This is a genomic window from Brevundimonas vesicularis NBRC 12165, from assembly GCF_001592205.1.
GTDB classification, from domain to species: domain Bacteria; phylum Pseudomonadota; class Alphaproteobacteria; order Caulobacterales; family Caulobacteraceae; genus Brevundimonas; species Brevundimonas vesicularis.
Window position 1 is genome coordinate 112,034 of sequence record NZ_BCWM01000007.1, and the last position, 55,649, is coordinate 167,682.

At 67.6% G+C, this 55,649-nt stretch carries 56 protein-coding genes and 1 tRNA gene (2 of these 57 running past the window's edge); 23 read left to right on the top strand and 34 right to left on the bottom strand.

What is annotated here, in order from left to right:
- The 4 genes in view from BVE01S_RS07250 to guaB are tightly spaced (at most 9 nt apart) and all read right to left on the bottom strand, a layout consistent with a single transcriptional unit that may run on beyond the window.
- Positions 1–488, bottom strand: the 5' portion of a protein-coding gene (locus BVE01S_RS07250) for a 5'-methylthioadenosine/S-adenosylhomocysteine nucleosidase (protein WP_066626050.1). 226 nt of this gene lie to the left of the window's left edge; only the first 488 of its 714 coding nucleotides appear in the window; the start codon lies at positions 486–488; its stop codon lies beyond the left edge, outside the window.
- Complete coding sequence (locus tag BVE01S_RS07255) at positions 485–1,786, bottom strand: RsmB/NOP family class I SAM-dependent RNA methyltransferase (protein ID WP_066626052.1); 1,302 nt, start codon at positions 1,784–1,786, stop codon at positions 485–487. Before BVE01S_RS07255 ends, BVE01S_RS07250 begins: the two co-directional genes overlap by 4 nt.
- Before the next feature lie 9 nt (positions 1,787–1,795).
- Complete coding sequence (locus BVE01S_RS07260) at positions 1,796–2,191, bottom strand: MAPEG family protein (RefSeq protein ID WP_066626054.1); 396 nt, start codon at positions 2,189–2,191, stop codon at positions 1,796–1,798.
- A 6-nt stretch (positions 2,192–2,197) separates the two neighbouring features.
- Positions 2,198–3,655 (bottom strand): IMP dehydrogenase, encoded by a 1,458-nt coding sequence (gene guaB, locus BVE01S_RS07265; protein ID WP_066626063.1) that lies wholly within the window; start codon positions 3,653–3,655, stop codon positions 2,198–2,200.
- A 127-nt stretch (positions 3,656–3,782) separates the two neighbouring features.
- Between guaB and BVE01S_RS07270 the strand changes: the two genes are divergently transcribed.
- Positions 3,783–4,328, top strand: coding sequence for a DUF2061 domain-containing protein (locus tag BVE01S_RS07270; RefSeq protein WP_055753233.1), 546 nt, complete (start codon positions 3,783–3,785; stop codon positions 4,326–4,328).
- 4 nt (positions 4,329–4,332) lie between these two features.
- On the opposite strand, the gene BVE01S_RS07275 is transcribed toward BVE01S_RS07270, so the two are convergent.
- Positions 4,333–5,043: an RlmE family RNA methyltransferase gene (locus BVE01S_RS07275; RefSeq protein WP_066626066.1), complete on the bottom strand. Its 711-nt coding sequence runs from the start codon at positions 5,041–5,043 to the stop codon at positions 4,333–4,335.
- 72 nt (positions 5,044–5,115) lie between these two features.
- Here BVE01S_RS07275 and BVE01S_RS07280 point away from each other — a divergent pair, with 72 nt between their 5' ends.
- From BVE01S_RS07280 to BVE01S_RS07290, 3 genes are all read left to right on the top strand, one after another.
- Positions 5,116–5,577: a peptidylprolyl isomerase gene (locus BVE01S_RS07280; RefSeq protein ID WP_066626069.1), complete on the top strand. Its 462-nt coding sequence runs from the start codon at positions 5,116–5,118 to the stop codon at positions 5,575–5,577.
- 69 nt (positions 5,578–5,646) lie between these two features.
- A complete protein-coding gene (locus tag BVE01S_RS07285) occupies positions 5,647–6,744 on the top strand; it encodes a glycosyltransferase family 4 protein (RefSeq protein ID WP_066626071.1) in 1,098 nt (365 codons plus the stop codon).
- Complete coding sequence (locus BVE01S_RS07290; protein ID WP_066626072.1) at positions 6,737–7,789, top strand: glycosyltransferase family 4 protein; 1,053 nt, start codon at positions 6,737–6,739, stop codon at positions 7,787–7,789. The genes BVE01S_RS07285 and BVE01S_RS07290 overlap by 8 nt, the downstream gene beginning before the upstream one ends.
- Here the strand turns inward: BVE01S_RS07290 and BVE01S_RS07295 are convergent.
- The 7 genes from BVE01S_RS07295 to BVE01S_RS07325 form a co-directional block, all read right to left on the bottom strand.
- A complete protein-coding gene (locus BVE01S_RS07295) occupies positions 7,735–8,967 on the bottom strand; it encodes a glycosyltransferase (RefSeq protein ID WP_066626075.1) in 1,233 nt (410 codons plus the stop codon). The genes BVE01S_RS07290 and BVE01S_RS07295 overlap by 55 nt on opposite strands.
- The gene (locus BVE01S_RS07300; protein WP_066626077.1) at positions 8,943–10,181 is read right to left on the bottom strand and encodes an O-antigen ligase family protein; all 1,239 of its coding nucleotides are present in this window, start codon (positions 10,179–10,181) and stop codon (positions 8,943–8,945) included. The genes BVE01S_RS07295 and BVE01S_RS07300 overlap by 25 nt, the downstream gene beginning before the upstream one ends.
- Positions 10,166–11,080 carry a glycosyltransferase gene (locus BVE01S_RS07305; RefSeq protein ID WP_066626080.1) on the bottom strand — a complete coding sequence of 305 codons (915 nt, stop codon included), beginning with the start codon at positions 11,078–11,080 and terminating at the stop codon, positions 10,166–10,168. Before BVE01S_RS07305 ends, BVE01S_RS07300 begins: the two co-directional genes overlap by 16 nt.
- Positions 11,077–12,225, bottom strand: coding sequence for a UDP-galactopyranose mutase (gene glf / locus BVE01S_RS07310; RefSeq protein ID WP_066626083.1), 1,149 nt, complete (start codon positions 12,223–12,225; stop codon positions 11,077–11,079). Before glf ends, BVE01S_RS07305 begins: the two co-directional genes overlap by 4 nt.
- Positions 12,209–13,459 carry an oligosaccharide flippase family protein gene (locus BVE01S_RS07315; protein ID WP_066626088.1) on the bottom strand — a complete coding sequence of 417 codons (1,251 nt, stop codon included), beginning with the start codon at positions 13,457–13,459 and terminating at the stop codon, positions 12,209–12,211. Before BVE01S_RS07315 ends, glf begins: the two co-directional genes overlap by 17 nt.
- A gap of 104 nt (positions 13,460–13,563) precedes the next feature.
- On the bottom strand, positions 13,564–13,977 hold the full coding sequence (locus BVE01S_RS07320) for a DUF2177 family protein (RefSeq protein WP_066626091.1): 414 nt from the start codon (positions 13,975–13,977) through the stop codon (positions 13,564–13,566).
- Positions 13,978–13,988: 11 nt separating this feature from the next.
- A complete protein-coding gene (locus BVE01S_RS07325; RefSeq protein WP_066626093.1) occupies positions 13,989–15,014 on the bottom strand; it encodes an SAM-dependent methyltransferase in 1,026 nt (341 codons plus the stop codon).
- 334 nt (positions 15,015–15,348) lie between these two features.
- Between BVE01S_RS07325 and BVE01S_RS07330 the strand changes: the two genes are divergently transcribed.
- Together BVE01S_RS07330 and BVE01S_RS07335 are read left to right on the top strand one after the other, a co-directional pair.
- Positions 15,349–16,074: a CoA transferase subunit A gene (locus tag BVE01S_RS07330; RefSeq protein WP_066626095.1), complete on the top strand. Its 726-nt coding sequence runs from the start codon at positions 15,349–15,351 to the stop codon at positions 16,072–16,074.
- A 2-nt stretch (positions 16,075–16,076) separates the two neighbouring features.
- Positions 16,077–16,733 carry a 3-oxoacid CoA-transferase subunit B gene (locus BVE01S_RS07335; protein WP_066626097.1) on the top strand — a complete coding sequence of 219 codons (657 nt, stop codon included), beginning with the start codon at positions 16,077–16,079 and terminating at the stop codon, positions 16,731–16,733.
- Positions 16,734–16,753: 20 nt separating this feature from the next.
- Here the strand turns inward: BVE01S_RS07335 and BVE01S_RS07340 are convergent, their stop codons facing one another.
- Entirely contained in the window at positions 16,754–17,533 is a 780-nt protein-coding gene (locus BVE01S_RS07340) for a hypothetical protein (RefSeq protein WP_066626099.1), read from the bottom strand.
- 76 nt (positions 17,534–17,609) lie between these two features.
- Between BVE01S_RS07340 and trmFO the strand changes: the two genes are divergently transcribed.
- Positions 17,610–19,004 carry a methylenetetrahydrofolate--tRNA-(uracil(54)-C(5))-methyltransferase (FADH(2)-oxidizing) TrmFO gene (gene trmFO / locus BVE01S_RS07345; protein ID WP_066626102.1) on the top strand — a complete coding sequence of 465 codons (1,395 nt, stop codon included), beginning with the start codon at positions 17,610–17,612 and terminating at the stop codon, positions 19,002–19,004.
- 19 nt (positions 19,005–19,023) lie between these two features.
- On the opposite strand, the gene BVE01S_RS07350 is transcribed toward trmFO, so the two are convergent.
- Complete coding sequence (locus BVE01S_RS07350) at positions 19,024–20,229, bottom strand: MFS transporter (protein ID WP_174523849.1); 1,206 nt, start codon at positions 20,227–20,229, stop codon at positions 19,024–19,026.
- Between the two features lie 66 nt (positions 20,230–20,295).
- Between BVE01S_RS07350 and BVE01S_RS07355 the strand changes: the two genes are divergently transcribed.
- On the top strand, positions 20,296–20,787 hold the full coding sequence (locus tag BVE01S_RS07355; protein WP_055808121.1) for a MarR family winged helix-turn-helix transcriptional regulator: 492 nt from the start codon (positions 20,296–20,298) through the stop codon (positions 20,785–20,787).
- Between the two features lies 1 nt (position 20,788).
- Here BVE01S_RS07355 and BVE01S_RS07360 read toward each other — a convergent pair whose 3' ends face one another.
- Together BVE01S_RS07360 and BVE01S_RS07365 are read right to left on the bottom strand one after the other, a co-directional pair.
- The gene (locus BVE01S_RS07360; protein WP_066626105.1) at positions 20,789–21,424 is read right to left on the bottom strand and encodes a squalene/phytoene synthase family protein; all 636 of its coding nucleotides are present in this window, start codon (positions 21,422–21,424) and stop codon (positions 20,789–20,791) included.
- Positions 21,421–22,362, bottom strand: a complete 942-nt coding sequence (locus BVE01S_RS07365; RefSeq protein WP_066626200.1) for a polyprenyl synthetase family protein — start codon at positions 22,360–22,362, stop codon at positions 21,421–21,423. The genes BVE01S_RS07360 and BVE01S_RS07365 overlap by 4 nt, the downstream gene beginning before the upstream one ends.
- A gap of 198 nt (positions 22,363–22,560) precedes the next feature.
- Between BVE01S_RS07365 and BVE01S_RS07370 the strand changes: the two genes are divergently transcribed.
- From BVE01S_RS07370 to tgt, 3 genes are all read left to right on the top strand, one after another.
- Positions 22,561–23,319: a tRNA1(Val) (adenine(37)-N6)-methyltransferase gene (locus tag BVE01S_RS07370; protein ID WP_084375336.1), complete on the top strand. Its 759-nt coding sequence runs from the start codon at positions 22,561–22,563 to the stop codon at positions 23,317–23,319.
- A 63-nt stretch (positions 23,320–23,382) separates the two neighbouring features.
- A complete protein-coding gene (locus BVE01S_RS07375) occupies positions 23,383–23,856 on the top strand; it encodes a hypothetical protein (RefSeq protein ID WP_055808117.1) in 474 nt (157 codons plus the stop codon).
- Positions 23,857–24,969, top strand: coding sequence for a tRNA guanosine(34) transglycosylase Tgt (tgt, locus tag BVE01S_RS07380; protein WP_066626107.1), 1,113 nt, complete (start codon positions 23,857–23,859; stop codon positions 24,967–24,969).
- 3 nt (positions 24,970–24,972) lie between these two features.
- Here the strand turns inward: tgt and BVE01S_RS07385 are convergent, their stop codons facing one another.
- Entirely contained in the window at positions 24,973–25,512 is a 540-nt protein-coding gene (locus BVE01S_RS07385) for a hypothetical protein (RefSeq protein WP_066626112.1), read from the bottom strand.
- Between the two features lie 112 nt (positions 25,513–25,624).
- On the opposite strand from BVE01S_RS07385, the gene BVE01S_RS07390 reads away from it, so the two are divergent.
- Both BVE01S_RS07390 and BVE01S_RS17460 read left to right on the top strand, forming a co-directional pair.
- Positions 25,625–27,355 (top strand): PAS domain-containing protein, encoded by a 1,731-nt coding sequence (locus BVE01S_RS07390; protein ID WP_157076444.1) that lies wholly within the window; start codon positions 25,625–25,627, stop codon positions 27,353–27,355.
- Positions 27,356–27,384: 29 nt separating this feature from the next.
- Complete coding sequence (locus BVE01S_RS17460) at positions 27,385–28,140, top strand: ATP-binding response regulator (protein ID WP_370667556.1); 756 nt, start codon at positions 27,385–27,387, stop codon at positions 28,138–28,140.
- Here BVE01S_RS17460 and BVE01S_RS07400 read toward each other — a convergent pair.
- Positions 28,099–28,175: transfer RNA gene (locus BVE01S_RS07400), tRNA-Lys, on the bottom strand. The genes BVE01S_RS17460 and BVE01S_RS07400 overlap by 42 nt on opposite strands.
- 88 nt (positions 28,176–28,263) lie before the next feature.
- Between BVE01S_RS07400 and BVE01S_RS07405 the strand changes: the two genes are divergently transcribed.
- The 4 genes from BVE01S_RS07405 (at position 28,264) to BVE01S_RS07420 (ending at position 35,759) form a co-directional block, all read left to right on the top strand.
- Positions 28,264–29,352 (top strand): CaiB/BaiF CoA transferase family protein, encoded by a 1,089-nt coding sequence (locus BVE01S_RS07405; protein ID WP_218015920.1) that lies wholly within the window; start codon positions 28,264–28,266, stop codon positions 29,350–29,352.
- Positions 29,353–29,425: 73 nt separating this feature from the next.
- Entirely contained in the window at positions 29,426–29,689 is a 264-nt protein-coding gene (locus tag BVE01S_RS07410) for a hypothetical protein (protein WP_066626126.1), read from the top strand.
- Positions 29,690–29,733: 44 nt separating this feature from the next.
- On the top strand, positions 29,734–31,524 hold the full coding sequence (locus BVE01S_RS07415; RefSeq protein ID WP_066626127.1) for an autotransporter assembly complex protein TamA: 1,791 nt from the start codon (positions 29,734–29,736) through the stop codon (positions 31,522–31,524).
- Positions 31,521–35,759, top strand: a complete 4,239-nt coding sequence (locus BVE01S_RS07420) for a translocation/assembly module TamB domain-containing protein (protein WP_066626130.1) — start codon at positions 31,521–31,523, stop codon at positions 35,757–35,759. Before BVE01S_RS07415 ends, BVE01S_RS07420 begins: the two co-directional genes overlap by 4 nt.
- Before the next feature lie 21 nt (positions 35,760–35,780).
- Here BVE01S_RS07420 and BVE01S_RS07425 read toward each other — a convergent pair whose 3' ends face one another.
- Both BVE01S_RS07425 and BVE01S_RS07430 read right to left on the bottom strand, forming a co-directional pair.
- Complete coding sequence (locus tag BVE01S_RS07425; RefSeq protein WP_066626132.1) at positions 35,781–36,122, bottom strand: arsenate reductase family protein; 342 nt, start codon at positions 36,120–36,122, stop codon at positions 35,781–35,783.
- Entirely contained in the window at positions 36,122–36,664 is a 543-nt protein-coding gene (locus tag BVE01S_RS07430) for a hypothetical protein (protein ID WP_066626136.1), read from the bottom strand. The genes BVE01S_RS07425 and BVE01S_RS07430 overlap by 1 nt, the downstream gene beginning before the upstream one ends.
- A gap of 96 nt (positions 36,665–36,760) precedes the next feature.
- Between BVE01S_RS07430 and BVE01S_RS07435 the strand changes: the two genes are divergently transcribed.
- The 4 genes from BVE01S_RS07435 to astB are packed head-to-tail and all read left to right on the top strand — an operon-like array spanning position 36,761 to position 41,763.
- Positions 36,761–38,011: a hydrolase gene (locus BVE01S_RS07435; RefSeq protein WP_066626139.1), complete on the top strand. Its 1,251-nt coding sequence runs from the start codon at positions 36,761–36,763 to the stop codon at positions 38,009–38,011.
- A gap of 1 nt (position 38,012) precedes the next feature.
- Complete coding sequence (locus BVE01S_RS07440) at positions 38,013–39,020, top strand: arginine N-succinyltransferase (protein WP_066626142.1); 1,008 nt, start codon at positions 38,013–38,015, stop codon at positions 39,018–39,020.
- The gene (gene astD, locus BVE01S_RS07445) at positions 39,017–40,432 is read left to right on the top strand and encodes a succinylglutamate-semialdehyde dehydrogenase (protein ID WP_066626144.1); all 1,416 of its coding nucleotides are present in this window, start codon (positions 39,017–39,019) and stop codon (positions 40,430–40,432) included. Before BVE01S_RS07440 ends, astD begins: the two co-directional genes overlap by 4 nt.
- Positions 40,429–41,763, top strand: coding sequence for an N-succinylarginine dihydrolase (astB, locus tag BVE01S_RS07450; protein ID WP_066626146.1), 1,335 nt, complete (start codon positions 40,429–40,431; stop codon positions 41,761–41,763). Before astD ends, astB begins: the two co-directional genes overlap by 4 nt.
- Positions 41,764–41,767: 4 nt before the next feature.
- Here astB and phhA read toward each other — a convergent pair whose 3' ends face one another.
- Both phhA and hspQ read right to left on the bottom strand, forming a co-directional pair.
- The gene (gene phhA, locus BVE01S_RS07455) at positions 41,768–42,643 is read right to left on the bottom strand and encodes a phenylalanine 4-monooxygenase (RefSeq protein WP_066626204.1); all 876 of its coding nucleotides are present in this window, start codon (positions 42,641–42,643) and stop codon (positions 41,768–41,770) included.
- Positions 42,644–42,698: 55 nt separating this feature from the next.
- Entirely contained in the window at positions 42,699–43,007 is a 309-nt protein-coding gene (gene hspQ / locus BVE01S_RS07460) for a heat shock protein HspQ (RefSeq protein ID WP_017504111.1), read from the bottom strand.
- A gap of 145 nt (positions 43,008–43,152) precedes the next feature.
- On the opposite strand from hspQ, the gene BVE01S_RS07465 reads away from it, so the two are divergent.
- A complete protein-coding gene (locus BVE01S_RS07465; RefSeq protein WP_066626148.1) occupies positions 43,153–44,253 on the top strand; it encodes a Ppx/GppA phosphatase family protein in 1,101 nt (366 codons plus the stop codon).
- Here BVE01S_RS07465 and BVE01S_RS07470 read toward each other — a convergent pair whose 3' ends face one another.
- The 5 genes from BVE01S_RS07470 to gyrA are packed head-to-tail and all read right to left on the bottom strand — an operon-like array spanning position 44,254 to position 50,223.
- Positions 44,254–45,129, bottom strand: coding sequence for a peptidylprolyl isomerase (locus BVE01S_RS07470; RefSeq protein ID WP_066626206.1), 876 nt, complete (start codon positions 45,127–45,129; stop codon positions 44,254–44,256). It abuts the gene before it with no gap.
- A gap of 26 nt (positions 45,130–45,155) precedes the next feature.
- A complete protein-coding gene (locus BVE01S_RS07475; protein ID WP_066626150.1) occupies positions 45,156–46,019 on the bottom strand; it encodes a peptidylprolyl isomerase in 864 nt (287 codons plus the stop codon).
- 13 nt (positions 46,020–46,032) lie between these two features.
- On the bottom strand, positions 46,033–46,518 hold the full coding sequence (coaD, locus tag BVE01S_RS07480) for a pantetheine-phosphate adenylyltransferase (protein ID WP_017504115.1): 486 nt from the start codon (positions 46,516–46,518) through the stop codon (positions 46,033–46,035).
- Between the two features lie 53 nt (positions 46,519–46,571).
- A complete protein-coding gene (locus BVE01S_RS07485) occupies positions 46,572–47,411 on the bottom strand; it encodes an aminotransferase class IV (RefSeq protein WP_066626151.1) in 840 nt (279 codons plus the stop codon).
- A 34-nt stretch (positions 47,412–47,445) separates the two neighbouring features.
- Positions 47,446–50,223, bottom strand: coding sequence for a DNA gyrase subunit A (gyrA, locus tag BVE01S_RS07490; RefSeq protein WP_084375338.1), 2,778 nt, complete (start codon positions 50,221–50,223; stop codon positions 47,446–47,448).
- Positions 50,224–50,345: 122 nt separating this feature from the next.
- Between gyrA and BVE01S_RS07495 the strand changes: the two genes are divergently transcribed.
- A complete protein-coding gene (locus BVE01S_RS07495; protein WP_066626152.1) occupies positions 50,346–50,921 on the top strand; it encodes a superoxide dismutase family protein in 576 nt (191 codons plus the stop codon).
- 39 nt (positions 50,922–50,960) lie between these two features.
- On the opposite strand, the gene BVE01S_RS07500 is transcribed toward BVE01S_RS07495, so the two are convergent.
- The 7 genes from BVE01S_RS07500 to BVE01S_RS07530 form a co-directional block, all read right to left on the bottom strand.
- The gene (locus BVE01S_RS07500) at positions 50,961–51,494 is read right to left on the bottom strand and encodes a DUF1003 domain-containing protein (protein ID WP_066550836.1); all 534 of its coding nucleotides are present in this window, start codon (positions 51,492–51,494) and stop codon (positions 50,961–50,963) included.
- A gap of 29 nt (positions 51,495–51,523) precedes the next feature.
- On the bottom strand, positions 51,524–52,462 hold the full coding sequence (locus tag BVE01S_RS07505) for a DMT family transporter (protein WP_066626153.1): 939 nt from the start codon (positions 52,460–52,462) through the stop codon (positions 51,524–51,526).
- 63 nt (positions 52,463–52,525) lie between these two features.
- Positions 52,526–52,996: a DUF2269 family protein gene (locus tag BVE01S_RS07510; RefSeq protein ID WP_066626154.1), complete on the bottom strand. Its 471-nt coding sequence runs from the start codon at positions 52,994–52,996 to the stop codon at positions 52,526–52,528.
- Positions 52,993–54,294, bottom strand: coding sequence for an SDR family oxidoreductase (locus tag BVE01S_RS07515; protein ID WP_066626155.1), 1,302 nt, complete (start codon positions 54,292–54,294; stop codon positions 52,993–52,995). Before BVE01S_RS07515 ends, BVE01S_RS07510 begins: the two co-directional genes overlap by 4 nt.
- The gene (locus BVE01S_RS07520; protein ID WP_066626158.1) at positions 54,291–54,746 is read right to left on the bottom strand and encodes a thiol-disulfide oxidoreductase DCC family protein; all 456 of its coding nucleotides are present in this window, start codon (positions 54,744–54,746) and stop codon (positions 54,291–54,293) included. The genes BVE01S_RS07515 and BVE01S_RS07520 overlap by 4 nt, the downstream gene beginning before the upstream one ends.
- 10 nt (positions 54,747–54,756) lie before the next feature.
- Positions 54,757–55,254, bottom strand: coding sequence for a single-stranded DNA-binding protein (ssb, locus tag BVE01S_RS07525; RefSeq protein WP_066626160.1), 498 nt, complete (start codon positions 55,252–55,254; stop codon positions 54,757–54,759).
- A 168-nt stretch (positions 55,255–55,422) separates the two neighbouring features.
- Positions 55,423–55,649, bottom strand: partial view of a hypothetical protein gene (locus BVE01S_RS07530; protein ID WP_066626166.1) — the 3' portion only. 199 nt of this gene lie beyond the right edge of the window; only the last 227 of its 426 coding nucleotides appear in the window; the start codon falls outside the window, past its right edge; its stop codon occupies positions 55,423–55,425.

Genomic DNA, 55,649 nt, shown 5'->3' on the forward strand with positions numbered 1-55,649 from the left:
ATCATAGGCACACCGAAGGTCTGGGCGGCGCGGACCAGGGCCCAGGTCTCCATATCCACCATCTCGGCGTCGATGGCGTCATAGGCGGCGCCGGACACGACGTTCGCACCCGTCGATAGGGAGGCCGTCGGCACGCCGGGGATCGGGCACGGCAAAGGCAGGACGGCGGGCTGGTCCAGCAATGGCGTCACGCCCTTCGGAAAACCCAGCGCGCTGGCGTCCATGTCGCGATAGGCGACGGACGAGGCCTGATAGACCGCCGCATGATCCAGCACCCGCGATCCGCACGAGCCCAGCGATACGATCAGATCCGGCAGATCGCCCGCCGCCTCCAGCCGCGCCAGGGCGGCGCCCAGGCTCACGGCGGCCTCAACAGGACCGACGCCGGTCATCAGCGGCGCGATCCGGGCCTGAAGGTGCGGGCCGTATTCAGCAGGCGCGGCCATGACGTAGAGCAGCGAGACCCCGCCATGCCGCGCCAGCTTCATGCCGCGCGCTCGTAGACGGCGGCGAAGAATCCGTCGGTGTCGGCCGAGGCCGGCGACAGCCGAAGGCGCGCCCCGGACGCCAGCTCGGCGAACTTCGCCTGCGCCGCCTGGCTCAGTTGCGGCGCCGACAGGACATCGGTGACGGCGACCGGGCGGAAGTCGGGATTGGCGGCCTCGAAGTCGTCCACGCTGGCCTCGTTCTCGCGCGCCAGCATCGAACAGGTGACATAGACCAGACGGCCGCCCGGCTTCACCAGCTTGGTCGCCTGGCTCAAAATACGCACCTGAAGGCCGTGCAGCTTTTCGACCTCTTCGGCGGTCAGACGCCAAGCGTCCTCGGGACGACGACGCCAAGTGCCGGACCCCGAACAGGGCGCATCGACGAAGACCAGATCGGCCTGGCCGTTCAGGTCTTCCAAGCCGCCGCCATTCTGACCGATCAGGACCAGCTCCGCCTCGACGCCCGCGCGCTGCAGGCGAGGACGGATGTTCTCCAGCCGCTTGTTGACGACGTCCGAGGCGACCAGCTTGCCTTGCGCCTTCATCGCCTGGGCCAGACCCAGCGTCTTGCCGCCGCCGCCGGCGCAGTAATCCACCACCGTCATGCCGGGTGCGGCGCCCGCCAGCCAGCAAACCACCTGGCTGCCTTCGTCTTGGATTTCGAACCGACCGGCCTTGAAGCCTTCCAGCGCCTGGATGTTGGGCGGCGGTTCCGACGGCACGCGCAGGCCGACGGCCGACCAGGGCGTGCGCGACACGTCCAGCCCTGCGGCCTTCAGTTCGGCCTCGACCTCATCGACCGTGGCGGCCGCATCATTGACGCGCAGGTCGATGGGCGCGCGAGGCGCCATCAGGGCGTGGGCTTCCTCGGCCCAGCGGTCGCCGAAGGTGGCCTTGAAATCCTCGACCACGAACTCGGGCAGGCCGGCGGCGACCCAGCCCGGCAGTTCGCCCTGACCGGCCGTGATGCGGCTGCGCTCCTGTTTGGACAGCGGGCGCGGACCATAGCCGTCACCGGAATGCAGGGCCTCGATCTCTTCCAAGGACAGGCCGTCGATGGCGTGCAGCGAACCGATGACCAGAGCCCGACCGTCTTCACGCCCGCCCATGATCCACGACAGGCGGCCGCGCGCGCGCAGCACCTTATAGACCCTATCGGCGATGGCGCGCCGGTCCTTGGACCCGGCGTAGCGGTTGGCCGTGCCCCACGCCTTCATGACGGCCTCGGCCGGTTGGCGGCCTTGGGCGATGGAGTCCAGGACGGAGGCGGCGGCGGCTAGGCGAGCGGCTGGGGTCAATTCAGGCTTTCAAACGAAGAACAGGGACGCCAGGACCATGACCAGTCCCGCAAGCGAGACCACCCAGACCAGCGACCGGATATAGGGAACGCCGAAGGCGTAGAGCGGCACATAAACCACCCGCGCCCAGAAATAGAGCGCCGCGCCCCATACCGTCAGGGCGCTGGACGCGCCGATGACATGGGCGATCAGCACCGCGCCGATGAACAGCGGCAGGGTCTCGTACAGATTGGCCTGGGCGCGTTCGAGACGGCCGGTCAGCGGCTTCTTGGCCTCCGGCGTCTCGTCGCGCGGACCCGCATTCCATTTCGAGCCGAACTCGGCCGTCCGCGCCCCGGCGGGCAGGAAGATCTGAACCAGGGCCAGGATCAGCGTCAGGGCCAGATAGGTGAGTTCAGTCGTCATGGTCGCCTACCCCTGCCGATAGTTGGGCGCTTCACGCGTGATCATCACGTCGTGCACGTGGCTTTCACGCAGACCCGCGCCGGTGATGCGCACGAAGCGGGCGCGCTCCTGGAACTCAGGAATGGTGCCGGCGCCGACATAGCCCATGGAGGCGCGAAGGCCGCCGACCATCTGGTGCAGGACCGGGCTGATCGGCCCCTTGTAGGGCGTCTGACCCTCGATGCCCTCGGGCACCAGCTTCTCCGACGAGACTTCCTTCTGGAAATACCGGTCCGCCGAGCCGCGCGCCATGGCCCCGACCGAGCCCATGCCACGATACGACTTGTAGCTGCGGCCCTGATACAGGAAGACCTCGCCGGGGCTTTCGTCGGTGCCGGCGAACATCGAACCCATCATGGCCACGTTCGCGCCGGCCGCGATGGCCTTGGCCAGGTCGCCCGAATATTTGATGCCCCCGTCGGCGATGACCGAGGCGCCCGTGCCCTTGGCCGCCCGCGCGGAGTCCATCACCGCCGTCAATTGCGGCACACCAACGCCCGCGACGATGCGGGTGGTGCAGATGGAGCCGGGACCGATGCCCACCTTCACCGCATCCGCGCCCGCGTCGATCAGGGCCCGCGTCGCATCATAGGTCGCGACATTGCCGGCGATGATCTGCAGCCGGTTGTTTTCGCGCTTGATCCGCTCGACCACCTGGGCGACCGAGGCCGAGTGACCGTGGGCGGTGTCGATCACGACCACGTCGCAACCCGCCTCGGCCAGCGCCATCGCCCGCTCATAACCGGCGTCGCCGACGGTGGAGGCCGCCCCGACCAGCAGACGGCCCTGGTCGTCCTTGGCCGCATGGGGGAAGGCCTGGGCCTTTTCGATGTCCTTCATGGTGATCAGGCCGACGGCCCGATAGTCCTCGTCCACCACGATGACGCGTTCGATCTTGCGGGTCTTCAGCAACTCGCGCGCTTCGTCGCGGCTGGCGCCTTCGCGCACCGTGATCAGGTCGCCGGTGGTCATCAGCGAGGCGGCGGTGACGTTCAGGTCGCTCTCGAAGCGCATGTCGCGGTGGGTCAGCATCCCGACCAGCTTGCCGGTCGCCGGATCCACGACGGGGAAGCCGGTGATCTTCTTGCGCGCCACGATCTCGCGCACTTCGCCCAGCGTCGTCTGCGGGCCGACCGTCACCGGATTGACCACCATCCCGCTCTCATAGCGTTTGACGGCGCGGACCTCGTCGGCCTGCTCCTCGATGGTCATGTTGCGGTGCAGAACGCCCAGACCGCCGGACTGGGCCATGGCGATGGCCAGACGGCTTTCCGTCACCGTGTCCATGGCGGACGACAGCAGCGGGATGTTCAGTTTGATGTCGCGCGTCAGCTGGGTCGAGACATCGACCATGGCCGGCATGAACTCGGACGCGCCGGGTTCCAGCAAAACATCGTCGAAGGTCAGTCCTTCGCGTATCTCCATAGGGAGTCTCCGTTTTGCGGGCCGCGTATAACGGGATGCGGGGGTCGGGGGCAAGGGCGATTGCGGTTATAGGCCCGATAGATTTTATTGCTTTGCAACCCCCAGGGCCGCTCACCATTCTCTCCGCATGGTCGGCGTCATCCTCAGCACCGCGCGCAAACTGGCTCTGAAGATCGCCAGCTATGGCGTCATGCACCTGATCGTCGCCATCCTGGTCGCCTTCGCCATCACACGCGACTGGCGCATCGCCTTGGCCGTCGGCATGGTCGAGCCGATCTTTCAGACCATCGCCTACACCGTCCACGACCGCGTCTGGCACAAGGTCGAGCGGCGTCGCATGGCCTCCAATATCGAGGAGGCGACCGAGGCCTTCACCGCGCGCCTCGACATCATGTCGCCCGAGGAACAGCGCCGCTCCCACGACGCCCATCACGGCCACAGCCATGCCCTGCCCCGGTCGTTCAAACAGATTGCGCTGAAGACCGTCACCTATGGCGTCATGCACTTCGCCGTGGCGGTCGCCGTGGCCTACGCCCTGACCAACGACATCCGTACGGCCCTGACCATCGGCATGGTCGAGCCCTTGGTCCAGACGCTCTTCTTCGCCCTGCACGACCGCATCTGGTCCCGCCTCGAAGGTCGCAGAGCCCGCGCGAGCGCAGCCGCCGCCTGATGCGTCAGCGCTTGTTCAGCGCGACCAGAAACACCTCGGCGCTGTCCTTACGGCTCGACGCCGGCTTGACGTATTTCACCGTCTCGAACTCCTCGCGCAGCCGCGCCAGAACCCCGCCGGCGTCTCCGCCCTGGAAGTTCTTGGAGACAAAGTTGCCGCCGGGCCGCAACGTGCGGATGGCGAAGTCGGCGGCGATTTCGATCAGGGCGATGATCTTCAGATGGTCCGTCTGGCGATGCCCGACCGTATTGTGCGCCATGTCCGACAGCACCAGGTCCGGCGCCCCGCCGATGGCGTCGATCAACTGCTGGTCCACGCCCGGATGGGTGAAATCGGCCTGAAGCAGGGTCGCGCCCGGGATCGGCGCGATCATCAGCAAATCCACGCCCGCCACCGCGCCAGCACCCCGGTTCAACGCCACCTGAACCCAGCCGCCCGGCGCCGCGCCCAGATCGACGACCTTTGACCCGCGCTTGATCAGCCGGAACTTGTCGTCGATCTCGATCAGCTTGAACGCCGCGCGCGAGCGCCAGCCTTCGGCCCGCGCCTTTTCGGACCATTTGTCCGACAGCTGGCGTTTGATCCATTGCTGGCTCGACATCGACTTGGTGTCGGCCGTCTTCATCTTGGTGCCCATGCCGCGTCCGGCGGCGGTTCCGCCGGTGGGCGGTTTCACCATCCGGCGGCGTTCCTGGGGCTTTTCGTCTTCGCTCATCGTTCCCACATAGCCCCGACCGGCGTTGCGGGCTATGTCCCGCCTCAAATCAACCCAAAGAGGACGACCGACATGGCCGACACCCTGACCTTCACCCTGGACACCGGCGACGGCGAAGCCCGCGACGTGGTCGTCAAGCTGCGCCCTGACCTGGCCCCCGGCCACGTCGAACGCATCACTGAACTGGCCAAGGAAGGCTTCTACGACGGCGTGGTCTTCCACCGCGTGATCCCGGGCTTCATGGCCCAGGGCGGCGATCCGACCGGCACCGGCACCTCGGGCTCCAAGAAGCCGAACCTGAAGGCCGAGTTCTCGGCCGAGCCGCACGTGCGCGGCGTCTGCTCGATGGCCCGCACCTCGGACCCCAACAGCGCCAACTCACAGTTCTTCATCGTCTTCGACGACGCCACCTTCCTGGACCGCCAGTACACCGTCTGGGGTCAGGTCGAATCGGGCATGGAACATGTCGACGCGCTGCCCAAGGGCGAGCCGCCGCGCAGCCCCGGCAAGATCGTCAAGGCGACGGTCAACTAAGCATGCAATCTTGACGTTTCTCGATGATGGCTTTCAGTTGCAACTCTGAGCCATCGTCGGGGGACGACATTGCGCATTCTTCTGGTCATCGAGCCGTCCGGCGGCGGCTCGGGGCGTCATGTGGTCGATCTGGCCCGCGCCCTGATCGGAAGCGGCCATCAGTTGTCCTTGATCTGGTCGCCGCACCGCGCCGAGCCTTGGTTCGAGGCCGCGGTCGCCGCCCTTCCCTTTCACGCCAATGAACGCCTGCCGATGCGACGCAGCGTCGGACCGTGGGACGTCGCCGCCCTTCATGCCCTGAATCGACTGATCGCCCGCCTCGGCCCGTTCGAGATCGTCCACGGCCACAGCGCCAAGGCCGGCGCCTTGGTCCGCCTGGCCCACGCGCCCGGCGCCGCCAAGATCTACACCCCTCACGCCCTGCCGATGATGAGCCCGGCCAACCTGACGACGATCATCGCCGGCGCGGCCGAGGCATTATTGGCCCGCTCCAGCGACGCCATCATCGCCGTCTCTGAGAAAGAGGCCGCCGTCGCCCGTCGCTGGGGGCTCGGCGGGAACAGCTTGCACGTCGTTCCCAACGGCCTGGCCTCCCCGCCCGCCAACGATCGTCTCGCCGCCCGCCAGGTCCTCGGCGTTCCCAACGACGCTCTGGTCATCGGCTTCGTCGGCCGGTTCTGCACCCAGAAAGACCCCGTCCGGTTCGCCAACGCCGTCCGCCGGGCGAACGCCATCGATCCGCGCATCACCGGCGTCATGATCGGCGATGGCGACCTGGCCCCGTCGGTCAGGACCGCCGCCGGCGACGCCCTACGTCTGCTGGGCGCACGCGACGCTGCGCCGCTGATGGCGGGCTTCGATCTTTTCGCCATGACCAGCCGTTATGAGGCCGATTCCTACGCCATGATCGAGGCGGCCGCCTTGGGCCTGCCGATCGTCTGCACCGACGTCGGCGGTATCGGGCGTCTGATCCAGGCCGGCGCGCACATCGACCGCCTGCCTGTCGACGCCTCGCCCGATCATCTGGCCGAGGCGATGCGCGCCGCGCTGGCCAGCCGCGTCGTTCCCCTGCCGATTGCGCCGGGCCTGCTGTCCGCCTCATGCATGGCCGAACAGACGGTCCGGATTTACCGCGACGCCTTCGCCCGCAGACGCCTAGGTGGCTGAGTCCGTCTTCATCAACGGCCGCTTCCTGACCCAGCCGATGAGCGGGGTTCAGCGCTATGCGCGTCAGATCGTCCGCGCCCTGGACCAGCGCCCCGGTGCCGCCGACCGCTACGTCATGTTGACGCACCCCGGCGCCGATAGCCTGAACCTGCGCAACATCCCGACCCGCAAGATAGGGCGCGCGGGCGGCCATCTTTGGGAACAGACCGCCCTGGCCTGGACCGCGCGCCATGGCCGGCTGCTTTCGTTAGGGGGTTCGGGTCCGGTGCTGCACCGGCAGCAGATCGTCGTCATCCACGACGCCGCCGTCTTTCGTCATCCCGAGCATTTCCGAACAGGCTACGCCGCCTTCCACCGCGCCCTGAACAGAATCCTGGCGCGCCGGGCGCGGTTGGCGACCGTCTCCGAGTTCTCCCGGCGCGAGTTGGCCTCGGTCCTGAACCTGTCGCCCGACAGCATCGCTGTCGCCCCGAACAGCGCCGACCATCTTCGCATCGTCACGCAAGACCCCGCCGTCGTTGCACGCCTCGATCTGACGACCCGCCCCTACTTCGTGGCCCTGGGTAATCTCACGCCGAACAAGAACCTCGCCGTCGCCATCCGCGCCCTTTCCCGCCTTGCCGAGCCTGCCGTTCGGCTGGTCCTCATCGGCGACCGACCCGCTGTCTTCGACCGTTTCGCCTTCCCGGCCGACCCGCGCCTGATCTTCGCCGGCCGTCGCTCGGATGCCGAGATCACCGCCCTGCTCGGCGGCGCGCGCGCCCTGGTCTTTCCCAGTCTCTACGAAGGCTTCGGCATCCCGCCGCTTGAGGCGATGACCCTCGGCTGTCGGGTCATCGCCTCCGACATCCCCGCCACGCGCGAGGTCTGCGCCGACGCCGCCCTCTATTTTGACCCTGCCGACGACGCAGCCCTGGCCGCCCATATGGCTGAGATGCTCAGCCGACCGGATGTCGCTCGCCGCGACGCCGGCCTTCGCCGCGCCGATCATTATGCTTGGTCACGCTCGGCCGAAGTCATCGAAGCCCTTCTGCTCAGCACCTGACGATAGACGGCCCTGTGCGCCTCGACGATCGACGCCTCGGTCCAAGCCGGCGCTCCAACCGCCGCGAAACGCCAGCGTCCAGGCTGGTCCACAGCCGCCTGCATCGCCGCCGTCAGCGCGCCTGCATCCCCCGGTTCGATCAAAGCTGACATGCCCGCCCCCTGCGCCGCCTCCGGCAAGCCGCCGATGCGCGATGCGATCACGCCCCGTCCCTGCTGAACCGCCTCCACGACGCTGCGTCCGAACGGCTCGGCCCACACCGCCGGCGCAACCAGCACATCCACCTTGGGCCAGAACGCCTCCGCCTCCACCTGCCCCAGCCAGACGATGCGCGGGTCATCGTAAGCCCGCCTCAACGCCTGCACGTAATCCGCCTCGCCCCGACCGCCGATCATCAGCCTCCAGTCGCCAGCCAACCCTCTCGTCGCCGCCAGCAGAACCTCGATCCCCTTTTCCGGCTCGACCCGCCCCAGAAACCCGAATCGCATCGTCGGCGCCTCGGCCAACGATGGTCTTGGCGCGATCGCCGCCGCGCCCGCTGCATTGCCGATCACCGACCCTGGCGTCCGCCGAAAATAGCCCGCCGCCCGATGCGTCTCCAGCACAGGCCCGCTCAGCCCGATGACATGGTCCACCCCTTGCGACCGCGCCCGCTTGCCCGCCGTCACCAACACGCACGACCTACACCGCCGCTCGCAACGCCGTCCGCGTCGAAACAGCGACGCCCGCGCGCACAGCATCGACCAGTCCCTCAGCGTCTGCACCAGCGGCAGATCCCGCCGCGCCGCCGCGCGATAGACCGACAGCGAAAACCCCGTCGTCAAATGCAGATGGATCAGATCCGGCCGCACCCGCGCGACCGCCCGATCCACCGCCTGATCCATCAGCGGATTGGCCGCCTCCAGCCCATGCCAGACCGCCCGCCGAATCGCCGATCGCCGCGCGCCCTCATAGGGCCAGTACAGGTTTCGCAACGGCAGACGCTGCACGGGCACGCCGTCGATCCGTTCGTTCACCGCCCCGCGCCCCGGCGTCAGCGTCAGCACGGACGCCTCCACGCCCGCCCGTCTCAGCCCCTGGGCCAACTGCGCCACGCTGCGTTCCGCCCCGCCGACCCGCGCCGGCGGATACAGGGTGTTGACGATCAGCACCCTCACGGCGCCAGCGGCCTTCGCCAAGCCAAGGCGCCGACCAGACAACACAGGAAGACCATCCCCGCCCCCTGCGTCAGGTCCTCTCCAAACATCGCCGCCAGCACATAGACCGACAGCGGCGTCAGCGCGTCCAGCCGCGCCGCCGACGCCAGATGCAGCCCCAGCAGCACCAGCGCGCTCACCACGCCCGCCGTCCGCGCCGTGAACAGATAGCCGTTGTGGCTGACCGACAGCGCCCGGAACGCCCCCATCTCGTCTGCCGACGACCACCCCGTCCCCATGGGGTGCTCCACGACCAGATCGACGGTCCGCCGCCAGGTCAGCATCCGTCCGGCCAGATTGTCCTGCAGCGCCGCTCTGTCGAACCGTCCCGCAAACCGGCCGCCGTCGAGGTCAAACCGCCCCGCCTGCAAAGCCACCGCAACCGCCGCCAGCACAAAGACCGTCAGCGCCACCCCCAGCGGCCGCACCCGTTCACGCCAACGCCAACCGACGACCATCCGCGCCAGCCCGCCCAACATCGCCGCCATCATGCCGCCCCGCGACAGGGTGCTGACGAACCCCAGCGCCGCCACGGCGACGCCGCCCCACGTCGTGCCGCGCCGCACCCAGCGCCGTTCCGCCAGCATCATGCCAGCCGGGACCGCCAGTCCGATCATCGCCATCGCCGCATTCGGATGCTCGGCCAGGGTCGTCACTCGCACCTGCGCGGCCGTCGTGGTCACCATCGCGCGCGGCGACGCCAGCCCCACGGCCAGCAATGGCTCCAGCCCGACCAGCATCGCCAACGCATAGGTCGCCAGGTGACACGCCGCGCCCGCCAGCAAGGCCCAGAGGAACAGCCGCCGCCGTCCTTCATCCCTCAGGATCAGGCTGGCCACAGCCGGCGCCGCCAACGCCGAGGCGATCCACCGAAACCAGAAGGCCGCGTCCCCGACGTTCAGCCGATCACCCCACTGCGCGACCTGCACCAGCAGCGTCATCGCCAGAAAGCCCGCCGCGACCACGCAAGCCGCCCTCAGAACCGGCGCTATGCCTCGCCACGTCACAGCCGCCAACGGCACAGCAACCGCCAGCGCCAGGTCCCCCAGCCGCGGCCCGCTGACCTGCCCCGGCGTCAGAAAGAGCGGCAATGTCACGCCCAGGCCCAGCAGACCCAAAGCCACCCGCTCATAGGCCGCGCGCACCTGCGACCAGCGCAGCGTTCCGCGCCGCGATGCGCTCAGGACGGCCTGCAATGCTCGACCTCGGGATCGAACCGCGCCCCGTCCACCACGCCGGCGACCAGCACCCCGGCCTTGCGCCAGCGTCCGCCCAGCGCCAGCCGACCCGCCAGCCTGAGCCGCGACGCGGCATAGCGCAGCGCAGAGCGCCGTCCCTCGTGCCGCCGCTTGGCCAGGATGACGTTGCGCGTCAGATAGCGATGCAGCCGTTCGCGTCTCGCATCCGGCTCGGTCTCGATGCTCAGCCGTCCCGGCGCCGCGCGCACATGCTCGACCCGGCTGGCCGCGACCAGATAGCCCGGTCCCTCGCGCGACAGCCGCAGCGTATATTCCGTATCGTCGCCCCAGATGAACATGGGCGCCAGCGGCAGGCCGTGCCGCATCACCGCCGCCCGGCTGACCAGGACCGACACAAACGTCGCCTGCCGCACCGGAATCATTCCCTGCTCCAACCGCTCGCCCCAATCGGGGTAGCCCAAGACATTCCACCGCCGGTCGATCTCGGGCGTATTGGTCAGATGCCCCTCAGGCGACCTGACGCTGGAACACAGAAAAGCCGGTGCAATACCGTCCTCGCCCAGCAAAGCTTCCGCCGCCAGCAAGGCCTCCAGCGCATCCGGCGCCGCCAGCACGTCGTCATCCATCAGCCAGACCCGGTCGGCCCCCGCCTCGATCGCCGCGCGGATGCCGGCGTTGAAGCCGCCCGCCCCGCCGGTGTTGATCGGCATCCGCACCACCATCGCCTGCCCCGCCCAGGCGTCAGCCAGCATCTCGGCGGTGCCGTCGTCGCTGGCGTTGTCGACCACCACCACCCCGTCGCAAAGCCGCGTCTGGGCGATCAGGTGCGCCAAGCATTGCTCCAGCAGCGCGCGCCGGTTCCACGTCACCACCACCGCCCAAACCGACGTGCTCATGCCGCCATCCGGGCGATGGCTGGCGCCAGCGATTTCTCGACCAGGCTCAGCGCCCGCCCGACCGCCTGGTCCATGTTGTAGTACTGAAAATCGGCCAGCCGCCCGGCGAACCAGACCTTGCCCGCCAAGGTCGCCGCCATCTCGCGGTATTGCCCCGCCAACGTTCGCGACGCCTCCGTCAGGATTGGATAATAGGGTTCGTTCACGCCCGCCTCATAAGCCATCGGATATTCGGTCACCGTCGCCGTCGTCGACCCGCGCTCGCCGGTCAGGTGGCGGAAATCGGTGGTGCGCGTGAAGTCGAAGTCGTTGGGATAGTTGACCGTCCCGACCGGCAGGCCGTTATCGACGTCCACGACCCGATGGTCGAACCGCACGCTGCGATAGGGCAAGGCCCCGACCGACCGGCCGAAATAGTCGTCCAGCGCGCCGCAATAGACCATCCGGTCCCACGACCCCGCCCCCACCTGATCCATCGGCGTGTTCAGCGACACTGTGATGTTCGGATGGTCCAGCATCCGCTCAAACAGCGCCCCATAGCCGTCGCGCGGCATGGCCTGATGGTGGTCGACGAAATAGCGGTCGTCCCGGCTGACCGCGATCGGCACGCGCGCCGTGACCGAGGCGTCCAGCGCCTCGACCGGCAAACCCCAGTGTTTGGCGGTGTATCCAGCGAACACCTTGTCGAAGACATAGTCGCCCAGTCGCCTCAGATCCGGATCGTCGCCCGCCTTTCGCAGGTCATGAATGCTGGGCCGCGCCCCGAAATCAAACCGCTTGACCAGGGCCTGCGTCATCCGCTCGGCCATCGCGGCGGGAAACAGCGTCTCGATCGAATCCAGATTGAACGGCAGCGGAACCCGTCGCCCGTCCACCTGCCCCTGGACCCGATGGGCATAGGGCCGCCAGGCCGTGAACTGGCTCAGATAGTCGAAGATGCGCGCGCTGTTGGTATGGAACACATGCGGGCCATAGGGATGGATCAGCCGCCCGCCCGCATCGCGCCGGTCGTGCGCATTGCCGCCGACATTGTCGCGCTGATCGATCACCAGCACGCTCTGGTCCAGCCCGCGCGCCAGCCGTTCGGCGACCACCGCCCCGGTGAAACCGGCGCCGACGATCAGCCAGTCATATCGCCGGGACATCGCGCCTCCCGCCGGTCTGGAACAGCGCGCCCCAATGCGCCCTCAGGCTGATCAGACAGGCCGCGACCACCGCCGCCTCGCCGATGATCCGCGCGCCCGCCATGCCGACCGCGCCAAGGCCGGGCGCCAGCACCACCGCCGGCCCCAGCGTCGCGACACAGCCCAGCGCCACGATCAGCGCGAACCGTCCATCCATCCGCAGCGGGTTCATCAGATGCAGCCCCAGCACTTGGCTGACGGCCACCAGCGGCAGCACCCAGGCCAAAAGTCGCAGCACCTCGACGGCGCCCGCAAACCCCGGCCCGAACAACAGACGGATCAGCAGCGTCGCCGCCAGCGTCAGTCCCGCCGCCAGCAGCACGAACGCCCCCGTCGATGCCGCCAGCGTCCACCGCGCCGTGCGAAACGCCGCCGCCTGATCCTGTCCCAGCAGTCCGGCGATCCGGGGCGCAATCAGGCCTGCCAGCGGCCGCATCAGCGATCCGGACGCCGAGACCAGCCGGTCCGCCGCCCCGTAAAGGGCCGCTTGCGCCGGCCCGGCCAGCGCCGCGACAACCAGAACGCCCGCCCCCGTGTAGGCGACGATGACCGCTCGACTGGCGAACAGCGGCCCGCCCTGGATCAGGACGCGTCGCACAAAGCCCCTCTCCGGCGCCTGAACCGTCTGCCGTCGCAACAACAGGATGCCGGTCGCGACCCATCCGACCCAGACGCCGCCCGCCTGAACGGCCATCACGCCGCCGACGCTCAGACCGGGCATCGCCAGAACGACCCCCGTCGCGGCTAAAGCGGAGCCAACCTCCAGCATCGCTGCCAAACCGGGATCGCGAATGCCCTGAAAGAACCACAGCAGGCTGGCCCCCTGCCCGATCCCCAGCACGACCGCCATCGCCACGACGCCGCTCGCCCCTGCCAGAACCGGATTGAAGGCCGCCAGGCCGACGCCGACCACAGCGGCGGGCAGGATCAGCACGCCGCGCATCGCCAGGGCTTGACCGACCAGGACGCCGGGCCCTTTGACGGCTCCGGCGATGTCGCGCGGCCCCGACGCCGATTGCCCGTAATCGACCACCACCGACACCACCAAGGCCAGAGCGATGGCCGAAGCGAACACCCCGAACCCTTCTAGCCCCAGTCGTCGCGTCAGAACCGGATAGAGCAACAGCGGCGAGACATAGCGGGCGACATGCGCGCCATAGACCCAGCCCGCATCGGCCGCGCCGCGCGCCGACATCAATCGGTGCCTGCCATCCCCCAACTGTCGCCCCCGCGATCAACCCTGGCGCGAGCTTTAGACACGCGCGGTCGCAATCGCAAGCGCGGGCTCAGCCGGGCTGCTTAGCCGAAACGGCCCTCGGCCCACCGCGCGGCGAAATAACCGCCGGTCGCCGACAGCATCGTCAGGGTCGTGCCCCAGATCAGGTCGATGATCGTCAGCTTGGTCTGCCACACCGCCAGCGTCGCCTGATTGGTCAGGTCGTAGGTGGCGTAGGCGACGAAGCCCAGGGCCGCCCCATTGATCGCCGCCCGCGTCCAGTTCCCCTCCTTCAGAGCCGGCGCGATCGCCAGAAACACGGTTCCGGCGATGGAGATCAGATAGAAGGCCACCGCCGCCTTCATATCCGGCTTGTCGGCCATGATCGGCCCGATGACGGGCTTGTACAGCCGGTTCGTCATGGTGGTCAGCCAGACGAAATCGATGGCTGCAAAGGTCAGGCCGGCCCCGAGATAGGCCGCGACATACTTGATCATCCTCGTCTCCCTTAAGCCGGCTTCAGTCGATAGTGGCTGACCGCCCAGGTGCGGCCCTCGTCGTTTCCGAACAGACCGGCCGTCGCCAGATAGAAGCGTCGCCAGCGACGGGTCCAAAGTTTGGCGTCGTCGCCATAGGTCTCACGCATCAACACCGCGATACGCGCGGCGTTCCGGTCCATGTTCGCCAGCCAGTCGTTGGCGGTCTTCGCATAGTGACCGCCGTTCCAGGTCCATTCCTGCTCGACCGCAAACAGGTCGGGAAACTGCCGGATCAGTCCGTGGCTGGGCATGACGCCGCCGGTGAAGAAGTGTTGCGCGATGAAGTCGCCGCTGTCGGTATGGTCGAACCGATAGGGCGCGTCGCGGTGCGTGAAGACGTGGATGAACATCCGTCCGTCCGGCTTCAGCCAGCGTCTCGCCTTGGTCAGCAGGGCGCGCCAGTTGGCCATATGCTCGAACATCTCCACCGAGACGATGCGGTCGAAGCGCTGCTCGGTGTCGAAGGCGTTCATGTCCCGGGTGATGACCGTCAGATTGGTCAGCCCCCGCGCCGCCGCCTGCGCTTCGATATGGCCGCGTTGGCCGTGACTGTTCGACACCGCCGTAATCTTCGACTTCGGATAGGTCTCGGCCATCCACAGCGACAGCGAGCCCCAGCCGCAGCCCATCTCCAGAATCGTCTGACCGTCCTTCAGATCGGCATGGGCGCAGGTCTCGACCAGCGCCGCTTCTTCCGCCTGATCCAGCGTCTCGCGGCCCGTGGGATAGAGGCAGCAGGAGTATTTCAGCCGCTTGCCCAGGCACAGCTGGAAAAACTCGGGCGGCAGTTCGTAATGCTGCTGGTTCGCCGCATCCGTATGTTCGGCGATGGCGCGCTGGGCCATTTCGCGCGCAAAGGCCGCCTCGTCATGCGGGCCGTCGCGATCCAGACGCTTTCTGGCCTCCGTCACCAGGCTGTCGATCGCCGGACGCGTCACGAAGTCCGGGAACGGCGCGTCCTGAAGCTGGCGAATGGCGACATTGGTCAGGTTCATCGGCGTCCTCGATCGTCGGATCTTGCTGCAGGCTTGACTGCAATACGACGCCTCGGCCCCGATGGATGCCTTCGCCCTCTTGAACGCAACCCCAAGGATGCCGACATCCGCCTGCCGCGCCGGCCGATTCCGAAGAAAGTGCACCAATTGCACTCTCTTTTTCGAATCGGGCTCGGCGTCGTTTCAGACGAATTAGACGAATTAGACTCTTTTTTTCGCCTTCACCGTCTGAAATCGCCGCGTCGGATCGACGCCGCGTCTTGCCCCCCGCCCGCCCCCGCGTTAGGCGTGGTCAAAAGCCGATATTCATCAGGCAGTGAAAAAAGGGAGAGCGATGGGAAAGATCTACGCTGACGTCACGTCCGCGCTGGAGGGCCTGACCTTCGACGGCATGACGGTCATGTCCGGCGGCTTCGGCCTGTGCGGCATCCCCGAGAACCTGATCGCCGCCCTGCGCGACAGCGGGGTCAAGGGCCTGACGGTCATCTCCAACAACGCCGGCGTCGATGGCTTCGGCCTGGGCCAACTGCTGGGCACCCGCCAGATCGCCAAGATGATCAGTTCTTACGTCGGTGAGAACAAGGAGTTTGAGCGCCAGTATCTCGCCGGCGAGCTTGAGCTTGAGTTCAACCCGCAAGGCACCCTGGCCGAGCGCATCCGCGCCGGCGGCGCGGGCATCCCCGCCTTCTTCACCGCCACCGGCGTCGGCACCCTGGTCGCCGAGGGCAAGGAGGTGCGCAACTTCAATGGCCGCGACTACGTCATGGAGACCGGCCTGGTCGCCGACCTCTCCATCGTCAAGGCCTGGAAGGCCGACGAGCGCGGCAACCTGGTGTTCCGCAAGACCGCCCGCAACTTCAACCCGATGATGGCCACAGCCGGCAAGGTCACGGTTGTCGAGGTCGAAGAGATCGTCCCCGTCGGCTCGCTGGATCCCGACCACATCCACACGCCCGGCGTCTATGTCGACCGCCTGGTCCAGACCGTGTCCGAAAAGCGCATCGAACAGCGCACCGTCCGTCAACGTGTCGCCGGCGCCGCCGCCGGATCGGAGGTCTGATCATGCCCCGCACCCGCGAACAACTCGCCGAACGCGCCGCCCAGGAACTGCAGGACGGCTTCTATGTGAACCTGGGCATCGGCATCCCGACCTTGGTCGCCAACTACATCCCCACCGGCATGACCGTGACCCTGCAATCCGAGAACGGCATGCTGGGCATGGGGCCCTTCCCCTATGAGGGCGACGAGGATCCCGACCTGATCAACGCCGGCAAGCAGACGATCACCGAGATCCCGGAGTCGTCATACTTCTCCAGCGCCGACAGCTTTGCCATGATCCGCGGCGGCCATATCAACTTGTCGATCCTGGGTGCGATGGAAGTGGCCCAGAACGGCGACATCGCCAACTGGATGATCCCCGGCAAGCTGGTGAAGGGCATGGGCGGCGCCATGGACCTGGTCGCGGGCGTCAAGCGCGTGGTCGTCGTCATGGAGCACGCCAACAAGCACGGCCAGTCCAAGGTGCTGAAGGAATGTAGTCTGCCCCTGACCGGCACCGGCGTCGTCAGCCGCATCATCACCGACCTGGCCACCTTCGACGTCAAGCCCGACGGCGCGGGCCTCGAGCTGATCGAACTGGCCGACGGCGTCACCCTCGACGAAGTCGCCTCCAAGACCGAGGCGGCCTACACCTGCGCACCGGGCTTGCAGGCCGCCTGATGAACCTGCGCCGCTCTGGTCTACCGGGGCGGCGCAGCCTCTAGCTGGCGATAGGCGGCGCCCACAAAAGCCATCGTCAGCGGAGCCTGCAAGCCTGTCAGCACGACGGCGAAGACGATCCAGCCCGCCGTGCCCGACAGCAGCCCCGCGCCCCACAGCAACACCAGCGCGATCTTCGGCGCCGCCGTAACGACAAGCCCGACCAGCAGGGGCCAGAAGCCGCCGCGCGCGATGCTCATGCTCTGCAACGACACCATCTGCCCGCGCCCGATCGTCGCCGGCGCGAACAGACACAGGCGCACGGCGAAGGCGATGACGGCGAACAGGGCGAAGGCCGTGACGACCGCCAGCAGGATCAGCTTCCACGCCGGCCCCACCGCGCTCCACTGGCGCATCTCGATGGCCTGTGCGTTCAACTCGGCCATGCCGAACACCGCCAACAGGACCAGGGCCACGACCGACAGGATCATGGCGAGAAAGATTACGCACAGCAGGCCCGCGCCCAGCAGCCGCCCCTCCGGTCGTCCGAACTGCAACCCAACCGGCCCCAGGCCCAGGCGTCGCGCCTCGACCAGATCGTCCGTGATCGCAATCCGCGCTAGAGCGCCCGCCAGCACCAGGGTCGAGGCCAGGGCGCACGCCGCCCAGATCAGGCCCGCTGCGCCCGCCGCCAGTGGCTTGAGGCTCCAGACCACGGCCGCCAGCACGATCGCGCCGCAAGCCCCGCGCCACAGGCGAGGCAAGGCGCGAACCGCCGCCGACAGCGTCTCGCCCAGTCGCAAAATCCGATGCTCGCTCAATCTACGCCCCCGATGACCGGCGGCGGATATAGCAGGGGGCCATGACACCGCGCCACCCGCCCGCTAGAAGGCCGCGATGAGCGCTTTCCCCTCTCCTTCCCCCATCCACGTCATCGGCGGCGGCCTGGCCGGCTCCGAGGCCGCCTGGCAGATCGCCCAGGCCGGCGTGCCCGTCGTCCTGCACGAGATGCGCGGCGTGCCCGGCGTCAAGACCGACGCCCACCACACCGATGGCCTGGCCGAGCTGGTCTGCTCCAACTCCTTCCGCTCGGACGACTGGCAGTTCAATGCGGTCGGCCTGCTGCACGCCGAGATGCGGGCGCTGGATTCGATCATCATGGCCTGCGGCGACATCAATCAGGTGCCGGCCGGCGGGGCCCTGGCTGTGGACCGCGACGCCTTCTCCCAGGCGGTGACCGCCAAACTGACCGCCCACCCCTTGGTCACTATCGTGCGCGAAGAGATCGCGGGCCTGCCGCCGCAGGCGTGGGACAATGTCATCGTCGCCACCGGCCCCCTGACCTCCCCCGCCCTGGCCGACGCCATACTGAAGGCGACGGGCGAAGAGTCCTTGAGCTTCTTCGACGCCATCGCCCCCATCGTTCACGCCGACTCGATCGACTTCGACATCGCCTGGCGTCAGTCGCGCTATGACAAGGAGGGTCCGGGCGGCGACGCCGCCGCCTACGTCAACTGCCCGATGGACAAAGCCCAGTACGAGGCCTTCATCGACGCCCTGCTGAGCGGCCCGAAGGCTGAGTTCAAGGACTGGGAGCACGTCCCCTATTTCGACGGCTGCCTGCCCATCGAGGTCATGGCCGAGCGTGGTCGCGAGACCCTGCGGCACGGCCCGATGAAGCCGGTCGGCCTGACCAATCCGCGCGACCCGCTGGTCAAGGCCTACGCCATCGTCCAGCTGCGCCAGGACAACGCGTTGGGCACCCTGTTCAACATGGTCGGCTTCCAGACCAAGCTGAAGCACGGGGCGCAGGCCGAGGTCTTCCGCATGATCCCCGGCCTGCAGAACGCTCAGTTCGCGCGTCTGGGCGGTCTTCACCGCAACACCTATCTGAACAGTCCCCAACTCCTGGACAAGCAGCTGCGGCTGAAGGCCATGCCACGCCTGCGTTTCGCGGGTCAGGTGACGGGCGTCGAGGGTTATGTCGAGAGCGCGGCCATGGGCCTGCTGACCGGCCGTCTCGCCGCCGCGCAAGCGCTCGGTCGCGATCTGGCCCCGCCGCCGGCCGAGACCGCCATGGGCGCCTTGGTCGAGCACATCACCGGCGGGCATCTGGCAGGATCGAAGTTCCAGCCGATGAACATCAACTACGGCCTGCTGCCGCCGCTCGAGGCGCCCAAGCTCGATGAGGCGGGCGTCAAGATTCCGCTTAAGGAACGCGGCAGGGCCAAAAAGCGCCTGATGAGCATCCGGGCGATGGAAAGCCTGAAGGCCTGGCGCGACGCGGGCTGATTTCTGAATGCCGGGTCGCTCAACGCAGCTTGGGCAGGCCCGGCCGGAACCCCAGCGTCATCACGCCCAGCACGATCACGCCGACGCCCATCAGCACCCAGGCCTGGGTCAGGTCGGCCAGGTAATCGCTCAGCAGGCCGGCACCCAGCGGCGAGAGGCTGGCGATGATGTAACCGCCGCCCTGGACGAAGGCGAGCAGATCGCCGGAGCGCGCGGGATCGTCGATCTGGTCCATGGCCAGTATCAGGCTGAGCGGGAAGATTGCGCCGATGCCGAGGCCCAGGACGATCACGATCGGCACGGCCATGCCGAGGGGCGCGACCACGAGACCGGCCAGACCCGCCAAGGCCAGAATCAAGGCCGTCAGGATCGGTCCGCGCCGATCCGGGAAGCGCCCGATGGTCAGCGACACCAGTAGGCCGGCCGTCACCTCCGCAGCCGTCATGCCGCTGAGCAGATAGCCGGCCGTCGCCCTCGGCTCGCCCAAGTCGATGTAGAAGGGCGGCAGCCAGGCCAGCATCAATGTATAGGCCGAGGTCCCCAGGCCCATGATCAGGATCAGCCGGCACGCCCGCCCCTGACGCCAGAAGGGCAGCTCCGGGTCCGTCGCCTCGACAACCGCGGCGCGGTTCGGCTCTTCGGCTGCGGGGTCGCGTGACGCCGCCAGCCAGACCAATGCGGCGATAAAGGCCGGCGCGCTCCATAAGGCCAGCGTCCCGGCCCAGCCGATCGTCTCGGCCAGACCGGCCGCCGTGGCCGCCGCGACGGCGGCGCCGCCCATTATCCCGGTGGTGTAGAGCGCCATGACCGTGCCGAACTGCGCCGGAAAGGCCCGTTTGATGACGACCGGCGCCAAGGCCTGGATCAAGGCGACGCCCACTCCGACGACCACGGCGCTGGCGATCAGGCCGGTCGCGCCGGTCAGCACCACCCGCACCAGGCAGGCCCCGCCGATCAGCAGCGCGCCCAGCAAGATGCCGCGCCGCTCGCCCAGTCGCCGACGCAACGGGCGGATCGACAGGGCGCCCAGACCGATCATCAGCACGGGCAAGGTGGTCAGCAGGCTGGCGGCGGTCGAACCCATGCCCGTCGCGCCCTCGATCAGATCCAGCAGCGGCCCCACCGCCGCCATCGCCGGCCGCAGATTCAGCGCCAGGGCGACGATGGCCGCCAGCAATAGCAGCGAAGCGCCGCGCGCGGGCGTGGCGTCAGATCGTGCGGTCATGGTGGGGACTCCGACTGAAAATCGCGCTAGTCTCTCGACCTCAAGTATCTCGATGTCAAGATAACGATGCCCGATAGAGCTTCTCGCGCCGCGGCCCAATGGGCCGTGCAACGTCCCGATCTGGACATGCTGCCGATGGAGGTGCTGGGACGCCTGAACGAGGCGTCGCAACTGGTGATCCGCGAGCGCCAGACGCCGCTGTTTGCGCGCTATGGTTTGCAGCACGGCGAGTTCGATGTGCTGGCGACGCTGCGCCGATCGGGCGAACGCGAGGGCCTGACGCCGACGGCGCTATTCGAGGCGGCGATGATGTCGTCTGGCGGCATGACCGCGCGGATCGACCGGCTGGAAAAGGCGGGCTGGGTCGAGCGGCGCCCGCATCCGAGCGACCGACGGGCGACCCTGGTCCGTCTGACGGACAAGGGTTTCGACCTGATCGAGACGATCATGCCCAGCCATCAAGATACGGCCAAAGAGGCCTTGAGCGGCCTGTCGCGAGAAGATCAGAAAACGCTGAACGCCCTGCTGACCCGCTTGATCGCCGGCCTGAACGGCTAGGTCAGATCCGGCCGCGCAGCACGGACCAAAGCAGGCGCAGCCGCTTCAGCGGCTCCGGCGGGTCCGGATCGGTCAGGGCGGCGTGAGCCACGGCCGGAAATCCCTCGGGCGGAAGGCGTTTCAGCGCCTTATTAGCGACAGCTCTCAGGGACGCCGCCTCCTGGCGCCGGCCGGTCTGCGTCAGCCCCCAGACGCGGGCCGCATCGGTAACGGCGGCGTCATGCCCCTGCCCTGCCAGCACGCGCGTCGCAACCTGCATCGGGCCGACGTAGAAGGCGTCCAGATCGTGCGGCTGTTCGCGCACCCGGCCGATGTGGGCGTCGATCAAGGCGTCGAACCGCGCGCGGTCCAGGCCGTGACGCGCGACAAGTTCAGTCAGGGACTCCAGCACCGGATGGCCCTTGCGCGGCACGCCGGCGAAGACGCCGTCCATCTGTTCCGCCCACCAGGTGTAGCGCATCTCGGCCAGGAGCGGCTGGGTCACGCGCGTGGGAATGCTCATCAGCGCGGCTTCGAAAGCGTACAGCGTGATCAGGTCAGCGCGGGCGCGGTCATCCGCCACCAGGCGGCTGGACAGCCAGCGGTCGAGGTCGGCGGTGCGGACCTGTTGGTCGAGCGTATCCGCAGTCTCGGTCAAGCGGCGCGCGACACCGCGAAATCGGCCAAGTCTTCCAGCGCGGCGCGCCAGTCGCTGGACGGCAGGACCGACAGGGCCGCCTTGGCCTGATCGGCATAGTCGCCGGCTAGGTCCAGGGTCGCGCCGATGGCGCCCGAGCCGATGATCAGTTCGCGGGCGCGGGTGAAGTCTTCGGGCGTCCGCTCGCCCTTGGTCACGGTGCGCTCCCAAAAGGCTTCCTCGCGACCGCGCGTGCGGGCGACCGCCAGCAGCAGCGGCAGGGTCGCCTTGCCCTCGTTGAAATCGTCGCCGGCGTTCTTGCCCAAGGCCTCGGCTGTCGCGCCGTAGTCCAGCGCGTCGTCGGCCAGTTGGAAGGCGATGCCCAACGCCATGCCGTAGTCGCGCAAAGCCTTGATCGCGGCCGAATCGGCCCCAGCGCCGACCGCGCCCGCCTCGGCAGCGGCGGCGAAAAGTTCGGCAGTCTTGGCCGAGATGATCTGCAGATAGGTGGCCTGATCCAGATTCAGATCGTGGGCACGCGTCAGCTGCAGCACTTCGCCCTCAGAGATCACCCGCGAAGCCTCGGCCAGAATGCCCAGGGCGCGCATCGAATCCGTCTCGACCATCAGTTCGAAGGCGCGGGCGAATAGAAAGTCGCCGACGAGGACGCTGGTGGGCGCGCCCCAGATCAGGTGGGCCGCGACCTTGCCCCGACGCAGTTCGGACGCATCGACGATGTCGTCGTGCAGGAGAGTGGCGGTGTGGATGAACTCGACCGCAGCCGCCAGTTTGCGAGGCGCGACGATGTCGTCCGTCGCGCCCACGGCGCGCGCAGCGGCGACGGTCATCAGGGGACGCAGACGCTTTCCACCCGCCGAAACCAGATGTTCGGCCAGTTTCGGGATGATCGGCACGTCCGACTGCATCCGATCCAGGATCAGGGCGTCCACGGCCGCCATATCGACCTCAGCCAGCCGGACAAGGGCGTTGACGTCCCCCTTCGGGCGGTGAGCGGCGGCGATGGCGACGTCCAAACGAATACTCTTTCACTGGCGCGGCGGGCCGCGGGAATGGCTTTTTGCGGCCGGGCCGGCTTGCCCCCGCGAGTTGCGGCGCACAATGATGTTCGACCCCTTGAGGGTCAAGGAGATTGAGGCTTGGAGCCGGTCGAAACCCTGCCGACAACGATCGTCGAGAACGGCCTGTTGAACGGCCGGGTGCGCTTGCGTCAACCCGCACGCGGCTATCGCGCCGGGATGGATGCGGCTTTGCTGGCGGCGGCGGTCCCGGCCGAGGCGGGCCAGAGCGTGATCGAGGCGGGCTGTGGAGCGGGTGCGGTCCTGATGCAGATCGCGGCGCGACGGCCCGGCGTGACCCTGACGGGCGTGGAGCGCGATCCGGTGATGGCGGCGCTGGCGACCGAGAATGCGACGCTGAACGGCGCAGCTGGATCCGCTATGATTCGTCAGGGCGACGTGGCGGCCGGGTTTCGGCCCCTCGGCGTGAAGCCAGCCGACTGGGCCATATCCAATCCCCCCTTCTTCGATGACGCCAAGGCGTTGCGCGCCCCGGCCGAAGGCAAGCGGGGCGCCTGGATGGCCGACGACGGGCTGAAGGCGTGGACCGATTTCCTATTGAAGGCGGTGAAGGAAGGCGGGCGCATCGTGGTCGTTCACCGCGCCGACCGACTGGCCGATCTGCTGGCTCTGCTGGGCGAAAAGGCGGGGTCGTTCGCCGTGCGGCCCATCCATCCCTTCGCGGACGAGCCGGCCAAGCGGGTGCTGGTGCACGCCATAAAGACCGGGCGCGCGCCGCTGCGTCTGCTGCCGCCGCTGATCCTGCACGACCGCGAGGGCGGCAAGCACACCTCCCAGGCCGAAGCCATCCTACGCGGCGAGGCGTCGCTGGGATGGTGATCGGGTGGTCAATCGCGACCGGAACGCCTAAATGCCGCCTCCTGACGAAATCGAGCCCGCCCCGTGTCACCCGACGACCTTCCGCATGATCTTCAAGACGGTCTGATCGCCGTCGGCGAGGCCGCGCGCGACCTGCGCGAGCCGTGGTGGATCTTCGGCGGGGCGGCGATGGCGCTCTATGGCCTGACCGACATCCATGTGCCCGATATCGACGTGCTGTGCGCGCCGCGCGATGCGCGCAACCTGCTGGGCGCGCTGGGCGGCGTGGTGATACCCGATCCGGGCGAAGGCCTGTTCCGCTCCGCCGTCTTCGGGCGCGCGCCGGATCAGCCGATCCTGGTCGAGGTCATGGCGGATCTGGAGACACGCGACGGCGGCGACTGGACCCCGGTCGCCTTCGGCTCGCGCCGCCGCGTCTTCGTCGAGGACACGCCCCTGTTCGTTCCGGATATCCGGGACCACATCGCCCTGTACCGCCTGTTCGGCCGCCCCAAGGATCTGGCGCGCGTCGAACAGCTTGAACGACTGATCGCCTGAATGCCTTTCCCCTTCCAGATTTCCGCCACCGAGGGCCGCGCCCGCACCGGGGTGCTGAAGACCGCGCGCGGCGACATCCGCACCCCCGCCTTCATGCCGGTCGGCACCGCCGCCACGGTCAAGGCGATGACGGTGGATCAGGTCAAGGCGACCGGCGCCGACATCCTGCTGGGCAACACCTATCACCTGATGCTGCGCCCTGGGCCCGAGCGGATGGAGCGTCTGGGCGGGCTTCACAAGTTCATGGGCTGGGACAAGCCGATTCTGACCGACAGCGGCGGGTTCCAGGTCATGTCCCTGGCCGGCATATCCAAGGTAAAGGAGGAGGCCGTGACCTTCTCCAGCCACATCGACGGCTCCAAACACGTTCTGACGCCCGAGCGGTCGATCGAAATCCAGGCCGACCGGATCGGCGCCGACATCTCGATGCAGTTGGACCAGTGCGTCGCCTATCCGGCCGAGAAGGATGCAGCCAGAAAGGCGATGGAGCTGTCGATCCGCTGGGGCGCGCGGTCCAAGACCCGGTTCGGCGAGCGTGAAAACCAGGCCCTGTTCGGCATCCAGCAGGGGTCGACCTTCGAGGACTTGCGCCGTCAGTCATCGGAGCAACTGCAAGACGTCGGTTTCGACGGCTACGCCATCGGCGGTCTGGCGGTCGGCGAAGGCCACCAGGCCATGTGCGAGGTGCTGGACTATGCGCCCGAAATGCTGCCGGCCGACCGTCCGCGCTATTTGATGGGCGTGGGCAAGCCGGTCGACCTGGTCGAGGCGGTGTATCGCGGCGTCGACATGTTTGACTGCGTCCTGCCGACCCGCGCCGGCCGTCACGGTCAGGCCTGGACCTGGGATGGCCCGCTGAACCTGAAGAACGCCCGCTTCGCCGAGGATCAGGACCCGCTGGACCCGACAATCGACGGCCCGTCATCGTCGTATTCGAAGGCCTATCTGCACCACCTGATTCGCGCCGATGAAATCCTGGGCAAGGTGCTGCTGAGCTGGCACAACATCGCCTTCTATCAGGCGCTGACGGCGGCCATGCGCGCAGCGATATCCGAGGGCCGGTTCGAACAATTCAGGCGCGATTTCCACGCCCGCCACACGTCGAACGGCTGACGCCTAAGGGTGCGGTCTGAACCAGCTGGGCGCCGCCGGCGGCGCGCAGTTCCGCTGCATGCCCATCCCCTTCAAGAAGGCGCGGCGCATCCGGCCGGACTGGATGGCCGATTGAACGTGCTTTGAGTGCTGTTCGGCGCCGCTCAGTCGACGGATCCAGTTTCGGCCGGGAATAAAGTCTGTCGTCGTGTCGCGAATGGCGTTCAGCGCCGCCTTGGCCGCCGCGTCGGCCGCCCGTTCGCTGAGATAGGAGCCGTCCTGACGCGGCGGTTCGTCCGTATCGGGTCCCAGCGCTTCGTCGAGCCTTGCGACCTCTGCGCCGATGGTCGTGCACTGATTCAGATTACGCAGGTCGTAGGGATTGGCTTCGGCCTGAAGCAGCACCGTCGGAATCATCTGACGACGTAGGTTGAAATCTTCCAGCGGAGCCGTCGCCGCCGCCGCGAAGCCTGCCCCGACCTGCTCGGCGCCGCCCATCGCCGACCGACCGGCATTGCAACCGGAGAGTGCAACAAGACTGGCCACGAGAAGAAGACGTTTCATAGGGTGGCTTAGACCACGCCTCGGCTGGCGATTAAAGCGTGGCGGCGGAAGCGGTCGGTAACGAAGAATTCTCTGGTTTTATGTCACTTTGGCCGGTCGTTGGAGTTCGGTCGTGCCTTACATCGCCAAGAGCCTGGAAGCCCTGGACGCCCCTGCCGGACCGTTCCAACGTCTTACGGAACTGGCCTGCACGGTTTTCGATGCGCCCGCCGCCGTCGTCACCCTGGTCAGCGGCGACAACGCCGTCCTGTGGTGCAGCGATCGTGAACTGGTTCGAAGCCTGCCGCGCGAACGCACCCTCGGCGACCGCCTGCTGCGCCAGGGCCAAGGGGCCGTCCTGGTGGTCGAAGACGGCTTGGCGGACCCCGCAGCGCGCAATCATTTCCTGGTGGCGCCCCCCTATAATTTGCGTTTCTACGCCGGCGTTACGATCTGCGGCCCGGACGGTCGGCCGCTGGGCGCGTTCGGCGTCATGGATCGCAAACCCCGCCCTCCCCCCTCCGACGCCGAGATCGCGACGCTGCGCACGCTGGGCGCCATGGCCGAAGACATCATCGCGTCGCTGGAAGTCGGTCGCGTCAGCGATGAGCGCCACGGCACGCTGGAGCTGATCGAAAACATGGCCGGGGTCGGTCATTGGCGGTTGGAACTGGCCAGCGGCAAGGTCCACTGGTCCGACGAGGTGTTCCGCATCCACGGTCTGGATCGCAAAACCTTCGATCCCCAGGTCGATTCGGCCATCGACCGTTATCACCCCGACGATAGGCCCGGATTGTTGGCGGCGATCGCACACTCGGCCGCAACCGGCGATGGCTACAAAATGCGTCTTCGGCTGATCCGCGCCGATGGCGAGGAGCGCGCGGTTCTGACCCAGGCGCGCGCCGAACGTGACGACGCCGGGGTCGTGAAGGTCCTTTACGGCGTGTTTCAGGACATCACAGACCAGCAGGCCCAGATCGCCCGCGCTCAGCGTGACGAGGCGCGCTATCGGCTGTTGGCTGAAAACGTGGGCGACGTGATCACCCGCGTTCGCCCGGACGGCACCAGCAAATACATCTCGCCCGCGATCGAAAGCCTGCTCGGCTGGACCACCGAAGAGATGAACGGCCGGCCCATGGACTATGTCCATCCCGACGATCGGGAAATGGTGACCCGGGCCGTGCTGGGCACCATCCACACCAAGGAGCCCTGCCGCCTGGAGCACCGGGCCCTTCATCGCGACGGTTCAATCGTCTGGGTCGAATGCACCTTCCGCGCCCTGGCCGCCGAGGCGGGCAAGCCGTCGGAGGTGGTGGTGGTCATCCGTGACATGACGGATCGCAAGCTCCTGGCGGACGAACTGGTCACCGCGCGCGACCGGGCCGAGGCGGCGGCGGCGGCCAAGAGCGAGTTCCTGGCGAACATGAGCCATGAACTGCGCACGCCTCTGACCAGCGTCATCGGCTTTTCGAACCTGCTGAAGGCCAGCGAGGCCTTGCCCGAGGCCGAGAAGGGCTATGTCGCGCGCATCGCCACGGCCAGCGAGGCCCTGCTGTCGGTCATCAACGACGTATTGGACTATTCCAAGCTCGAAGCCGGCATGATCGAGCTGGAGCCCCAGCGCTTCGACCCGGCCGCCCTGGCGCACGAGACGGTCCAGATGATGGAGGCCCAGTGTCTAGCCAAGGGTCTGGCGCTGCACGTCGATCTCGCGTCGGACATACCGGACTGCCTGATGGGCGACCAGGCCCGTCTTCGGCAGATCCTGCTGAACCTGCTTGGCAATGCGGTGAAGTTCACCAGCCAAGGCTCGGTCAGCCTGTCGGTCGGCGGCGTCTCGGACGAAACGGCGTATGGCGGCTGACGGCCGAGGTGACCGATACCGGCATCGGCATGAGCCCCCAGACACAGGCCCATCTGTTCGAGCGTTTCTCACAGGCGGATCGGTCGACGACCAGGCTCTATGGAGGCACCGGCTTGGGGCTGGCGATCTCGCGGCGGCTGGCGCGGGCGATGGACGGCGACATCGTCGTCACGAGCCAGCCCGGCCTGGGATCGACGTTCAAGGTGACCGTGCCCCTGCACATCGCCGAGGCCGGATTGGAAGCCGAAGGTCCGCGCCTCAGCGTCATGCCCGAGGGCCGCGTGTTGATCGCCGACGACGCACCGGCCAACCGCGAACTGATCAGCGTCATCCTTGTCGGCATGGGACTGGAGGTCGCTACCGCCAGCGATGGAGCCGAGGCGGTGCATGCGGTGCAGTCCGAAGTCTACGACCTCGTCCTGATGGATATGCAGATGCCGGTCATGGACGGCCTGACAGCCACGCGCGAGATTCGCCGGATTGAGCAGGGCGGCGGACGCCGACTGCCGATCATCGCCCTGTCCGCCAATGTTCAGCCGGACCAGATCCAGCTGTGCCGCGACGCCGGCATGGACGACCATCTGGCCAAGCCGCTGCAACTGCCTGCCCTAGTCGCCACCCTGTCAAAGTATCTCGACAAATCGAACGCTTCGATCGCGGCAGACGCGACTGCGCCTGGTCGTTTCGCGACCCACCGAAGGCAAGGCCCGGACAGCAAAAAGCCCGCCGAAGCGGGCTTTAAATGGTACGTCCTCTCGGGCTCGAACCGAGGACCCTCTGATTAAAAGTCAGATGCTCTAACCAACTGAGCTAAGGACGCACCGCGCGACGTCCGGGCTGGCCCGAACCGTCGAAGGGCGCCTTCTGTTGTAATCCGGCCTTCCGGTCAAGACCCGGTCTGCTACTCATTGGGCATGAAACCGTTAAATGGCGTCCGCATCATCGAATTCGACGGCTTGGGGCCGGTCACCTTCGCCGGAATGATGCTGGCGGACCTGGGGGCGGAGGTGGTGCGGCTGACGCGCGACGCCTCGGCCGGACCGGCGATCTTCGACGAGGTCGGAGGCGAGGTCCTGCACCGGGGAAGAGCGGCCGTTCCGGTCGATCTGAAATCACCGGCCGATCGCGAGCGCATCCTGCAACTGATCGATGGGGCCGACGCCGTGATCGAAGGCTTCCGGCCCGGCGTCATGGAGCGGCTGGGCTATGGCCCCGACGTGCTGCAGGCGCGAAAGCCCGCGCTGGTGTTCGGACGTGTGACCGGATGGGGCCAGACGGGGCCGCTGGCGAACGCGGTCGGGCATGATCTGAACTACATCGGCCTGTCTGGGGTGTTGCATGCCATGGGCGAGGCGGATCGTCCACCCTCCCCGCCGTTGAACCTAGTCGGCGATTATGGCGGCGGGGCCATGCTGTTGGTGGTAGGGGTGCTGGCCGCGCTGGTGGAGGCCAGGACAACGGGCAAGGGACGCGTGGTGGATGCAGCCATGACGGACGGGGCGGCTCTGCTGGGCGGTCTGTTCCAAGCCTTGCGGGGTCGGGGACTGTGGAGCGACCGGCGCGGATCCAACCTGCTGGACGGGGGGGCGCCCTTCTATCGTTGCTACGCCTGTCGTGACGGCGGGTTCGTGGCGGTGGCGGCGCTGGAGCCGCGTTTCTACGCCGCGCTGCTGGCCGGCTTGGAGATCGATCCGGCTGATGCGACTCAATACGACATCGCCGCCTGGCCGGCCCTGCAAGCGCGGTTTGCGGCCTTGTTCGCGAGCAGAGACCGCGACGACTGGAGCGCCCATTTCGCCGGGACGGAAGCCTGTGTCACGCCCGTGCTGAGCCTGGCCGAGGCGCCGGATCATCCGCACAATCAGGCGCGAGGAACATTCCACAGCGGCCTGCCGCAACCCGCGCCCCGTTTCGACGGCGTAGTTGCTGCGCCCTCCCCCAAGTCCGAACTGACCTTGGATCAAATGGTCACAAAATGGTCCGATCACGCAGGATGACCGACGCAGATTTCGGCGCTAAGGGAACAGCTTAGCGCGACAGGCGTTTGGTCGGCGGAGACCGGGGACTTTCATGACACGCTCGATTTTTGTCTTGGCCGCCGCCGCTAGCGTGCTCGCGCTGTCGGCCTGCGACGACCGTCCTTCGCGCTCTGACGACGACTATCGCGAGATGTCGGTCGAGCCGGCGCCTCCGCCGGTCAAGGAAGAAACTCCCCCGCCCGCGCCAGAGGTTCAGGATCCGACGCCCACGCCTCCGCCGTCGACGACGCTTCCGCCTGAGGAACGCACGTCTGAACAGTCGGTGCAGCCCGAAAGCGAGACGCTGTTCTACTGACGAACAGGTATGCCGGGGGGCGTCCTTTTGACGAAAGATCGAGTTTGACGTTCAGGCCTACCCTGCTGGTCGCCCTCGCGGCGTTTTCGGCCTGCGCCCATGCAGCGGCGGCGGAACCCCGCGCGCAGATCCGGGGCGACATGGACGGCGATCTGCGGCGGGCGCTGGAGCGGGCTGTGGGCGAGGTTGACGGCGCGCCGGCCAGCCGCTTCGAGGCCCGTCGTCGCGCCGAGAGCGCCGTGACCTCGGCGACCGCACTGCTGCGGTCCGAAGGCTACTATCAACCGGTCGTCGAAGACATCGTCGAGGGTGAGGAGACGCCGATCGCAGTGGTTTCGGTCGAACCGGGGCGCCGCTTCCTGCTGACAGATCCGATGATCCAGTGGGCCGACCCCGCGCCTGAGGCCGAGGCGGCGGACAAGGCCAAGACTGCGATCGCGCTGAAGGCGGGCGATCCAGGTAGAGCGGCAGACGTCATATCCGGCGAAGGTCGGGCCGTGGCGGCGCTGGTGCGTGACGGCTATGCCGACGCCAAGGCCAATCCGCGCCGTGTCGTGGTGGATCATGCGGCCTTCACCGTCGCGCCGGAGTATCGCATCGCCTCCGGCGCGCTGGTGCGTCTGGACGGCGTGCGCTTGACCAGCCAGGGCCGCACCAATCCAGCCTGGGTCGCAGGCCTGGCCCCGTGGAACGAGGGCGATCGCTACGATCCCGAGATGGTCGCGGAGCTGGAACGCCGGCTGCTGGACACCGGCGTCTATGACGGCGTCAGCGTCGCGCTGTCGCCGCTGGACCAGATTACCGCCGATGGTCATCGCCCCGTGGTGGTCAGCCTGCAAGACCGCCCCCGTCGCGTGCTGGAGGCCGGCGCCACCTGGTCGACGGCGGAGGGTGCGGGCGTGGACGTGATCCAGACCCGCTACAACCGCTTCGGCCGCGCCGACACCCTGAGGCTGGAAGCGCGGCTGGCAGACATCGACAGCCGGATCGGCGCCGATCTGTCTCTGCCCCACTGGCGTCGGCCCGGCCGGACGCTGAAGCTGGGCGCGGCAGTCGTCAACGAAGACACCGACGCCTATCTGCGCACCGCCGTGGTTCTGTACGCCGACCTGCAACAGCGGATCGGCAAGACCTCCTATTTCAACTACGGAATCGGGCTGGACGCCGGGCGCTACAGCGAGACCCGCTACGATTTCACCACCCTGCCCCCGCAGCGTGTGACCTTCGACCGTGATCTGGCCATCATCACCGCGCGGACCAGCGCCTACATCGACCGCTCCAATGATCCGCTGAACCCGACCAAGGGCTGGCGGGTCAATCTGGCGGTTCAGCCGACGGCGGTGACCGGCGAGAGCAACATCCTGTTCCTGCGCACCGAAACGCAAGGCACCGCCTATTTCCCCGTCGCGGGTGATCGCACCATCCTGGCCGGACGCATGAAGATCGGCTCCATCGTCGGCGGCAGCGAGCTGAACGTGCCGGCCGACCGTCTGTTCTACTCCGGCGGCGGCGGTTCGGTGCGGGGCTATTCGTACCAGAACGTCAATCCGCAACTGCCGGACGGAACGCCGCGGGGCGGTCTGTCGCTGTTCGAAACCTCGTTCGAGGTGCGCCAGTCGATCGGTCAGAGCTTCCAGGCCGTCGCTTTCGTCGACGCCGGCTCCGTGGGCTTTCAGGAGACGCCGAACCTGACCAACATGCGTTACGGCGCGGGTGTGGGCGTGCGCTACATGCTGCCGTTCGGACCGATCCGGGCGGATGTCGCCATGCCGCTCAACAAGCGTGACGGCGATTCCGCCTTCCAGATCTACATCAGCATCGGGCAGGCGTTTTGACCGATACACCGCCCGAAGCCACGCCTGAAGAAGCGACGACGCCGGCCAAGGCCGCGCGGCCCGCGAAGCCGCGTCGCGGGCTGATCAGACGCATCGCCCTGGGCGTGGGCGTCGTGCTGGCCGGACTGCTGGTGCTGATCGCCGCCGCCCTGGTCGGAGGGCGTTACTACATCGCCTCGGACGGCGGTCGCGACATGGTTCTGCAACGGCTTCAGGACCTGAAGATCAGCCGCTACGGCCGGCTGAAGGTCTATGGGCTGAAGGGCGATCTGCTCAGCGACTTCACCATCGACCGCATCACATTGGCCGACAGTCAGGGCATCTGGCTGGAGGCGAACAACCTCAGCATGGACTGGTCGTATCTGGCGCTGCTGGGCCGCAGTTTCCATGCGAACGACATCAAGGCCGAGACCATTCGCGTCCTGCGTCGGCCTGTGGTCGAGCCGCCCACCGGCGAACCGCCCAGCCCCCAGCCGATCTCGGTCCGCATCGACAAGTTCGCGGCCAATATCGAACTGATGGAAGGCTTCTCCAAAGAATACGGCCGCTGGAGCCTGTCCGGGAACGCCAGCCTGCCACGCGCCGGCGCCAAGAGCGCGACGGTCAACGCCGACAGCCTGAACCGACCGGGCGACTTCCTGCGTCTGGCGGCGACCTTCGGCGGCAAGCTGGAAGACACGCGCCTCAACCTGCGCGCCAATGAGGCTCAGGGCGGACCGCTGGCCGGGGCCTTGGGCTATTCGCCGGATCAGCCATTCTCGGCGGTTGCGGTTCTGAACGCCGATATCGTCAATGCGCGGGTCCAGACGGGACAGTTCGTCCCCCTAATCGTCCAGGGCCATTTCGGCGACAAGGGCTCTCGCGTCGCGGGCTTCGCCGACTTCAGCAACTCGGACCTTCTGTCGCCCTTCGTCACCAAGATCGGCCGCACCGCGCGGTTCGGCTTCGCCATGGTGCCGACGCCGGACAAGGCCAGTCAGGGCGTGGCGTGGAAGCTGATTTCCGACAATGTCCAGTCCGAAGCGCGCGGCCTGGTCCGCAACTCCGACCGCAGTTCGCCCGACGGAATCAGTCTGAATATTCAGACGGCCTCGCTGAGCCGACTGGTCGGGTCCGATGTGGCGGGACCAGCGGCCTATTCCGGTCTGTTCAAGGGCGACGCACAGACCTGGACGCTGGGCGGCCAGGTCACCCTGTTGAACGCCAATGTGGCCAGCTATCGCGCCACGCGCATCGCCGGACCGCTGAACGTCGCGGTCAAGAACGGCCGCATCGATCTTGACGGCGACATTCACGCCAACGGCGGATCAGGCGAAGGCATCATCGGCGGCCTCTTGGGTCCTGCCCCGCGGGTGCAGATGAAGGCGGCGCGGATGAAGGACGGCGCCATCCTGCTGACCAAAGTCGATCTGCAGGGCCAGGGCCTGACGCTGAATGGTTCGGGCTCGCGCAATCTGCTGGGCGGGATGAACTTCCGCGGCGAGGCGCAGTTGACCGACGCCAGGCGCGTGCTGCCCGACGCGCGCGGCGCCTTCGGCGGTCCGATCCGGGCCTCGTCGGCGCGGGCAGGCGCGCCATGGGTACTGAACTTCGACGGACGGGGCCGCAATCTGACTGTGGGTCTGGACGAACTGGATCGCCTGCTCGGCAAGACGCCGCGTCTGCAACTGGCCGGCAAGCTGAACGGCGGACGTATCGAGGTCGAGCGCGGCGAACTGACCGGCGCGGCCGGGCGCGCGGGGGTCAAGGGCATCATCGAAACCGCCGGCAAGCTGAGGCTGGCGCTGGACTGGAACGCGCGTGGCCCGTTCGCGGCCGGGCCGGTCGAGATCGGCGGCGACATGAACGGGCGCGGCGCCCTGACCGGCACACTGGCCCAGCCGCGCGTCGATCTGACCGCCGGCTTCCAGCAGGTCACGGCCGGCGCCCTGACGCTGAACAACGCCGATCTGACGCTGAGCTTCCGCAAGGGGGCAGATGCATCGGACGGCCGGATTTCGGTGGTCAGCGGCTCGAACTATGGTCCGGCGCGCGCCTCGGGCAACTTCTTCCTGGGCGGCAAGCGCATTCGGTTGAGCGATCTGGACGTGGACGCCGGCGGCGTGACGGCCAGGGGCGCCATCGCCCTGTCCGACAGCATTCCCTCCAGCGCGGACCTGACCTTCTCGGCGCGCGCCGGGGCCTTCCTGGCTTCGGGCGAAGCCAACGGACGGGTGCGGCTGACCGACGGCGGCGGATCGGACAGCGCCATTCTGGACGTCAGCGGCCGCAACGTCCGGCTGGCCGGTCAGAGCTGGATCATTCGCAATCTCGATTTGGACGGGCGCGGCACCCTCAACAACCTGCCCTTCACTCTGGCGCTGGACGTGGGCGGCCCAAACCCTGCCCAGTTCAACGGCACGGGCGTCTATTCGCGTCAGAACACGACGCACGGTCTGACGCTGCGCGGCGGCGGCCGGGTGCGCGAGGTGGCCTTCACAACCCGCAGTCCCGCCTCGATCACCCTGAACGGCGCCACGCGTACGGCGCATCTGGATCTGGGCGTGGGCGGCGGCGTGCTGCTGGCCGACCTGCGTCAGGATGCGCGCGGCGCCGCGATCCAGGCCGACCTGACGCGGGTCGATCTGGGCTCCATCTCGCCCGAACTGCGCGGCAGCGTGACCGGTCAGGTCGCCCTGCGCGGCGCCGGCAGCGATCTGTCGGGCACGGCCAATATTGCGCTCCAAAACGTCCGCAGCATCGATGCGCCGCGCGGCCTGGCCGTCGATGGGCGCGTGGACGCGACCCTGGCGGGCGACCGGCTGAGCATCAAGGCGACGGCGGTCGACGAGGGCGCGGTTCAGGCCTCGGCTGACGTCGTCCTGCCGGTCGAGGCCTCGGCCGCGCCGCTGCGCCTGGCCATCGCCCGGACGCGCGAAATGTCGGGCCGGGTGTCGATCAACGGGCAGATCCAGCCGATCTGGGACCTGTTCCTGGGCGGCGACCGCAGTCTGGCCGGTCAGGTGGCGGGTCAGGCGACGATCGGCGGGACGCTGAACGCACCGCGTCTGAACGGCCGGTTCGATCTGAGCCAAGGCTCCTATCGCGAGAACGCGGTCGGCCTGGCGCTCAGCGACCTGACGCTGCGGACCCGGTTCGACGACACAGCCGCCCAGATCGAGACCTTCACGGCCAATGACGGCAAGGGCGGCACGGTGTCCGGCCAGGGCCGCATCGGTCTGCGCCAAGGCTCCGGATCGAACGCGCAACTGATGCTGAACCGGTTCCGGGTCATCGACAACGATATCGCCGAGGCGCGCGCCTCGGGCCCGGTCACCATCGTGCGCGGCGCCGACGGCAATATCCAGCTGGGCGGCCGCATCGATATCGACGAGGCCAAGATCGAACCGGAACTGCCCGGCGCGACCGGCATCGTCTCGATGGATGTGGTTGAGATCAATCGTCCCGGCGGCGATCCGGAGGAGACCGAGCAGAAGGCGCGCGGTCCGCAGATCGGCATGGACATCGTCCTGCGTTCCAGCGGCGGCAAGGTGCGGGTCAACGGTCGCGGCCTGAACGTGATCCTGGACGTGAACGCCCGGGTGCGCGGCACCATCGCCCAGCCGCAATTGACCGGGACGGCCAATGTGGTGCGCGGCGATTATGAGTTCGCGGGCAAGCGGTTTGTGTTCGACGACACCGGTCGCGTCACCCTGTCGACCGATCCCAAGCAGATCCGTCTGAACCTGGCGGCGACGCGCGAGGACGCGGCCCTGACCGCCTCGATCAACGTCACCGGAACGGCCGCCGAACCCAAGATCGCCCTGACCTCCACCCCGTCCCTGCCCCAGGACGAAATCCTGTCGCAGGTGCTGTTCGGACGGTCGGCGTCGCAGTTGTCAGCCTTCGAGGCGGCGCAGTTGGCGGCCGGGGTCGCGGCCCTGGCGGGCGGCGGCGGGTTCGACGTGATCGGCAACCTGCGCGAACTGGCGGGTCTGGACCGGCTGTCGTTCGGCGGCGACGCGTCTGCGGTCACGGTTGCGGGCGGTCGCTACATCACCGACGACGTCTATCTGGAGGTCATCGGCGGCGGTCAGAATGGTGCGGCGGTCAAGGTCGAATGGCAGCCTCGGCGCAACGTCGCCATCGCCTCGCAGTTCGGCGGCCAGGGCCAGACCAGCCTGTCGATCCGCTGGCGTCACGAAAGCCGCGAGGCGGGCGACCGTCGTCCGAATCGGGGCGGCCGGAACCGCTAAGCCGCCCCGTCGGATCGGTCGCTAGAGAACCTCCAGCACCCGCTCCACGGGGCGGCCAATGACGGCGCCCTTGTCGGTCTCGACAATCGGACGTTCGATCAGGATCGGCTGAGCGATCGCTACGGCCAGGATGGCTTCGTCATCTGCGCCGGCGTCCAGCAGCGCCTTGGCGTCGGCCTCCTTCTTACGCAGCAGGCCGGACAGATTAAGGCCTGTTCTGGACGCCAATCGCTGCAGCGTCTCGGGATCCCATCCGGTCTTCATATATTCGACGACCGTCGGCTCGACGCCTTGCTCGCGCAGCAGGGCGAGGACGTTGCGCGACGTGCTGCATTTCGGATTATGGTAGAGGACGACCGACATCACGCCTCCTGCTTCAAGCGATGCAGCAGCATGGCGCCCTGCAGCGACGCGACATAGATCACGCCCGACACGATCATGGCGGGCCAAGTCGTCAGGTTGATCCAAAGCGGAAGGTCCGGCGACGGCAGGGTCCCAAGCAGCCGCATCCCCAGATTGGCCACCACGCTATAGGCGATCAGCGCCAGCATGATGATCGGGATGGCGCGCGTCATCATGCGCCACTGAACCACCGCCACGACGCCATAGAACAGGACGGAGAAGATCGCGCCCGAGGCGATGGCGAAGGGCCACATGACCTTCATCATCTCCTGCTGCATGGCCAACTGATCCGCCGACAGACCCATCTTGGCGTACTCCGCGCTCATCGCCGTCTCGAACCAGCCCGAGGTGAACATCCACCAGGTCGGGATCAGGCCGACGATCAGGGCGATGACCAGGCCGATCACCATCGAGCGTGCCGAACGCTGGGCCTCGGCCATGCCGCGCGGCAGCTTCAGCGGGTTCATGGCGCGGAGCCAGAGGTCGATCTTGTTGCGTTGCATTGGGGCCCTCGTTTCAAGCGGAACCTAGCGGTGATCGGCGATGACTTACAGGCCCCGACCTTCACCTTTGGGGTCGAGGCGTCTAGGGTCCGGCCGATGCGGATTCTGACCTCGGACCAGGCCGTCCTCGACCACGTCGCCGCGCGACGCGAGACGATCATCGGCCGCACCATCGACTGGGCGAACATCAACTCCGGCAGCCGCAACGCCGCCGGGCTGAATGCTGTGCTGGATGTTCTGGAAGCGGCGGCGGGCGCCCTGCCCGCCCGTGTCGAACGCCTCCCGACACAAGGTTCGACCACCGTCGCCGACGACGGGTCGGTGCGGACCGAGGCCCATGCCGACGCGCTGAAGATCACCGCCCGGCCGGATGCGCCCATCCAGGTCGTGCTGACCGGCCACTATGACACCGTCTTCCCCGCCGACAGCCGGTTCCAGACCGTCACTACGCGGGCCGACGGCGCCCTGAACGGGCCGGGCGTCGCCGACATGAAGGGCGGGATCAGCGTGCTTCTGGCCGCGCTGGAGGCGTTCGAAACCCATCCAGACAAACACGGCGTCGGGTGGACGGTGCTGCTGAGCCCCGACGAAGAAATCGGCTCGCCGGCGTCCGCTCCGCTGCTGGCCGAACTGGGTGCGCGCGGCCATGTCGGCCTGACCTACGAGCCGGCGCTGGCGGACGGCACACTGGCCGGCGCGCGCAAGGGCAGCGGCAACTATCATCTGATCGTGACGGGTCGCGCCGCCCACGCCGGCCGCGCCTTCGACGAAGGCCGCAATGCTGTGGCCGGGGCCGCCATCATCGCCGCCGCCCTGCACGGACTGAACGGTCAGCACGAGGGCGTCACCGTCAACGTCGCCAAGATTTCGGGCGGGGCCGCGCTGAACGTCGTCGCCGACAACGCCGTGGTGCGGTTCAACGTCCGGGTGCCGGACAAGGCCGCCGCCGACTGGATCGACGCATCCGTACGAGCCATCGCCGCAACACCGCCGTTCGAGGGCCTGACGCTGGATCTGCACGGCGGCTTCACCCGCGCGCCCAAACCGATGGACGCCGCCCAGACCGCCCTGTTCGAAGCGGTGAAAGAGGCGGGCGCCCTGTTGGGCCAGCCCATCGCCTGGAAACCGTCGGGCGGGGTGTGCGAGGGCAACAATCTGCACGCCGCCGGCCTGCCCAATATCGACACCCTGGGCGTCCGCGGCGGCGACATCCATTCAGATCAGGAGTTCGCCTGGCCCGACAGCTTCGTCGAGCGCGCCCAACTCAGCGCTCTGATCCTGTGCAAGATCGCGTCGGGAGAAATCGATGCGGCCAAACTGAAATCCCTGCGGATGGAAACCCTTTAGAATGCTCGTCGTCCGTCCCGCCGGCCCCGCCGATCTCGATCATCTGCTGGAACTAGCCATCCTGTCCGGCCCCGGCTTCACCAGCCTGCCTGAGGACCCCGACGCCCTGGCTGATCGGCTGGAGCTGAGCCAGGCGAGCTTCGAGGGTCGCGTGCCCTGGCAAGAGGCCTGGTACACGCTGATGCTGGAGGACGGCGACACGGGCGACATCGACGGCGTCGGCTCGGTCAAGGCGACGGTGGGGCTGAAGCGACCCTTCTTCTCGTTCCGCGTTGTCAACAACACCGTCCAGTCGCCCTCCCTGGGGGTGAAGCTGGATCATCAGACCCTGGTTCTGGTCAATGAGTGCACGGGTTGGACCGAGGTCGGTTCGCTGTTTCTGAAGGCGGATCGGAGAAAGGGCGGCGCGGGCCGTCTGCTCAGCCAGTCGCGATATATGCTGATCGGCGCACAGCCCGAGCTGTTCGCCGACAATGTACTGGCCGAGTTGCGCGGGGTCTTCACGCCCGACGGCGCCTGCCCGTTCTGGGACCATGTGGCGCACAAGTTCTTCCCGATGGAGTTCGACCACGCCGACCGGATGACCGGCTCGACGGATAAGCAGTTCATCCTGGACCTGGCGCCGCGCCACCCGATCTATACCGAGTTGCTGCCCGAACCGGCCCGCGCGGTGATCGGCAAGGTCCATCCGCAAGGCGTGCCGGCCATGGCGCTGCTGGAAAGCGAGGGCTTCCGGCCCAATGGTCTGGTCGACATCTTCGACGCCGGTCCGACCGTCGCCTGCGGCCGCGACAATATTCGGACCGTGCGCGACGCCCGGCGCCTGACGGCTCAGATCGTCGAGGGCGTCGAGGCAGAGTTGCCGGCCCTGATCTCAACCGACAGCGTCGCCGCCTTCCGCGCCGTCCGCGCCAAGGCCGACATCGATGGCGACGCCGTTCGCCTGAACGCCGAAACCGCCGCCGTGCTCAAGGTGCGCGGCGGAGACACTGTGCGAGTAAAGTCATGACCCGTTTCACCTCCACCGATCCCGCCACCGAAGCGAACAACTGGGAAGGCGAGGCCGCCAGCCCTGCCCAGGTCCAAGCCGCCGTCGACGCCGCCCGCACCGCCTTCCCCGCCTGGGCCGATGCGCCGCGCGCCGAACGAATCGACGCGGTGAAGCGCTATCAGGCCGTGCTGAAAGACCGCGCGCCGCAGATCGCCGAAGCCATCGCGCGCGAGACCGGCAAGCCGCTGTGGGAAACCAAGACCGAGGCCGCCGCCATGATCGGCAAGGTGGACATCTCGATCCGCGCCTATGACGAGCGCACCGGCGAACGGACCAGCGACACGGCGTTCGGCCGCGCGACCCTGCGGCACCGTCCGCACGGCGTGGCGGCGGTGCTTGGCCCGTTCAACTTCCCCGGCCATCTGCCGAACGGCCATATCGTCCCGGCCCTGCTGGCGGGCGACACGGTCGTCTTCAAGCCGTCGGAAGAAACGCCCCTGGTCGGTCAGGTGATGGCTGAGGCCTTCGCCGCCGCCGATCTGCCGACCGGCGTGGTCAATGTGCTCCAGGGCGGGCGCGAGACGGGCGCGGCCTTGCTGGACGCCGGCATCGACGCCCTGATGTTCACCGGCTCGGGTGCGGCGGGCGCGCATTTCCGCAGGAAGTTCGCTGACGATCCCCACGTCATCCTGGCGCTGGAGCTGGGCGGCAATAACCCGCTGGTCGTGTGGGATGCGGCGGATGCAGAGGCCGTCGCGGGCATCGCGGTTCAATCCGCCTTCATCACCACCGGCCAGCGTTGCTCGTGCGCGCGTCGCCTGATCGTGCCGGAAGGACCGCAAGGCGATGCGATCATCGAAGCCATCGCCGCCCTGTCCGACCGGCTGATCTTCGGCCCATGGGATAGCGATCCCGAACCATATGCCGGCCCGCTGATCTCGGCGCGCGCGGCCGAGGCGGCGCTGAAGGCGTTGCAGGAACGGATCGACAGCGGGGCCAAGGTCATCCGCGCGTCGGGGCCGGTCGCCAATCTGCCCGGCGCCTTCGTCAAGCCGGCCATTATCGACGTGACCGGGATCGACGTGCCGGACGAAGAGATGTTCGCTCCCTTCCTTTCAGTGACGCGCGTCGGGTCGTTCGAGGCGGCGATCCAGGCGGCGAACGCGACCCGCTACGGCCTGTCCGCCGGTCTGGTCAGCGATGATCCGAAGAACTGGGACCACTTCATCCGCCGCATCCGCGCCGGCGTGGTCAACTTCAACCGGCCGACCACCGGCGCCGCCGGCGACATGCCCTTCGGCGGCCTGGGAGCCAGCGGCAACCACCGGCCCAGCGCCTATTACGCTGCTGACTATTGCGCCTATCCGGTCGCTAGTTTCGAGGCCGACGCCGTCGCCAACATCGAAGGCGAGATCAAGGGATTGCGATGATCAGCGCTGTCGAGGCCAACGCCGATGGTCTGATCGGGCCGACCCATTCCTACGCCGGTTTGTCGCCCGGCAATCTGGCCTCCAGCCTGAACAAGGGCGAGGCGTCCAATCCCCGCGCGGCCGTGCTTCAGGGCCTCGACAAGATGAAGACCCTGGCGGACCTGGGCCTGCCCCAGTTCGTCCTGCCGCCGCATGAGCGACCGAATATCCCCTTCCTACGGACCCTGGGTTTCACCGGCTCGGACGCCCAGGTTCTGGAGCGGGCATGGCGGAGCGCGCCTTCGTTCGCCGCCGCCGCCTGTTCGGCCTCGCCCATGTGGGCCGCCAACGCCGCGACCGTGACGCCCAGCGCCGACGCCGCCGACGGCCGGGTGCATTTCACGCCGGCCAATCTGCACACCAATCTGCACCGCAGCCTGGAGCACCGGCAAACGAAGCGCGCCTTGGACGCCCTGTTTCCCGACGCCAGCCGGTTCGCCGTCCATGACGCCCTGCCCGCGGTCGCGCACCTGGCCGACGAAGGCGCCGCAAACCACGTTCGCCTGTGCGCCGAGCATGGTGGTCGCGGCGTCAATCTGCTGGTCTGGGGTCGCGAGGCGTTCGAGCCTTGGGATGGCCTCTTCCCCGCCCGTCAGACGCGCGAAGCGTCGGAAGCCATCGTCCGACGACACGAAGCCGGACGGCCGGTCCTCGCCCAGCAATCCCGCGCCGCCATCGCCGGCGGCACCTTCCACAACGACGTCGTCTGCGTCGGGGCGCTGGACACTCTGTTCTTCCACGAGTTGGCGTTCGAGGACACGGCCGCGACCCAGGCCGCCATTCGCCGCGCGGCCGATGGCCTGTTCGAGCCGATCTTCGTCGAGGTCTCGGCCGCCGATCTGCCGCTGGCCGACGCGATCTCGAGCTATCTGTTCAACTCCATGCTGATCCAGGTTCCGGGCGAGGATCGCCTGACCCTGATCTGCCCGACCGAGACCTGCGGCAACCCACGCAGCCATGCGGTGGCGCAAGCGCTGGCCGCCTCCAACGGTCCGATCGGCCGGGTCCATTACGTCGACGTGCGCCAATCGATGCGCAACGGCGGCGGACCGGCCTGCCTGCGCTTGCGTGTCGTGCTGACCGAAGCCGAGCTGGCGGCGACGAACCTGGCCATGCGCCTGACCGACGATCTGCATGCGCGTCTGTCGGACTGGGCCGGGCGCTGGTACCGCGACGAACTGCGCCCCGCCGATCTGGCCGACCCTGACCTCCTGGTCGAAAGCCGCAGCGCGCTGGACGAATTGACGACGATCCTGGGGCTGGGCGGCGACTTCTACCCGTTCCAGCGCTGATCGATCAGGCCGCGAACCGCCCGCCGCGCTGGGCATAGGCCTGGGTGCCGCGGGTGAAGACCTGGTCGGTCGGCAGGACGGTTTCGATGGCGAGGTCGTCCTTGCCTTTCAGCGCTGCATAGACCGGGCCGAAGTCCTTGAGCGTCTCGTCCTTCAGAGCTTCCAGGCTGTCGATGACGAAATAGACCTGCTGGAAGTCGTCGATCCTGTACAGTGTCCGCATCACCCGCTCCAGGTCGAAACCCAGGCGGTTGGGCGACGGATCGTCCAGAGCAAAGACGCTCTCCGTCGCCGAGGAGACGATGCCGGCGCCGTAGATGCGAAGGCCGTCCGCCTCTTTCATCAGACCAAACTCGACCGTGTACCAGTACAGGCGCGCCAGGTTCTGCAGCATCCCAAGGCCCGCCGCCCGCTGTCCGCCCTTGCCATAGGCCTCCATGTAGGCGGCGAAATCGGGGTCGGTCAGCATCGGCACGTGGCCGAAGACGTCGTGGAAGATGTCGGGTTCCTGGAGGTAATCCAGCTGGTCCGGCTTGCGGATAAACTGACCCGAGACGAAGCGGCGATTGGCCAAGTGATCGAAGAAGACCTCGTCCGGCACCAGGCCCGGCACGCAGACGACCGTCCAGCCGGTCAGGGCCTGGAGCTTGGGATTGATCACGTCGAAGTCGGGAATGCCGCCAGCGTTCAGATCGAGCGCGTCCAGTCCCCGCATGAAGGCGTCGCAGGCGCGACCCGGCAGGATCTTCATCTGCCGGGCGTAAAGCGTGTCCCAGGTCTGGTGCTCGACCTCGGTATAGGCGGCCCAGTTCTGGGGAATGGTCCAGTCGGCGGCCGCGCCCTCGGGCGGCTTTTCGAAGACGTGTTCGAAGTCGGACATGGCGTATTCCTCTTTTGCCGCCATCCTAGCCCGGAGCCGCCATGGCTTCCAACCGTCAGTGCAGACGTTCATCCAGCGGTGCGTGGTGGCCCATGCCGTCGGTGGTGAACCACCGCTCGGCGTCGTCGGGCAGCAGCACGGAATCGCCGTCTTCCAAAGCGCCTTCGGCGGCGTAGGCGACAAAGCCGCCGTCCTCGCCCAAGGCGAAGACGCGGTAGAAGGGCTGGTCCGGCCTGACCAGGCCGCTTTCACCTGCCGGTCCCTCATAGGCGTGATCGACGTCCATCACGACGCCGCGAAAGGCGTCGTCGCGGTGGCGGACAATCTGGCCGATGGCGAAACGTGCGGTCTGAATGCGGGTCATCGCACTTCATACGATTCAGCGCATGACCCCAATGCCTGCCGGTCTGTTCATCTTCCTGACAGAATGGCTTGGCGCGGACGATCCTGGCGGGTTAGGCTAACCAGGACGGGCGCCGCTTTGGACCGCCCACAACGGATGACGGCCCATGCCGGAGACCCACGGCGCGCCCCGACGGCGCGACGAGCGGTCCCAGCCTTCCCGTTCGCGGGATGCGTCAGGTCGAGATGCGCCGCTGTATGGGGCGCTCGATCTGGGGACCAACAATTGCCGGCTGCTGATCGCGCGGCCGTCACGCGAAGGCTTTCGCGTGGTCGACAGTTTCAGCCGCATCGTGCGGCTGGGCGAAGGGCTGTCGCGGACGGGCCTTTTGGACCCGCGCGCCATGGACCGGGCGTATGACGCCCTGGCCCTGTGCGCCGAGCGGATCGTGCGCAAGGGCGTCGATTCGGCGCGACTGAGCGCCGTCGCCACCCAGGCCTGCCGCGCGGCCGAGAACGGCGCCGACTTCATAGACCGGGTACGCAAGGGCACGGGTCTGCGTTTGCGGATCATCGATCCCGCCGAGGAGGCGCGGCTGGCGGTCGAGGGATGCCTGAATCTGATCGACCCCAAGGCCGAGGCTGTGCTGGTCATCGATGTCGGCGGCGGCTCGACCGAGATGTCGTGGCTGAAACGCAGCGGAAGCGACTGGACGACCGCCGCCTGGATGTCGGCGCCGGTGGGGGTCGTGACCTTGGCCGAGCGGCATCCCGAGCCGCCGAACTCCGGCGAGGCCTGGTACGAGGCGATGGTCGCCGACATGGGCGCGGCCATTGCAGCGGGCGGGATCATCGACGACCCGATGCTGGAGCTGTTCCGGCAGAACCGGGCGCATCTGGTCGGCACCTCGGGCGCAATCACCAGCCTGGCGGGCATCCACCTGAACCTGCCGCGCTACAATCGCGACCGGGTCGATGGCTTGTGGATGACGCGCGCCGACTGCGAGGCGGCGGCGGATCAGCTGAAGGCGCTGGGGCCGGACGGCCGTGCGCGCGAGGCCTGCATCGGTCCCGATCGGGCGGACCTCGTTTTGGCGGGCGCCGCGATCCTGGAGGCGGTCCAAAGGGCTTGGCCGTCGCAACGGGTGCGGGTCGCGGATCGAGGCCTGCGCGAAGGCCTGCTGCTTCAACGGATGCGCGAAGACAAGAAGCCGCCGAGGGGACGGCGTCGTCGGCGCGGACGAGGGCGGCCGGCCTCCGCCGCCTGATCAGGCGGCGGGCGTGACGCGCACCGGCAGTTCGATATCGCAGACCGAGAAATCCGCGCCACGCGCCTGACGCGCCTGCTGCGCCAGGGTCTGGAAGGTGGCGGAGTTGGTGTTCAGGACGACCGCCGTCGGACGTTCGGCTTCGGGCAGATCCGACGCCACGCGGACGCGGGTCATCTGATCCGGTCCCTGCACCAAGCCATCCGGCGTGTCGCTGGCCTTCAGCGATCGCACGACGTCCAGACCGGACACGACCCGACCCCAGACGGTGTAGCGCTTGTCCAGCGCCGGATAGGCCTGACGCATCAGGAAGAACTGGCTGTTGGCAGTGTCATTGCCCTCGTCACGCGCCATGCCCGCGACGCCCGGGCAATACAGGGCCCAACCGTGGACCTTCTTGTCGCTGGTGCCGGACATCAGGGCGTCAGGCTGGGTCTGGACCGGGATGGAATCGACGAAACCGACTAGGGCCCCCATCGGGGCCGCGACCGGGGTGAAGGCCATGTCGGCGCCACGGCGGAAGGTGAACTCGGCCTTCAGGTCGGGATACCAACTCTGCCCCTCGCCCGTGCCCAGCGGATCGCCGGTCTGGGCCATGAACCAGTCGATCACCCGGTGCCAGACCAGGTTGTCGAAGAAGCCGCGCGACGCCAGCAGCTTGATGCGTTCGACATGGGCGGGCGCGATCTCGGGCGCCAGTTCGACCAGAACCCGCCCCTTGTTGGTGTCGATGACCAGCAGGTTCTCGGGCGCGATGGTCCTCCATTCACCGGGCGGCGGCGGAGGCGCGGGAACGGCGGTCGCGTCTTGCGCCAGGGCGGCCCCCGCCGTCACGGCCAGCACGGCCGCCGCCATCGCCATGGTTCGTATCGTCATCATCCCCTCCCCCGTTTGCGAAAGCCTCAGCCGCCCGTCACTTCGGCGACCGGCTGGATGTCGCAGACGCTGAAGGCCGCGCCGCGCGCGGCGCGCGCCGTAGCGATCCGTTCGGCGAAGGCGGCGCTGCCGGCGTTCAGCACGCGCACCGTCGGACGCTCGCTTTCGGGCAAGGCCGAGGCCATGCGCACGCGGGTCATGGTGTCGGGATCGGTCACCTTGCCGTCCTCGGCGTCCGATCCCTTCTTCAGCTTGCCGACCACATCCAGGCCGGACACCACGCGTCCGAAGGCGGTGTAGATGCCATCCAGCTGTTCGCGCGCGCCCATCATCAGGAAGAACTGGCTGTTGGCGCTGTCGGGCGAACCCGAGCGGGCCATGCCCAGCACGCCGGGACAGAACAGGCCGTGGGCGTCGACCTTGAAGTCGGCGGTGACCATCATCTGGGCGTCGGGCTGGGTCTGGACCGGCAGATCGCCGACCAGGCCACGCACGCCCGCGCCCACGCTCGGCACGGCGACAAAGCCGGCGTCGCGACCGCGACGGAAGCTGAACTCGGCCTTCAGGTCCGGCAGCTCGCTGCCGCCCTCGCCCGTCCCCTTCGGATCGCCGGTTTGCGCCATGAAATCAGGGATGACGCGGTGGAACTTCAGACCGTCATAGAAGCCTTGATTGGCCAGGGTGCGGATGCGTTCCGCATGGTTGGGCGCGGCGACGGGGATCAGTTCGACCAGCACCCGGCCCTTGGAGGTATCGATAACAAGCAGGTTTTCCGGTGCAATGGCGCGCCAGTCGGACGCCGCCGGCGCCGTCTGCGCCACAGCCGGAGCCTGGGCCGCGCCAGCCGCGAGAAGAGCGGCGACGGTCGCTGCGATGATGGCCTTACGCATGGTCTTGTCTACCCTAACCGTTCTTGACCTTGGCCCGCACGCGCTCGGCGATGGCGGGGCTGACGAAACTGTCGATCGCGCCGTCCAGTCGGGCGATCTCCTTGACGAGCCTCGAGGCGATCGCCTGATGGCGCGGATCGGCCATCAGGAATACGGTCTCGATGTCCTGATTGAGGCGCTGGTTCATGGCCGTCATCTGGAACTCGTATTCAAAGTCGGCGACGGCGCGCAGCCCCCGGATGATGACGCTGGCGTCCAGCTCTTCGGCGAAATGCATCAGCAGGGTCGAGAACGGCTGGACCACGATGTCGCCGCCGAGGGGCGCCATCTCGGCCTTCAGCATCTCGACCCGTTCGGCGGTCGAGAACAGCGGCCCCTTGTCGTCGTTTTGGGCGACGCCGATGACCAGTCGGTCCACTAGCTTCAGCGCACGCTTGATGATGTCGGTATGCCCGTTCGTCACCGGGTCGAAGGTGCCCGGATAAAGTCCGATGCGCATGCGTGTCTCCCCGGCCTGTCGCGTGGCGTCAGCGTCGTTTAGCAGGTGCGAAATCAGCGGCCTAGCCGGCTGACGCCTTCGTCATCGTCATGATCCAAGATGGGCTGGGCTGCCTGGACGCTCCAAGCCGCTTCGACCTTGGCGAGCAGGGCCGGGTCATTGGCGAAGGCGACATCGTCGATGACGGTGATCGGACAGACGGGCGTGGCGCTGTTGCACAGGAAGGCGGCGTCAAAGGCGTTGATCGCGTCGAGACGGATCGGCCGCGTTTCACTGGTCAGCCCGACCTGGGGCAACCCGCGCTTTATCAAGGTCTGAGTCACGCCGGCCAGCATTGGGGCCTGGGGCCAGACGATCCGGTCGCCCTGGACAAAGCCAATGTTCCACAGCGTGCCTTCGGTGACCCGCCCTTCGCCATCGACAAACAGGGCGTCGTCAAACCCGGCGGCGCGCGCGGCGCGGCGGGCCCGAATCAGGCCGAAGGTGGCGAGATGCTTCAGATGCGGCGCCTCGCGCGCGTAGGGCATGGCGGTGATCCGCACCCGGTGCGCCAGCGGCGGGGGCGCAGGGGCGACGCTGGTCATCACCTTCGGTCGGCCGACGTAGGTCGGGTTACGATGGCCGATCTCGGGCGAGAACAGGCTGACGCGCAGCCAGCAGGCCTCACGACCGGCGACGGCCAGCGCCATCAGGCGCCGAAACTCCGCCTCGCCAGGGCTTTCGCCGAACAGTTCGACGGCGGCCTGCTTCAGACGGGCCAGGTGGAGATCGAGGCCGCGCGCGGCGCCGCTCTCGACAAGGAATGAGGTGTAGGCGCCGTAGTTGACCAAGGCCTGGTGCGCCAGGTCGTCAGGCGTGGCGGGAAGGCCGTCGATCAGAATCGCCGCGCTCAAACGACCCTCCCTTTGCCCGCTGGGAGAAGGCGGATCAGGCCTCGCCGCCGTCTTCTCCGCCGACCTCGGCGTCATCCGCGCCGCCGCTTTCCGGCAGGCGTTCGACCGAGACGACCTTTTCGTCCTTGCCGGTGCGGAAGATGGTGACGCCCTGGCTGGAGCGGCCGACGATGCGGACCTGATCGATGCGCGTGCGGATCATCTGACCGCCCGAGGTGACCAGCAGCAGGTCGTCGGTCTCCTCGACCGGGAAGGCCGCCGCCAGACGCGTGCCGGCGCGACCGCCCAGGCCGTGGGCCGTCAGACCCTGGCCGCCGCGACCCGTACGACGATACTCATAGGCCGAGGATCGCTTGCCGAAGCCGGTCTCGGTGACCGTCAGGATGAACTGTTCGGCGGCGCCCAGTTCGGCGATCCGCTCCACGGTCAGAGCCGCATCCGCGACATCGTCTTCGGCCTCGACCGGGGCTGCGGCATCCTCTTCCGCTTCCGCGCCGGCCAGGGCCTTGCGCATCGCGTTAGCGTGTTTGACGTAGGCGGCGCGTTCTTCCGGCGTCGCATCCACACGGCCCAGGATGGCCATGGAGATGACCTCGTCGCCATCCTGCAGCCGCACGCCCCGGACGCCGGTGGAGTCCCGGCCCTTGAACACGCGCACGTCGTCGGCCTTGAACCGGATCGCGCGGCCCAGCGCCGTGGTCAGCAGCACGTCGTCGTCGGCCGTGCACAGGCCGACGCCGACCATGCGGTCAGCGCCTTCCAGCTTCATGGCGATCTTGCCGGCGCGGTTGACCGTGGCGAAGTCCGACAGCTTGTTGCGCCGCACGTCGCCGCTCGAGGTGGCGAACATGATGTCGTAGTCGCCCCAGGTCGTCTCGTCCTCGGGCAGAGGCAGGACGTTCATGATGCTGTCGCCCGGCTCGATGGGCAGCAGATTGACGAAGGCCTTGCCCCGCGATTGCGGATTGCCCAGCGGCAGACGCCAGGTCTTCAGCTTGTAGGCCTTGCCGTTGGTGGCGAAGAACAGGACCGGGGTGTGGGTCGAGGCGCTGAACACGCCGGTGATGGCGTCCTCGTCCTTCATCGACATGCCGCTGCGGCCCTTGCCGCCGCGATGCTGGGTCCGATAGGCGTTCAGGGCCACACGCTTGACGTAGCCGCCGTGGGTGACGGTGACGACCATGTCCTCGCGCGGGATCAGGTCTTCATCCTCCATCTCCCCGTCGCCTTCCCCGATCAGGGTGCGACGCGGAACGGCGAACCGATCCTTCACGTCGATCAGGTCTTCGCGGATGATGGCCAGGACGTTCTTGCGGTCCGACAGGATGGTCAGGTGGCCCTGGATGGTGTCGGCCAGGCCGTGCGCCTCGCCGAAGATGTCGTCGCGGCCAAGACCGGTCAGACGCGACAGGGTCAGGGCCAGGATGGCGCGGGCCTGTTCATCGGTCAGTTTCAGGCTGTCGCCATTGATCACGACGCTGCGCGGATCGGCGATCAGTTCGACCAGGGCCATCATGTCGCCGACGGGCCAGGCCTTGGCCTGCAGACGCTCGCGCGCCTCGGTCGGATCGGCCGACGAGCGGATGATATGGATCACCTCGTCGATATTGGCGACGGCGACGGCCAGACCGACCAGGACGTGGCCGCGATCACGGGCCTTGTTCAGCTCGAACTTGACGCGGCGAACCACGACCTCCTCGCGGAAGTCGAGGAAGATCTGCAGCAGTTGGCGCAGGCCCATCTGCTCGGGCCGGCCGTGGTTCAGCGCCAGCATGTTGACGCCGAAAGAGCTCTGCATGGCGGTATAGCGCCACAGCTGGTTCAGAATCACGTCGCCGGACGCGTCGCGCTTCAGCTCGATGACGATCCGCATGCCTTGGCGGTCGGATTCGTCGCGAACGTCGGAAATACCTTCCAGCCGCTTCTCGCGCACCATTTCGGCAATGCGCTCGATCAGGGTCTGTTTGTTGACCTGATAGGGCAGTTCGGTGACGACGATGGCCTCGCGGTCCTTGCGGATCTCTTCCACCGAGGCGCGGCCGCGCACGACGACCGAGCCGCGACCGTCGCGCAGGGCGTTGCGCGGCGCCGTGCGGCCCATGATCTCGCCCCCGGTGGGGAAGTCCGGACCGGGCACGATGTCCAGCAGGGCGTCGTCGGAGACGTTCGGATCATCCAGCAGGGCCAGGGCCGCATCCACGACCTCGCCCAGATTGTGCGGCGGGATGTTGGTCGCCATGCCGACGGCGATGCCGCCCGCGCCGTTGACCAGCAGGTTCGGAATCCGACTCGGCAGAACGACCGGCTCCAGCTCCTTCTCGTCGTAGTTCGGCTGGAAGTCGACCGTGTCCTTGTCGATGTCGGCCATCAGGGCGACGGCGGCCGGGGCCATCCGGGCCTCGGTGTAACGCATCGAGGCGGGCATATCGCCGTCGACCGACCCGAAGTTGCCCTGGCCGTCGACCAGCATCAGCCCCATCGAGAACGGCTGCGCCATCCGCACCAGGGCCATATAGACCGAGGCGTCGCCGTGGGGGTGGAACCGGCCCAGCACGTCACCGACGACGCGGGCGCATTTCGAATAGCTGCGCTCGGGCGTCATGTTCAGGTCGTGCATCGAATACAGGATGCGACGGTGAACCGGTTTCAGCCCGTCCCGGGCGTCAGGAAGCGCGCGCGAGACGATCACGCTCATGGCGTAGTCGAGGTACGAACGCTTCAGTTCGTCCTCGATCGTGATCGTGGAAATGTCGGAGCCGCCGCCTCCCGGAACGATCGGAGATGCGGCGTTTTCGTAGCTGTCGTCGGTCAATGAAGCGTGGCTTTATGCGGCCGGAATCGGAACGTGATCCGCTGTGACGATTTCTAGCATTCCAGGGCCTCGGTGGCAAAGCGACGTCGCCGTGAAAGCCCGTCTCTGAAAGGACTTTCGACATGCGCGCCACCCGCCTCGCCGCCGCCCTTCTCCTCGCCTCCCCCTTGGCCCTGACAACCGCCTGCGCCGCGACCGGAAACGCGCCCCAGACGGCCGTCGAACGCGCACCCGTCGGCGCGACGGGACAGGCCGTTCTGATCAACGCCTCGGGCGCCAATATCGGCCGCGTCGACCTGCGTCAGGGGCCGACCGGCCTGTTGATGAAGATCGAGGCCTCGGGCCTGACGCCCGGCTGGCACGGCATCCACATCCATGCGACCGGCGAATGCGCCGCTCCCTTCACCTCGTCCGGCGCCCACATAAACCACGGCGAGCCCAAGGCTCCGCACGGCCTGCTGAACGCCGCCGGGCCGGACGACGGCGACCTGCCCAACGTCTGGGCCGGTGCGGACGGCAAGGTGAACGCCGAGCTGTTCACGACCCGCGCCCGGATCTCGTCCGAAGGCCCCGGCCAATGGCTTTGGGACGCCGACGGCTCGGCTATCATCATCCACGCCAACACCGACGACCATTCGACCCAGCCCATCGGCGGCGCCGGCGACCGGGTGGCCTGCGCGGCGCTCAGCGCAAGCTAAGTCTTTCTACGATACGGAAGATGGCCCGCCGGACAGCGTTCAGCGGGTCTCTTTTTGTGCGAGCAGACGGCGGATCAGTTCGGTCTGCTCCTCCTGCCGGGCGGTCAGGTGTTCGACCTTCTCCAGCAGGGCCATGATCTCGATCTCGGCCTTCAGATTGACCTGATAGTCATTGCCCGCGTCCAGCCGATCCTTTGACGCTTGGCGGTTCTGGCTCATCATGATGACCGGCGCCTGGATCGCCGCCAGCATCGACAGGACCAGGTTCAGGAAGATGAAGGGATAGGGGTCGAAGGCTTCCTTGCGCAGCAGCAGGTTCAGCCCGGTCCAGATCGCCAGAAAGACGCCGAACGCGATGATGAAGGGCCATGAACCGCCGAACGCCGCAACCCGATCGGCCAGCCGCTCGCCGAAGGTCTGACGGTCGTCGAAGGTCTCGTTGATGTCTTCGGACACAGGGCGACGATCGGCGGTGCTCTGAACGACGACGGCTTCGTTCGCCGCAAGATCGTGCTTCGCCTTGCCCAGCCAGCGGCGGGAGACGTGGTCGGCGTCGAGGGGGGCGTGGTGCATGACGGGCTCCTGATACAATCAGGAACAGATCAAGCCTTGGCGGCGCCGGCGCGCAAGCCCCGTTCGGCCAGGGCCACAAGGGCGACCCCGCCCATGGTGATGGCCGATCCCGTCAGAATCTGCGGCGTCAGGATGTCGCCCATGAAGCTCCAGCCGATGAACATCGACACCACCGGCGTGACCAGCAGATAGGGCGTCACCCGCCCCGCCTCGCGCCGCTGCACCAGCCAGAACAGCAGGGTGGTGGCCAGCACGGACGACACGACGCCCGCCCACAGCAACGAGGCCCAAACCATGGGCGTGGCGCGCTTCACCGCCTCCCACTGGCCATGCTCGAACACCGCCGAGCCGAAGGCCATGACGGGAAAGGCCCCCAGCGCCAGCAGACCCTGCATCTTCAGCGGCGGGATGGAGGTCGTGCGACGCGCGACCACCGTGGTCACGCCCCAGGCGGCGCCGGCCGCGATGGCGACCAGAATGGCCTTCCAGTCCTGCAGCGCATGGGCGTCCAGGGTCATCCACGCCACGCCGACGAAGGCCACGCCCATGCCGACCAAGGCCGCCTTGGACAGCCGCTCGCCCAGGATCAGAAAGGCGAACAGGGTGGTGAAGGGGATCCACAACTGGTTGGCAACGGTCACGGGGCTGACGTCCGTCGCCAGCCAGTAGGCCGTGTAGGCCAGGCCGTACTGAATCGGCCCGCCGATGATCACGATCAGCATCAGGCTCTTCCAGTCCGGGAACGGCGGCCGCACGAAGGCGATCAGACAGGCCGTGGCGATGCCGAACCGGATGGCGCCGACCAGCAGCGGCGACAACTCCTGCGTTGCCAGCTTGGCCCCGGCGTTGTTGACGCCCCACACCACGATGATCGCCACGATGGCGGCGATCTCCAGCCCTGTCAGGGCGTGAGGCCTCTTGGGCAGGGGCGCGGGCGCAGCCGCAACTTTGGAACGGACGTCGGTCATGACCGCCCTATGGCACGGCGCGGCTGCCGCGTCGGCTCACTTTGAATGACCTCAGGTTTCCGCTCAGAAATCCGGCTTGGCGACCATCAGCCAGTAGATGGCCAGGACTCCGGCGAAGGCGGGCCAGCCCAAGGCGAACCACCAGCGGAACAGCCGATGATAAGCGGACGGCAGGGCGGCGCCCTGCCCTGCCGCCTGCTCGGCCAGCTTCATCATCCGGTACTGAATCCACACGACCGGCAGCCAGCAGACACCGATCAGGACATAAAGCCCATAGGCGGCTAGCAGCCACGGACTGGTCAGGGACCAGCCCTGCAGATGGATCAGGCCCAGGCCGCTGATCGGCTGGATCACCACGGCGGTCGCGGTGAAGACGAAATCAGCCAGAACGACGATGCGGCCGACCTCGGCGACGGTCCTGGCGTCCTTGGTCGCGTGGGCGCGCAGCATGAAGAAGGCGATGCCTGCGCCTGTGCCGAACAGCACCGCGCCCGACAGGATGTGAACGATCTTGAGCAGCACATAGGCGGTCATCGACGCGCGTCCGTCGCCGCAACGAACAGGCAAAGGGCCATCATCGGCAGGACCTTGAGCCATGGCCCCAACGGATCGATCCAGAAGTGCGGCAGGCTGAGAGTGCCGGCGATCAGATAGCCGACGGTGGCTAGACACATGAAGATCGCCACCCGCGCCGTCCACGGCCGCACGAACAGCATCAGCCCCAGCACCACGTCCAGCAGCGCGCCCCACCATGCGATGGGGCCGGCCATACGGCCGTAACCGCCCTCATGCAGGATGGCGACCGCGCGGTCCCAACCCGGGCCGAAGCTGATCAGGCCGGTGATCAGCCAGAACAGGCCCAAGGTCACGATGGAGATCGGCCGCACGAACCAGAGGCGCGCATGCCAGACATCCTGAACGGAGGCTGGGGTCTCGGCGAGGAAGCGTGTGAACCCGCGTGTTGGCACATCAAGCGCCTGCGCCCAGCCGCTGTCGCGGCCGGACACGTCATGATCCATCTGTTTGATCGCCGTCGTGCGGATCGGCGAGGACCAGCCCAGCCGACCCAGAAGATCGCCGGTCGCCAGGGCGGGCGCGGCCAGGACACGCGGAACGCGGATCACCGGCGCCGGGCTCAACCCCATCCAACCGCGGTAAAGACGCATCGTCTCGACCATCGTCACCGGCTCCGGCCCCGGCATGTCCAGCGTCCGATGCGACGGCGCGGTGGGTTTCAACGCCGCGACGACGGCGGCGGACAGGTCGCCCAGCGGGATCGGGCGGAAAATCTGGTCGCCGCCCACGACCGGGCTGAACAGTGGAAACGCCGCTAGCGCCCGGATCAGGCCGGTGCCCCCGAAGGCCGCTCGATCCACCACCAGCGACGGCCGCAGGATCAGCCAATCCAGGCCGCTGGTCTCGATCATCCACTCGGTTTCGGCCTTTGTGCGGGCGTAGTCGGTGCCGGCCTCGTCGTCCGCGCCGACGGCGGAGATATGCACCAGCCGCCGCACGCCCGCCGCCTCGCACGCCGCGATCAAGGCGCGCGGGCCGTCGACATGGGCGGCGCGCGTGCTGTCGCCCGCGCCATTCTGAAGCACGCCGACGCAGTTCACCACCGCCTCCACGCCGATCAGCAGAGGCGCCCAGGCCTGGGGTGTCGTCAGCTTGGCGAAGTCGGCGACGACCCAGTCGAACGTCGGCGCGCGACGGGCAGGTTTGATGATGCGGCGCGTCCCGGCGCGAACGGACCAGCCAGCCGACGACAGGGCCGCCGCCACGTGCGAACCGATGAAGCCGTTGGCCCCCAGGACCAGCACGCGTCCACTCATCCCAGCACCCGGTCCGTCAGATCGACGCCTTCTGGCGGCATGGCGCACCAGGCCGAGCCGGGAAACCGGCGGCGGCGACGCGCGATAAAGTCATAGAGGGTGTCGCGGAGGATCCGCGGTACGATCCGCCCGACGACGGCCAGTCGATAGGGCGGCGGCAGCAGGGCGGCGATGCCAAGAACGCCGTCGGACCGCTCGCGCGCGACGCCGTCCTGGATCAGCAGCATCGTATAGGGATCGTCGGGATCGACGCCGTAGTGGACGAGAAGCGCCCGACCCAGAGGCGACTGCGTCGGCGCGAGCCTGATACTCCCTGCCCTGTCATGCTTCAGGATCTTGCGCGCCGAACCGGAGCACAGCGCGCAGTCGCCATCGAACAGAACCAGGGGCCGGTCGTCCCGAAAGGCCGGAACGGCGGGATCCTGACGATAGCTGTAAGGCCCCCGCCCCAACGGTCTGACCTCAGAACGGAATGTCGTCGTTCAGGTCGTAGCTTTCCTTGGGGCCGCTCGGCTTGTTGGCGCCGCCGGTGGAGAAGCCCGAGGAATAGTCGTCATCGCCGCGACCACCGCCGCTGCCGTAACCACCGCCCGACGAGCCGCCTTCCGAACGGCCGCCCAGCATGGTCAGCTCACCCTTGAAGCGGCTGACGACGATCTCGGTCGAGTACTTTTCGACGCCCTGCTGGTCGGTCCATTTGCGGGTCTGGAGCGCGCCCTCGATGTAGACGGTCGAGCCCTTCTTCACATAGTTTTCGACCACTTTGACGATGTTGTCGTTGAAGATGACGACCCGGTGCCACTCGGTCTTTTCCTTGCGCTCGCCCGAGGACTTGTCGCGCCAGGTTTCCGAGGTGGCGATGGACAGGTTGGCGATGCGGTCGCCGTTGGGCATGGAGCGGATCTCTGGGTCGCGACCCAGATTGCCGACCAGAATGACCTTGTTGACGCTGCCCGCCATGGAAACTTCCTTCTCGTGTGAGGCAGCGACGACTTCGCCCGCCCCGTCAATTCAGTCCGATGTCTGACCGGGGCGACGGATCATCGCCAGCCCTTTCGACAGCCAACCCGCTAAATCAGTGGATAAGCATTAACCGAATGTTCCACTTTCGTTCTGACCGCGCAAGCTCTACTTGGCGGCAGGGTCCTCGGCGATGGCGATCGGACGGCCCGTCTCGTCTCGCTGGATGGCGCCGGGGATGGCCAGACGACCGTCGCCTGTGCGGGCCATGGCGAAGAAGCGGCTGCCGGTCAGGCTCTTGCCGATCTTGACCCCTTCGCGGTCGACGAAAATGAAGCGGCCCTGATAAGCGCCGGCGATTTCCTGGTTCGAACCGCCCATGCGCAGGAAGCGAA

Excerpts from the sequence above, each read along its gene's own strand:
- BVE01S_RS07260 (WP_066626054.1), bottom strand. The coding sequence starts at position 2,191 with ATGACGACTGAACTCACCTATCTGGCCCTGACGCTGATCCTGGCCCTG.
- guaB (WP_066626063.1), bottom strand. The coding sequence starts at position 3,655 with ATGGAGATACGCGAAGGACTGACCTTCGACGATGTTTTGCTGGAACCC.
- BVE01S_RS07270 (WP_055753233.1), top strand. The coding sequence starts at position 3,783 with ATGGTCGGCGTCATCCTCAGCACCGCGCGCAAACTGGCTCTGAAGATC.
- BVE01S_RS07275 (WP_066626066.1), bottom strand. The coding sequence starts at position 5,043 with ATGAGCGAAGACGAAAAGCCCCAGGAACGCCGCCGGATGGTGAAACCG.
- BVE01S_RS07280 (WP_066626069.1), top strand. The coding sequence starts at position 5,116 with ATGGCCGACACCCTGACCTTCACCCTGGACACCGGCGACGGCGAAGCC.
- BVE01S_RS07305 (WP_066626080.1), bottom strand. The coding sequence starts at position 11,080 with ATGAGCACGTCGGTTTGGGCGGTGGTGGTGACGTGGAACCGGCGCGCG.
- glf (WP_066626083.1), bottom strand. The coding sequence starts at position 12,225 with ATGTCCCGGCGATATGACTGGCTGATCGTCGGCGCCGGTTTCACCGGG.
- BVE01S_RS07315 (WP_066626088.1), bottom strand. The coding sequence starts at position 13,459 with ATGTCGGCGCGCGGCGCGGCCGATGCGGGCTGGGTCTATGGCGCGCAT.
- BVE01S_RS07320 (WP_066626091.1), bottom strand. The coding sequence starts at position 13,977 with ATGATCAAGTATGTCGCGGCCTATCTCGGGGCCGGCCTGACCTTTGCA.
- BVE01S_RS07325 (WP_066626093.1), bottom strand. The coding sequence starts at position 15,014 with ATGAACCTGACCAATGTCGCCATTCGCCAGCTTCAGGACGCGCCGTTC.
- BVE01S_RS07330 (WP_066626095.1), top strand. The coding sequence starts at position 15,349 with ATGGGAAAGATCTACGCTGACGTCACGTCCGCGCTGGAGGGCCTGACC.
- BVE01S_RS07335 (WP_066626097.1), top strand. The coding sequence starts at position 16,077 with ATGCCCCGCACCCGCGAACAACTCGCCGAACGCGCCGCCCAGGAACTG.
- trmFO (WP_066626102.1), top strand. The coding sequence starts at position 17,610 with ATGAGCGCTTTCCCCTCTCCTTCCCCCATCCACGTCATCGGCGGCGGC.
- BVE01S_RS07350 (WP_174523849.1), bottom strand. The coding sequence starts at position 20,229 with ATGACCGCACGATCTGACGCCACGCCCGCGCGCGGCGCTTCGCTGCTA.
- BVE01S_RS07355 (WP_055808121.1), top strand. The coding sequence starts at position 20,296 with ATGCCCGATAGAGCTTCTCGCGCCGCGGCCCAATGGGCCGTGCAACGT.
- BVE01S_RS07365 (WP_066626200.1), bottom strand. The coding sequence starts at position 22,362 with ATGGCGGCCGTGGACGCCCTGATCCTGGATCGGATGCAGTCGGACGTG.
- tgt (WP_066626107.1), top strand. The coding sequence starts at position 23,857 with ATGCCTTTCCCCTTCCAGATTTCCGCCACCGAGGGCCGCGCCCGCACC.
- BVE01S_RS07385 (WP_066626112.1), bottom strand. The coding sequence starts at position 25,512 with ATGAAACGTCTTCTTCTCGTGGCCAGTCTTGTTGCACTCTCCGGTTGC.
- BVE01S_RS17460 (WP_370667556.1), top strand. The coding sequence starts at position 27,385 with ATGAGCCCCCAGACACAGGCCCATCTGTTCGAGCGTTTCTCACAGGCG.
- BVE01S_RS07410 (WP_066626126.1), top strand. The coding sequence starts at position 29,426 with ATGACACGCTCGATTTTTGTCTTGGCCGCCGCCGCTAGCGTGCTCGCG.
- BVE01S_RS07425 (WP_066626132.1), bottom strand. The coding sequence starts at position 36,122 with ATGTCGGTCGTCCTCTACCATAATCCGAAATGCAGCACGTCGCGCAAC.
- BVE01S_RS07430 (WP_066626136.1), bottom strand. The coding sequence starts at position 36,664 with ATGCAACGCAACAAGATCGACCTCTGGCTCCGCGCCATGAACCCGCTG.
- BVE01S_RS07435 (WP_066626139.1), top strand. The coding sequence starts at position 36,761 with ATGCGGATTCTGACCTCGGACCAGGCCGTCCTCGACCACGTCGCCGCG.
- BVE01S_RS07440 (WP_066626142.1), top strand. The coding sequence starts at position 38,013 with ATGCTCGTCGTCCGTCCCGCCGGCCCCGCCGATCTCGATCATCTGCTG.
- astD (WP_066626144.1), top strand. The coding sequence starts at position 39,017 with ATGACCCGTTTCACCTCCACCGATCCCGCCACCGAAGCGAACAACTGG.
- astB (WP_066626146.1), top strand. The coding sequence starts at position 40,429 with ATGATCAGCGCTGTCGAGGCCAACGCCGATGGTCTGATCGGGCCGACC.
- phhA (WP_066626204.1), bottom strand. The coding sequence starts at position 42,643 with ATGTCCGACTTCGAACACGTCTTCGAAAAGCCGCCCGAGGGCGCGGCC.
- hspQ (WP_017504111.1), bottom strand. The coding sequence starts at position 43,007 with ATGACCCGCATTCAGACCGCACGTTTCGCCATCGGCCAGATTGTCCGC.
- BVE01S_RS07465 (WP_066626148.1), top strand. The coding sequence starts at position 43,153 with ATGCCGGAGACCCACGGCGCGCCCCGACGGCGCGACGAGCGGTCCCAG.
- BVE01S_RS07470 (WP_066626206.1), bottom strand. The coding sequence starts at position 45,129 with ATGACGATACGAACCATGGCGATGGCGGCGGCCGTGCTGGCCGTGACG.
- BVE01S_RS07475 (WP_066626150.1), bottom strand. The coding sequence starts at position 46,019 with ATGCGTAAGGCCATCATCGCAGCGACCGTCGCCGCTCTTCTCGCGGCT.
- coaD (WP_017504115.1), bottom strand. The coding sequence starts at position 46,518 with ATGCGCATCGGACTTTATCCGGGCACCTTCGACCCGGTGACGAACGGG.
- BVE01S_RS07495 (WP_066626152.1), top strand. The coding sequence starts at position 50,346 with ATGCGCGCCACCCGCCTCGCCGCCGCCCTTCTCCTCGCCTCCCCCTTG.
- BVE01S_RS07500 (WP_066550836.1), bottom strand. The coding sequence starts at position 51,494 with ATGCACCACGCCCCCCTCGACGCCGACCACGTCTCCCGCCGCTGGCTG.
- BVE01S_RS07505 (WP_066626153.1), bottom strand. The coding sequence starts at position 52,462 with ATGACCGACGTCCGTTCCAAAGTTGCGGCTGCGCCCGCGCCCCTGCCC.
- BVE01S_RS07510 (WP_066626154.1), bottom strand. The coding sequence starts at position 52,996 with ATGACCGCCTATGTGCTGCTCAAGATCGTTCACATCCTGTCGGGCGCG.
- BVE01S_RS07515 (WP_066626155.1), bottom strand. The coding sequence starts at position 54,294 with ATGAGTGGACGCGTGCTGGTCCTGGGGGCCAACGGCTTCATCGGTTCG.
- ssb (WP_066626160.1), bottom strand. The coding sequence starts at position 55,254 with ATGGCGGGCAGCGTCAACAAGGTCATTCTGGTCGGCAATCTGGGTCGC.